This window comes from Corynebacterium sp. UMB10119B (genome assembly GCF_030228125.1).
Taxonomy (GTDB): Bacteria; Actinomycetota; Actinomycetes; order Mycobacteriales; family Mycobacteriaceae; genus Corynebacterium; species Corynebacterium pseudogenitalium.
The window spans coordinates 1-57421 of record NZ_JASPBG010000007.1; the positions used below are offsets into that span (position 1 = coordinate 1).

At 58.7% G+C, this 57421-nt stretch carries 52 protein-coding genes, 3 tRNA genes and 1 pseudogene (1 of these 56 cut by a window edge); 36 read left to right on the forward strand and 20 right to left on the reverse strand.

The genetic code is table 11. From position 1 onward, the window contains the following. The first annotated feature begins 495 nt into the window (after positions 1 to 495). Complete coding sequence (locus QP802_RS06670) at positions 496 to 1467, forward strand: glycoside hydrolase family 25 protein (protein WP_284817972.1); 972 nt, start codon at positions 496 to 498, stop codon at positions 1465 to 1467. On the opposite strand, the gene QP802_RS06675 is transcribed toward QP802_RS06670, so the two are convergent. The 6 genes from QP802_RS06675 to QP802_RS06700 form a co-directional block, all read right to left on the reverse strand. Further along, the gene (locus QP802_RS06675; protein ID WP_284817973.1) at positions 1464 to 2273 is read right to left on the reverse strand and encodes a spermidine synthase; all 810 of its coding nucleotides are present in this window, start codon (positions 2271 to 2273) and stop codon (positions 1464 to 1466) included. The genes QP802_RS06670 and QP802_RS06675 overlap by 4 nt on opposite strands. Positions 2274 to 2289: 16 nt before the next feature. Beyond that, positions 2290 to 3039, reverse strand: coding sequence for an ABC transporter permease (locus QP802_RS06680; protein ID WP_284817974.1), 750 nt, complete (start codon positions 3037 to 3039; stop codon positions 2290 to 2292). Between the two features lie 2 nt (positions 3040 to 3041). Beyond that, entirely contained in the window at positions 3042 to 3788 is a 747-nt protein-coding gene (locus tag QP802_RS06685; protein ID WP_284817975.1) for an ABC transporter permease, read from the reverse strand. Continuing rightward, complete coding sequence (locus QP802_RS06690; RefSeq protein ID WP_284817977.1) at positions 3785 to 4699, reverse strand: ABC transporter ATP-binding protein; 915 nt, start codon at positions 4697 to 4699, stop codon at positions 3785 to 3787. Before QP802_RS06690 ends, QP802_RS06685 begins: the two co-directional genes overlap by 4 nt. Before the next feature lie 82 nt (positions 4700 to 4781). Then, positions 4782 to 5486 (reverse strand): response regulator, encoded by a 705-nt coding sequence (locus tag QP802_RS06695; RefSeq protein ID WP_256008499.1) that lies wholly within the window; start codon positions 5484 to 5486, stop codon positions 4782 to 4784. Beyond that, positions 5483 to 6670 (reverse strand): sensor histidine kinase, encoded by a 1188-nt coding sequence (locus QP802_RS06700; RefSeq protein ID WP_284817979.1) that lies wholly within the window; start codon positions 6668 to 6670, stop codon positions 5483 to 5485. The genes QP802_RS06695 and QP802_RS06700 overlap by 4 nt, the downstream gene beginning before the upstream one ends. 94 nt (positions 6671 to 6764) lie before the next feature. On the opposite strand from QP802_RS06700, the gene mnmA reads away from it, so the two are divergent. Together mnmA and QP802_RS06710 are read left to right on the forward strand one after the other, a co-directional pair. Next, entirely contained in the window at positions 6765 to 7856 is a 1092-nt protein-coding gene (gene mnmA / locus QP802_RS06705; RefSeq protein ID WP_070479184.1) for a tRNA 2-thiouridine(34) synthase MnmA, read from the forward strand. Then, entirely contained in the window at positions 7853 to 8698 is an 846-nt protein-coding gene (locus QP802_RS06710) for a uroporphyrinogen decarboxylase/cobalamine-independent methonine synthase family protein (RefSeq protein WP_070362593.1), read from the forward strand. The genes mnmA and QP802_RS06710 overlap by 4 nt, the downstream gene beginning before the upstream one ends. Here QP802_RS06710 and QP802_RS06715 read toward each other — a convergent pair. After that, positions 8695 to 9378 (reverse strand): 3'-5' exonuclease, encoded by a 684-nt coding sequence (locus QP802_RS06715; protein WP_070363535.1) that lies wholly within the window; start codon positions 9376 to 9378, stop codon positions 8695 to 8697. The two genes, QP802_RS06710 and QP802_RS06715, sit on opposite strands and share 4 nt — an antisense overlap. A 50-nt stretch (positions 9379 to 9428) precedes the next feature. On the opposite strand from QP802_RS06715, the gene ligA reads away from it, so the two are divergent. Then, positions 9429 to 11477 carry an NAD-dependent DNA ligase LigA gene (gene ligA, locus QP802_RS06720; protein ID WP_070362592.1) on the forward strand — a complete coding sequence of 683 codons (2049 nt, stop codon included), beginning with the start codon at positions 9429 to 9431 and terminating at the stop codon, positions 11475 to 11477. Here the strand turns inward: ligA and QP802_RS06725 are convergent. Next, on the reverse strand, positions 11474 to 12139 hold the full coding sequence (locus QP802_RS06725; protein WP_070362591.1) for an ACT domain-containing protein: 666 nt from the start codon (positions 12137 to 12139) through the stop codon (positions 11474 to 11476). The two genes, ligA and QP802_RS06725, sit on opposite strands and share 4 nt — an antisense overlap. Before the next feature lie 189 nt (positions 12140 to 12328). Between QP802_RS06725 and gatC the strand changes: the two genes are divergently transcribed. From gatC to gatB, 5 genes are all read left to right on the forward strand, one after another. Continuing rightward, positions 12329 to 12628, forward strand: coding sequence for an Asp-tRNA(Asn)/Glu-tRNA(Gln) amidotransferase subunit GatC (gatC, locus tag QP802_RS06730; protein ID WP_070362590.1), 300 nt, complete (start codon positions 12329 to 12331; stop codon positions 12626 to 12628). Between the two features lie 2 nt (positions 12629 to 12630). Beyond that, positions 12631 to 14112, forward strand: coding sequence for an Asp-tRNA(Asn)/Glu-tRNA(Gln) amidotransferase subunit GatA (gene gatA, locus QP802_RS06735; protein ID WP_070362589.1), 1482 nt, complete (start codon positions 12631 to 12633; stop codon positions 14110 to 14112). A gap of 199 nt (positions 14113 to 14311) precedes the next feature. Then, positions 14312 to 15343 (forward strand): 6-phosphofructokinase, encoded by a 1032-nt coding sequence (locus tag QP802_RS06740; RefSeq protein ID WP_071572957.1) that lies wholly within the window; start codon positions 14312 to 14314, stop codon positions 15341 to 15343. Between the two features lie 90 nt (positions 15344 to 15433). Next, positions 15434 to 16438: a bile acid:sodium symporter family protein gene (locus tag QP802_RS06745; RefSeq protein ID WP_284817982.1), complete on the forward strand. Its 1005-nt coding sequence runs from the start codon at positions 15434 to 15436 to the stop codon at positions 16436 to 16438. 22 nt (positions 16439 to 16460) lie between these two features. Continuing rightward, positions 16461 to 17960, forward strand: coding sequence for an Asp-tRNA(Asn)/Glu-tRNA(Gln) amidotransferase subunit GatB (gene gatB, locus QP802_RS06750; protein WP_070479176.1), 1500 nt, complete (start codon positions 16461 to 16463; stop codon positions 17958 to 17960). Between the two features lie 77 nt (positions 17961 to 18037). Here gatB and QP802_RS06755 read toward each other — a convergent pair whose 3' ends face one another. Both QP802_RS06755 and QP802_RS06760 read right to left on the reverse strand, forming a co-directional pair. After that, on the reverse strand, positions 18038 to 19471 hold the full coding sequence (locus QP802_RS06755) for a YkvI family membrane protein (RefSeq protein ID WP_070362585.1): 1434 nt from the start codon (positions 19469 to 19471) through the stop codon (positions 18038 to 18040). 349 nt (positions 19472 to 19820) lie between these two features. Then, positions 19821 to 20282: a MarR family winged helix-turn-helix transcriptional regulator gene (locus QP802_RS06760; protein WP_070362584.1), complete on the reverse strand. Its 462-nt coding sequence runs from the start codon at positions 20280 to 20282 to the stop codon at positions 19821 to 19823. A 165-nt stretch (positions 20283 to 20447) separates the two neighbouring features. Between QP802_RS06760 and QP802_RS06765 the strand changes: the two genes are divergently transcribed. Beyond that, a complete protein-coding gene (locus tag QP802_RS06765) occupies positions 20448 to 21263 on the forward strand; it encodes a DoxX family protein (protein WP_070362583.1) in 816 nt (271 codons plus the stop codon). A 13-nt stretch (positions 21264 to 21276) separates the two neighbouring features. Here QP802_RS06765 and ilvD read toward each other — a convergent pair whose 3' ends face one another. Genes ilvD through QP802_RS06780 form a run of 3 tightly spaced genes read right to left on the reverse strand, consistent with a single transcriptional unit; the run spans position 21277 to position 25103 of the window. Then, positions 21277 to 23115 (reverse strand): dihydroxy-acid dehydratase, encoded by a 1839-nt coding sequence (gene ilvD, locus QP802_RS06770; protein ID WP_070362582.1) that lies wholly within the window; start codon positions 23113 to 23115, stop codon positions 21277 to 21279. A 3-nt stretch (positions 23116 to 23118) separates the two neighbouring features. Next, entirely contained in the window at positions 23119 to 23646 is a 528-nt protein-coding gene (locus tag QP802_RS06775; RefSeq protein WP_284817985.1) for a PH domain-containing protein, read from the reverse strand. 23 nt (positions 23647 to 23669) lie between these two features. Continuing rightward, positions 23670 to 25103, reverse strand: coding sequence for a mechanosensitive ion channel family protein (locus QP802_RS06780; RefSeq protein WP_284817986.1), 1434 nt, complete (start codon positions 25101 to 25103; stop codon positions 23670 to 23672). A gap of 241 nt (positions 25104 to 25344) precedes the next feature. Here QP802_RS06780 and QP802_RS06785 point away from each other — a divergent pair, with 241 nt between their 5' ends. The 3 genes from QP802_RS06785 to ilvC are packed head-to-tail and all read left to right on the forward strand — an operon-like array spanning position 25345 to position 28813. Beyond that, complete coding sequence (locus QP802_RS06785) at positions 25345 to 27219, forward strand: acetolactate synthase large subunit (protein WP_256001102.1); 1875 nt, start codon at positions 25345 to 25347, stop codon at positions 27217 to 27219. A 1-nt stretch (position 27220) separates the two neighbouring features. Further along, entirely contained in the window at positions 27221 to 27739 is a 519-nt protein-coding gene (gene ilvN / locus QP802_RS06790; RefSeq protein ID WP_070362578.1) for an acetolactate synthase small subunit, read from the forward strand. Positions 27740 to 27799: 60 nt separating this feature from the next. Continuing rightward, positions 27800 to 28813, forward strand: a complete 1014-nt coding sequence (ilvC, locus tag QP802_RS06795) for a ketol-acid reductoisomerase (RefSeq protein ID WP_070362577.1) — start codon at positions 27800 to 27802, stop codon at positions 28811 to 28813. Positions 28814 to 28884: 71 nt separating this feature from the next. On the opposite strand, the gene QP802_RS06800 is transcribed toward ilvC, so the two are convergent. Then, the gene (locus tag QP802_RS06800; RefSeq protein ID WP_070362576.1) at positions 28885 to 29289 is read right to left on the reverse strand and encodes a hypothetical protein; all 405 of its coding nucleotides are present in this window, start codon (positions 29287 to 29289) and stop codon (positions 28885 to 28887) included. 99 nt (positions 29290 to 29388) lie between these two features. On the opposite strand from QP802_RS06800, the gene QP802_RS06805 reads away from it, so the two are divergent. The 7 genes and pseudogenes from QP802_RS06805 to QP802_RS06835 all read left to right on the forward strand — a co-directional run bounded on the left by QP802_RS06805 (position 29389) and on the right by QP802_RS06835 (position 38170). Further along, positions 29389 to 30297: a cation diffusion facilitator family transporter gene (locus tag QP802_RS06805; protein ID WP_070362575.1), complete on the forward strand. Its 909-nt coding sequence runs from the start codon at positions 29389 to 29391 to the stop codon at positions 30295 to 30297. Between the two features lie 21 nt (positions 30298 to 30318). Beyond that, positions 30319 to 32202 (forward strand): annotated as a pseudogene (locus tag QP802_RS11190) (GmrSD restriction endonuclease domain-containing protein). 40 nt (positions 32203 to 32242) lie between these two features. Then, positions 32243 to 33082, forward strand: a complete 840-nt coding sequence (locus QP802_RS06815; RefSeq protein ID WP_240492716.1) for a hypothetical protein — start codon at positions 32243 to 32245, stop codon at positions 33080 to 33082. Between the two features lie 56 nt (positions 33083 to 33138). Then, positions 33139 to 34725 carry a phosphoglycerate dehydrogenase gene (serA, locus tag QP802_RS06820; protein ID WP_070362573.1) on the forward strand — a complete coding sequence of 529 codons (1587 nt, stop codon included), beginning with the start codon at positions 33139 to 33141 and terminating at the stop codon, positions 34723 to 34725. Between the two features lie 72 nt (positions 34726 to 34797). Further along, positions 34798 to 35814, forward strand: coding sequence for a 3-isopropylmalate dehydrogenase (locus QP802_RS06825; RefSeq protein ID WP_256008511.1), 1017 nt, complete (start codon positions 34798 to 34800; stop codon positions 35812 to 35814). 64 nt (positions 35815 to 35878) lie between these two features. Beyond that, the gene (locus QP802_RS06830; RefSeq protein WP_284817989.1) at positions 35879 to 37342 is read left to right on the forward strand and encodes a cell wall-binding repeat-containing protein; all 1464 of its coding nucleotides are present in this window, start codon (positions 35879 to 35881) and stop codon (positions 37340 to 37342) included. A gap of 36 nt (positions 37343 to 37378) precedes the next feature. Beyond that, positions 37379 to 38170 (forward strand): fumarylacetoacetate hydrolase family protein, encoded by a 792-nt coding sequence (locus tag QP802_RS06835; protein ID WP_083329507.1) that lies wholly within the window; start codon positions 37379 to 37381, stop codon positions 38168 to 38170. 6 nt (positions 38171 to 38176) lie between these two features. Here the strand turns inward: QP802_RS06835 and QP802_RS06840 are convergent, their stop codons facing one another. Then, positions 38177 to 39292, reverse strand: coding sequence for an isochorismate synthase (locus QP802_RS06840; protein ID WP_284817991.1), 1116 nt, complete (start codon positions 39290 to 39292; stop codon positions 38177 to 38179). Between the two features lie 91 nt (positions 39293 to 39383). Between QP802_RS06840 and gltX the strand changes: the two genes are divergently transcribed. From gltX to QP802_RS06875, 7 genes are all read left to right on the forward strand, one after another. Continuing rightward, positions 39384 to 40883 carry a glutamate--tRNA ligase gene (gltX, locus tag QP802_RS06845; protein ID WP_070976385.1) on the forward strand — a complete coding sequence of 500 codons (1500 nt, stop codon included), beginning with the start codon at positions 39384 to 39386 and terminating at the stop codon, positions 40881 to 40883. Between the two features lie 189 nt (positions 40884 to 41072). Continuing rightward, positions 41073 to 41144: transfer RNA gene (locus tag QP802_RS06850), tRNA-Gln, on the forward strand. 28 nt (positions 41145 to 41172) lie between these two features. Further along, positions 41173 to 41245: transfer RNA gene (locus QP802_RS06855), tRNA-Glu, on the forward strand. 83 nt (positions 41246 to 41328) lie between these two features. Further along, a complete protein-coding gene (locus tag QP802_RS06860) occupies positions 41329 to 42588 on the forward strand; it encodes an alpha/beta hydrolase (RefSeq protein WP_284817993.1) in 1260 nt (419 codons plus the stop codon). Between the two features lie 39 nt (positions 42589 to 42627). Further along, positions 42628 to 42700, forward strand: a tRNA-Glu gene (locus tag QP802_RS06865). Between the two features lie 130 nt (positions 42701 to 42830). Next, positions 42831 to 43631, forward strand: coding sequence for a carbonic anhydrase (locus QP802_RS06870; protein WP_070976389.1), 801 nt, complete (start codon positions 42831 to 42833; stop codon positions 43629 to 43631). A gap of 30 nt (positions 43632 to 43661) precedes the next feature. Further along, positions 43662 to 43961 (forward strand): hypothetical protein, encoded by a 300-nt coding sequence (locus QP802_RS06875; RefSeq protein WP_284817995.1) that lies wholly within the window; start codon positions 43662 to 43664, stop codon positions 43959 to 43961. Here the strand turns inward: QP802_RS06875 and QP802_RS06880 are convergent. Continuing rightward, positions 43942 to 44634, reverse strand: a complete 693-nt coding sequence (locus QP802_RS06880; RefSeq protein WP_176754842.1) for an IclR family transcriptional regulator — start codon at positions 44632 to 44634, stop codon at positions 43942 to 43944. The genes QP802_RS06875 and QP802_RS06880 overlap by 20 nt on opposite strands. Positions 44635 to 44694: 60 nt before the next feature. Between QP802_RS06880 and leuC the strand changes: the two genes are divergently transcribed. Together leuC and leuD are read left to right on the forward strand one after the other, a co-directional pair. Further along, complete coding sequence (gene leuC / locus QP802_RS06885; protein WP_070976392.1) at positions 44695 to 46137, forward strand: 3-isopropylmalate dehydratase large subunit; 1443 nt, start codon at positions 44695 to 44697, stop codon at positions 46135 to 46137. Between the two features lie 19 nt (positions 46138 to 46156). After that, the gene (gene leuD, locus QP802_RS06890) at positions 46157 to 46753 is read left to right on the forward strand and encodes a 3-isopropylmalate dehydratase small subunit (protein ID WP_070976394.1); all 597 of its coding nucleotides are present in this window, start codon (positions 46157 to 46159) and stop codon (positions 46751 to 46753) included. Here leuD and QP802_RS06895 read toward each other — a convergent pair. From QP802_RS06895 to QP802_RS06905, 3 genes are read right to left on the reverse strand one after another with little or no spacing between them, the layout of a single operon-like run. Beyond that, positions 46737 to 47198 carry a hypothetical protein gene (locus tag QP802_RS06895; protein ID WP_070362560.1) on the reverse strand — a complete coding sequence of 154 codons (462 nt, stop codon included), beginning with the start codon at positions 47196 to 47198 and terminating at the stop codon, positions 46737 to 46739. The two genes, leuD and QP802_RS06895, sit on opposite strands and share 17 nt — an antisense overlap. Before the next feature lies 1 nt (position 47199). After that, entirely contained in the window at positions 47200 to 47646 is a 447-nt protein-coding gene (locus tag QP802_RS06900; protein ID WP_070976395.1) for a YbjN domain-containing protein, read from the reverse strand. A 35-nt stretch (positions 47647 to 47681) separates the two neighbouring features. After that, positions 47682 to 48689, reverse strand: coding sequence for an NUDIX hydrolase (locus tag QP802_RS06905; RefSeq protein ID WP_071573936.1), 1008 nt, complete (start codon positions 48687 to 48689; stop codon positions 47682 to 47684). A 113-nt stretch (positions 48690 to 48802) separates the two neighbouring features. On the opposite strand from QP802_RS06905, the gene QP802_RS06910 reads away from it, so the two are divergent. Together QP802_RS06910 and QP802_RS06915 are read left to right on the forward strand one after the other, a co-directional pair. Next, positions 48803 to 49816: an NAD(P)H-dependent glycerol-3-phosphate dehydrogenase gene (locus QP802_RS06910; RefSeq protein ID WP_176754843.1), complete on the forward strand. Its 1014-nt coding sequence runs from the start codon at positions 48803 to 48805 to the stop codon at positions 49814 to 49816. A 21-nt stretch (positions 49817 to 49837) separates the two neighbouring features. Next, the gene (locus tag QP802_RS06915; protein WP_370296005.1) at positions 49838 to 50902 is read left to right on the forward strand and encodes a D-alanine--D-alanine ligase family protein; all 1065 of its coding nucleotides are present in this window, start codon (positions 49838 to 49840) and stop codon (positions 50900 to 50902) included. Here the strand turns inward: QP802_RS06915 and QP802_RS06920 are convergent. Next, positions 50899 to 51870 carry a DUF3515 domain-containing protein gene (locus QP802_RS06920; protein ID WP_284818000.1) on the reverse strand — a complete coding sequence of 324 codons (972 nt, stop codon included), beginning with the start codon at positions 51868 to 51870 and terminating at the stop codon, positions 50899 to 50901. The genes QP802_RS06915 and QP802_RS06920 overlap by 4 nt on opposite strands. 31 nt (positions 51871 to 51901) lie before the next feature. On the opposite strand from QP802_RS06920, the gene QP802_RS06925 reads away from it, so the two are divergent. The 5 genes in view from QP802_RS06925 to QP802_RS06945 are tightly spaced (at most 16 nt apart) and all read left to right on the forward strand, a layout consistent with a single transcriptional unit that may run on beyond the window. Beyond that, positions 51902 to 52867, forward strand: a complete 966-nt coding sequence (locus QP802_RS06925) for a thiamine-phosphate kinase (protein ID WP_284818002.1) — start codon at positions 51902 to 51904, stop codon at positions 52865 to 52867. Next, on the forward strand, positions 52864 to 53508 hold the full coding sequence (locus QP802_RS06930) for a uracil-DNA glycosylase (protein ID WP_284818004.1): 645 nt from the start codon (positions 52864 to 52866) through the stop codon (positions 53506 to 53508). The genes QP802_RS06925 and QP802_RS06930 overlap by 4 nt, the downstream gene beginning before the upstream one ends. Before the next feature lie 11 nt (positions 53509 to 53519). Further along, the gene (locus QP802_RS06935; RefSeq protein ID WP_070362554.1) at positions 53520 to 55082 is read left to right on the forward strand and encodes a DAK2 domain-containing protein; all 1563 of its coding nucleotides are present in this window, start codon (positions 53520 to 53522) and stop codon (positions 55080 to 55082) included. A 3-nt stretch (positions 55083 to 55085) separates the two neighbouring features. Continuing rightward, positions 55086 to 57188 carry an ATP-dependent DNA helicase RecG gene (locus QP802_RS06940; protein WP_070479141.1) on the forward strand — a complete coding sequence of 701 codons (2103 nt, stop codon included), beginning with the start codon at positions 55086 to 55088 and terminating at the stop codon, positions 57186 to 57188. Positions 57189 to 57204: 16 nt separating this feature from the next. Continuing rightward, positions 57205 to 57421 carry the beginning of an RsmD family RNA methyltransferase gene (locus QP802_RS06945; RefSeq protein WP_070479139.1) on the forward strand. 368 nt of this gene lie beyond the right edge of the window, so the window shows 217 of its 585 coding nt (coding positions 1–217); it begins with the start codon at positions 57205 to 57207; its stop codon lies off the right edge, out of view.

Consider the following 57421-nt stretch of genomic DNA (forward strand, 5'->3'; position numbering starts at 1 on the left):
ATCGCGGCGATTGTTGCTCCGATTGTGGTGCTGTTGCTGTTAATTGGTGGTGGTGTTGCTGCGGCGATGGCTGGTGGGCTGCACTTCTAGCCAGACTGTAGGCAGGGCTGTGGGGCTTGTGGTGCCGGGAGTGTTCCTGGTGGCACAGGCCCCTTTTCGTGTGGTGTGGGGTTCAGGATAGTTCCCCGAAGATCGGAACTATTTTTCGGTGGCGTGAGGGGTTGTGGGGCGGCGCACCAGATTCCGGGTTTTGCTCTCGCTGGCAATCGGAATCCCCAGGTCCGTGCCTTTCCGCGATGGGAATGTGGTGCCCAGCCAACATACAGGCAGATAGTACTGAAGCGCCCCATGGTTTGCGTGTGTCGCGTGTGAATAGTGTGACTGGTGTGCGCTAGAGTGTCGCGTATGTATGTAGCCCCTAGACTTCGCTCTGCAACCGCGGCTTTTGTAGCCGCGACGCTTGCCCTTGCGCTTACTGTTTTTGCACCTCAATCTTTGAGCTCCCACGCGGATGCTCAATCGATCCCTGGTCTGATCTCTGGCGTTGATGTGGCTGATCACCAGCGCCCTGGTGGTGCGCCAATCAACTGGAAGATGGCTGGAACGGTCGGTGGGCAGCACTTTGCGTTCGTCAAGGCGACTGAGGGAACGACGTACAAGAACTCGTTTTACGAAGAAGATGTCAAAGCTGCTGCAGATGCAGGTTTGAAGGTCGGTGCATATCACTATGCGCGACCGGGGATGGACCCTATTGCGCAGGCTCGCCACTTCGCAAACGTCATTAACGCTGGCCCTGCGCAGCAGCTGCCACCAGTTCTTGACCTTGAGGTCGATGAGGGGCTTGGTCCAACACAGCTCGCGGCGTGGACGCAGATCTTCCTCACTGAGTTGGAGCGTGCATCGGGCAAGCGGCCGATGCTCTATACCTACCGTTATTTCTGGTACGAGCGGATGAACAACACCAACGCGTTTACTAGCTACCCGCTGTGGCTTGCCGCATACCAGAACCAGCCGCCACGTCCGGTCGGTGGCTGGGACAAGTTGACGTTCTGGCAGCGTAGCGACTCCGGCCGGGTCGCTGGTATTCCGGCGACTGTCGATATGAACCTGTTCAACGGCACCGGTGCACAGTTCGGCGGTTTCGCCGCTGGCAATCTCGGTTCCGCAGGTGGCGTCCTTGAGACGTTCCAGGTGCCGGACTCCGATCAGCTTGAGGTACTGGAACAAAACAGCACGGCGCTGGTCGTCGCGATCCTCGCGTTGGCTGCCGGTGCCCTGGGTGCATCACAGGTTGCGTCGGAGGCTGCGAAATTCGGCTTCGATATTAAGGACGCAAACAACATCGCTGGCCTTGTCCAGCGCCTGGCTTCTCAGGGCGAACTGCCCGTGGATGACCTGCGTAACATGATGATTGGTGATTACCAGGTTGGCGACCTGCTGATCCTGCTAGATAACGCCGCGCACTAGGCATCGGTTGGCGCATCGTAGCGAGGGCTCGTAGCAAGGCTACGGGCCCATTTTTCGTGCTTGAACTGTGCAGGGACGGCGCCTTTGAGCAGTTCACGGTTTAGCGAAGGGCTGGCCTCGATTGGTGTGTTTGCGGCGATGAGGACGATGTTGCCGTAGCGTCGACCTTTCAGCATTGGTGGGTCCGCGATTGCGGCAACGTGTGGCCACACTTCGAGCATGCCAGCCAGTTCTTCCTTCGCTTCTTTGAGATCCGCGTGGCTGCCGCAGTTTGCCACATATATTCCTGACGGGCTGAGTGATTTCCGCGCTTGCTCGAAGAACTCCACCGTGGTCAGGTTTCGTGGAGTGATCGCTGATGAGAAGACATCGCGAATGATGATGTCGCGGGTGTTGGGTTTGAAGCTGTCGGTGACTTCGCGGGCGTCACCGACTCGTATTTTAACGACCGGTGAACGGGGGATATCGAAAAGTTCGCGGGCGAGCTCGGCAAGTGACATGTCAATTTCCACGACAGTGTTGCGCGAGCCGTTCCACTTAGAAGCAAAGTAGCGGGGCAGTGTGCAGGCAGCGCCACCGAGGTGGGTTAGGCGTGGTTTGGGCCAAAGGGGGACGTCGACAAGCTGTTGGTCGTTCAGAAAATCAGCGATCCACCTCATGTATTCGAAGTCCAGCCGTTCGGGGTCGCCGGGGACGATGTGGGAGCTCGGCACGCCGTTGACGAGGAGCACCATGGAGCCGTCCGGTTCGTGGAGAACCTCCGCGACGCCGGTATCGATTTCATGGAATTCACTTTTTGCTGCCATGCACAGTGACAGTACCTTACGCCTTCACGTCGGCATGGCGCAGGTACACGACGGACGCAAGCCACGCTGTGGCAGTAAGCAGCAGGGTGCTTGCGAGGACGCCGGACACCGCACTCCACTCGAGGACACCCGAGCCCGCGACTGCGTTACCGCCCATCCACAGCATCGTGGCCACGCCGACGGGAGGAAGCAGAAACTGCGCTACTGTGGCGCCGGCAGCAATTGCACCAAAAGCGATGAGGCTGGCCACCACGCCAAGGGCGACTGGCATGGCAAAGTTGCGGACCAGCATTGAAACGAAGCTTTGCCACGCGGCCACTGCCATCGCAGGAACTACAGCGAGTAAGGACGATGCGAGTAGGGCCATCGGCGGCATGCCTGATAGGCCAGCGACCCAACCACCGATAGTGCTCAAGACGATGAACACGCACTGCATAATTGAGGTCATCGCGATGAGTACAGCAAGTTTTGCGGTGACCAGACTCGCCGCCGATCTGGACGAGGTAAGCAACGTGTTCCAGTTGCCGCCACGGTGCTCAACGCGCCACGTGGAGGACGCGAGAATCGAAATACCCGCCACCATGAAAAGCATGCCGTAAAATAGCGTCGCCTGGGACCAATAGCTCGTCCACCCGGATTCCAAAGTCTCAGAGTTGGCGGCGTAGTTGCCAGCACCGAAGACGACGGAGACGAGTGGGATGGCGACGGCAACGATTGTGATGTAAGTGCGCCGAAGTTTACAAAACTCGTTAACGATCATGTCCATGATTAGATTTCTTTCCTGTCGAGTATTCGCGTTATTGCAACGAACCCTGTAGCGAGCAACACGACGTAGACACACCACGAAGCCCAACCTGGTTGCGTAGGAACTGCGCCTTCGTTAGCGAAGGTGTAGGGGAGAAGGACTGCAAAATAGCCGAAGGGGTTCATCTCAGCGAGCCACACAGGGGAAAGCAGTGAGGTGATGCCGAGGAAGCCTCCCGCCACGCCAAATGCCAGCACTCCTACTTGCGATTCAGTGACCGCTGCGAGCACGAACATAGCGCTGGTGATCGTTAGGCTAGTGACAACGGCTGCAACTACGTACACTGCCCAGGCTCCAGCTGTGCTTCCGCTAGGTAGCGGCGCACCCAGCAATACTGGTAGCGCGATGCACGCCGTGAACTCCATCAGTTTGAGCGTGACGATGAGAGGCGCCACTACTCGGAACTTTCGTCGCAGCAGCGAGCCCTTGCGGACGCCAGCAACCGCGTTGAGCAGCCACCCGCCACTTGCATGCTCGTTATCGACGGCGCGACTGGCAATGAGCGCCAATTGCAGTGGGGTGAGAAATGCGAGCGACATCGCAACCGCAATCAGTTGGCCCGACCATGCTGCCTCCGGGGCAGCGGTGAACGCGTCGATTTGGCCGTCTGAGAACAAGCTCATACAAGCGAACAGTACGATGCCCAGGGAGAGCACGCCGCCCAGTAGCGAGATGTGCGTACGACGCAGCTTCAAGAATTCGATGCTCATGCGCTAAGCCCCTTGCGTCCTGTCATCCCAATAAAAATTTCTTCCAGGCTGCGGTGCTTTCGCAGAACCTGGTAGATCGGGACTCCGTGATGGACGAGCTGCGCGCATGCAGCAGCAACGGCCTCCTCGGTAAGTCCGGGTAGTTCTACGCCCCCGGAAACGATGCGTGGTTGCAAGTCTCGTAGAACTTCGGTGGCAACGGCTGCCTGTGGGGTTTGGACGTAGACGTCGGGGAGGTGGGCGTCGAAAAGCTGCTGCTTCGAGCCTTGAAATATGAGCTTGCCTTGGTTGATAATGCTGAAGCTGGTGGCCATCTTCTCCATTTCGGAGAGCAAGTGACTTGAAACGAGGACAGTACGGCCTTCGTCGCGTGCGAGACTGATGATAAGCTCGCGGATTTCTTCGATACCCGCAGGGTCGAGGCCGTTGGTTGGTTCATCGAGGATGAGCAATTGAGGGTCGCGTACGAGCGCGATTGCGATGCCGAGGCGTTGCTTCATGCCGAGCGAATAGTTCTTGACCTGTTTGTCCATGTGCTTTTCCAAGCGAACAAGTCGTACCGCGCGCTGCGCGTTTGCAGAATCGGCTTTGAATAGACGCGTCACAATCTTCATGTTCTCCGCACCGGTGAGGTGCGGGTATGCCGCTGGCGACTCGATGAGTGAGCCGATGCTGGCGAGTACCTCGCCGCGTGTTGAGCGGGTCATCGGCTGCCCCAGCACGGTGATCTCCCCGGCAGTTGGTGTGGTCAGGCCGAGCAACATTTTCATTGTGGTTGATTTGCCGGAGCCGTTCGGCCCCAGGAGCCCGTGCACGGCGCCCTGCGGAACCTCAAGCGAAAGCTTGTCGACGACTGTGTGCGCACCGTAGACCTTCGTCAGGCCCTTCGTAGTAATGATTGGTGAGTTCATGGTGTTCACTATCGCCAAGTGAGGCTCCGAAAGCGTCGGAGCTTGGTACGATCTTGCAAGTCATACCGGGGGATGATGGTGCTTAGCCATCGAGGAGATCGGAACGATCGACAAGGCCCGTGCGATAGGCGAAGAGCGCCGCATGCACGCGGTCGCGCGACTGGGTCTTGGACAAGATCCTCCCGACATGCGTCTTCACCGTTGGCATGGAAATGAACATGCGCTCAGAGATCTCCGAGTTTGACCAGCCACGACCGATTGCGATGAGTACTTCGCGCTCGCGGGCAGTGAGCTCGCCGAGCGCCATGCGGTCAGTCGCAGAAATTGAAAGCTCCTCGTCGGCGTGTGCGGCTTGGCGCGTGCTGTGAGAGATCCGAGCAATGATGCGTTTGGTGGCGCGCGGAGAGATGACGGCATCGCCAGCAGCGACGGTACGGATGGCGTCGAGAAGTTCCTCGGGTTGTGTGTCCTTGAGCAAGAACCCACTGGCGCCGGCCCGCAGTGCGTCCACGACGTAATCCTCGTCATCGAACGTGGTGAGGATAATGACCTTGGTTTGCGGGAAACGGCTGGCGTACTCGGCTGTCGCGGCAATGCCGTCGAGGATGGGCATTTGCACATCCATCAGCACTACATCGACCGGGTGGGATGCCTGTTGCTCGAGTGCCTCAGTGCCGTTCGAGGCCAGCCAATCGACGCCCAAATCTGTCTGGGAGTCGATGACGAGCTGGATACCGTGGAGGAAGAGTGCCTGGTCGTCGACGATCCCTAAGCGAATTGTGCTCATGCATGCTCCAGCGTGTCGGGGTGTATCACTCCGGCGAGACCTTGCTCAACGTAGGGGATTCGCACTTGCGTGACCCACTCTGCACGCCCGTTGTTGGTGGGGGTGGGGCCTGCCTGCAAAGTTGCCCCGATAAGAGCGGCGCGCTCCCGCATCCCACGCAAGCCGTGGCCATTGACAAGGCTTGCTGCAGTGCCATCGAATCCATTGTTCACACGGATTACCACTTGTTTTTCCTCCCACGTCACATCAAGCAAAGCAGCGCCGTCGCCGTGTTTGAGCGCATTCGTGAGAGCCTCCTGGACCACGCGTCTGGCCGCAAGGGACGTAGCAAGTGGTAGCTGCTCTGGTGCAGATCCCGTTTGCGAGTAAGTGATATCCAGGCCGCCGAGTCGACTCGTACGAACCAGCTCTTCGAAATCTAGAGACACTGGTGAAGGTTCCACCGACCGCGACTCGGGCGCGCGAAGGAGCGCGACCACTTCGCGCATTTGCGCCAGGGATTCCCGTCCGACCTCTCCGATTACTCGAAGGGCTTTGTCGCAGTCCCCGCCGTAGCGTCCGCCATCGGCCTGCGCAACAATCACAGTGAGCGAATGGGTAACCACGTCGTGGATCTCGCGGGCAAGGAACGCGCGTTGCTCAGACATAGCCTGTTGAAGCTCGATCCGTTGCTGCCGCAGCGCCTGCTCGAGCTCGCGGGTTGCGGCTTCTTCGGTCCGCCTGCGTAGCTCGCCGAAGAGTCCAGCCGCCACTAGCAACGTGGCGCTCCACGCGAGGTAGGGAAGCTGCTGCTCAAAGGGCATGCTCCGAGGCACGGGCGATACGAGTGAGAGTGCCACGAGGTCTCCTGTAACGAGCGCAATGGCAGCGAAGTCGCGAAGAACTGGGCGAACATTGCGACGGATGATGTAGGCAGTGAAGACCCCAACGACAATCACCGCTACCGTGAGGTTCGTGCTGAATGCACGCATCCCCAATAGGACGAATGCGGTGAGCACAGTTGCAGTTGGCCATCGCCAGCGGGAAAAAGGGGCGACGATAGCCCACAGCAGGAGAGGTACGACCGCCCATGCAGATCTCGTGGCACTCAGGACACCAAGCGAAGCACACACGCCGAGGACAAAAGCGATGCTTGCGTCACGAATGCGGACCGGCATGCGGGCAGTAAAGGGAGGCATATCCATAACCTAATCGACCTGCGCAGGGCTGTCGTCATGCCACGGTATGATTCGCCGGGCGCTTTCCTTCTCCTTCTACTCGCGGGTACACTTCCGCCACATGCGAGTTTTAGTGGCGATGAGTGGAGGCGTGGACAGCTCGGTGGCCGCAGCACGCCTTGTCCAGGCTGGCCACGACGTTGTGGGAGTGCATCTGGCGCTCTCGCAGGACCCGCAGGCCACCAGAGAGTCGGCACGCGGGTGTTGCTCGCTGGAGGATTCTGCGGACGCTCGACGTGTGTGCGACAAACTCGGGATTCCATTTTATGTGTGGGACTTTTCCGATCGCTTTAAAGCTGAGGTCATTGATAATTTCGTGTGGTCGTACGAGCATGGTGAGACCCCGAATCCATGCTTGCGGTGCAACGAGAAAATCAAGTTTGCTGCCTTGCTTGAGCGCGCTGTCGCGCTTGGGTTCGACGCGATCGCTACCGGCCATTACGCAACTATCGACGAAGACGGGAACCTGCGGCGCTCGGTGGACCCGCTGAAAGACCAGTCTTATGTGTTGGGAGTGCTGACGCGTGATGAGCTTGACAAGTGCATCTTCCCAGTCGGTGATACGGAAAAACCTCAGATTCGTGAGGAGGCGGCAGCGTTCGGGTTCGCTACCGCTCAGAAGCCGGACTCCTACGATATTTGCTTTATCCCGGACGGCAACACCCAGGCATTTTTGGGTAGGTCCATCGGTATGCGCCCAGGAATCGTGCGCGATCAGGACGGCACCGAGCTCAAAGAGCACGACGGCGCGTTCCAGTACACCATCGGACAGCGCCGCGGCCTCAACCTTCGCGTGCCAGCCCAGGACGGAAAGCCGCGCTACGTCACCGATGTCGACGCCACCACGGGCACGGTTACTGTCGGGCCGCGCGAAGCGCTCAAAGTCTGGCAGATCGACGCAGACCGCCTGAAAGTACTGCATCCGGCGATGCAAGGTGAGTTCGCGGCCAATGTACAGATCCGTGCGCACGGCGGGGTCGTCGCCTGCCACGCACGCGTTGAGGGCAACAGCATGCATCTCGAGTTGGAGACGCCCCTGGAGGGAGTCGCGCGAGGGCAGGCTGCCGTGCTGTACTTGCCTGACCCGGACGGGCGCGGTGACGTGGTGCTGGGGTCCGGCACGATTTGTGGGACTTCGAGCGTGCAACCATGACGGCGTTCGGCCTCGGGGAGTTGCCCGGCACAGACCTCGTCACTGCCGCGGACGTTGTGCTTTCAGAATCACCGCTGCCACACATTCCACAGCTGCCAGAGCGTGGGATCGGGAGTGACCTGATTGGGCGAACAGCCGCGTTGCTCGACATTCCCATCGACCGCGGCCCGCGCGGATGGCGCGTTGGCACCCAGCACCGGGCGGTGCGTGACCAGATGGATCGCGACCTGGATGTCCTGGAATCGCTGTGGGCCGGCAAGCTCGATGCGATCAAAGTCCAGGTTGTCGGTCCTTGGACACTTGCAGCAGAAATTGAGATGCGCAATGGACACCGCATGATCACGGACACTGGTGCGCTGCGGGATGTGACCGAGGCGCTTGCACAGGCTATTGACGATCATCGAGAAGATGTGGGGCGTCGATTAGCTCCGACAGTGCTGCAAATCGACGAGCCAAGCCTCGACGCCGTGATGAGAGGCTCACTGCGTGGTGCGACTGATGCCGAACGCATCCCGGCATACCCAGAACCGGAGGAGCGCCTCGCAGGCTTTGGTAAGTACCTACTCCACGCGCCAATGATGATCAACGTCCCTTGGCAGACCGTAGACCTTGCGGACCTACAATCAACCGCCGAAAAAGACCGCTTTGCGCAACTGCTCGATCGCGGCAGCCGCTTCGCGCTTGCACCCATGCGGCCAAGGGATGTGTGGAACGTGCTCGACGAACTCCAAACCGACCCTGAGGCCTGCAGCTTCGACGTGTGGGCACGACCCGCGGATACGTTGAAACAGGCCGCTGCGAACTACCGTGAAGCCGCTGAAATGGCGGAAGGGCTGCGCTAACTCGCATCCCCGATCATCGGCCACGACGTCGTGAGGTTTGAGACATCACGCCCCTTCGACTCGAAGAACTCCCGCAACTCTGTTTGGAGTTTGTAGTACTCCACGGCCTGAAACTCCATCAACTCGTCCGTGCTCATCTGGGCGAGTTCAGGGTAGGTGGAGCGGACCTGCTTCCACGCAAGGCGCGCAGCGGCGGTCGCATCAGCCGTCGCATCGTGAGCGTTGTCGAGCTTCACTCCGTACAGCTCGCACAGAGCGCCGAGGTTGCGTTTCCCCTTCCTGTAGCGGTCCTTCGCCCGGTCGATGACGAGAGGGTCGAAAACCGGGCCGGTTACAGTGAAGTCTCCGGTGAGCTGTCGCAGCACAGAAAGGTCATACGGCGCGTTAAAAACGATGAGAGTGAGGCCGTCCTCCCAACCGCGCTTAATCATGTCAACTGTTTCTTGCAAGACCTCATCGTGCGGGCGGCCGTGCGCGCGGGCGTACTCCGTGGTGATGCCGTGGACCGCGGCAGCCTCTGCGGGTATCTCAACCCCTGGGTCCGCGAGCGCCTCGTGCGCGTTCGCCTGCGCACCGTCGATCGTGACAAGGGAGGACGTCACAATACGAGCAGTGCGTGGGTTCACAGAAGTCGTCTCGAGGTCGAAGGACATCATGCGGGATGCGTCGAAGAAAGCCATGCACATTACCTTACTAACCGTGTCGGACAGAGACGCTAGACTTGCACGTTATGAACGAAAATGTGAACGAATTGCCTGCTAATGACGTCGATGTGCGTCGACTCTGGGATGAGATTGCCAGCCAAGTTCGTCACCATCGGGATCTGTACTACAACAGCCAACCCGTTATTAGTGACGCCGAGTTTGATGAGCTTTTCCAGCGCTTGGTGCGACTTGAGGAAGAGCACCCCGAGCTCGCTGTTCCGGACTCACCGACGATGCAGGTCGGTGCGCCGACCGGCGGTGCGTTCGACGATGTCGAGCACCTCGAGCGGATGATGAGCCTAGATAATGTTTTCTCGGAGGCAGAGCTACGAGACTGGCTGGCAAAGGCGCCGGGCCCGTATCTGACAGAGCTCAAGATCGACGGGCTTTCGATCGACCTCGTGTATGAAAACGGCGAGCTGGTTCGCGCTGCTACGCGTGGTGACGGGCGCGTGGGCGAGGACATTACGGCCAATGCAAAGGTCATTGAAGATATTCCGCACCAGCTGCAGGGCGATGCCCCGGCGCTAGTCGAGGTGCGAGGGGAAGTTTTTATCCGGCCCGAGGACTTCCCAGATCTCAACGCTGCTCGCATCGAAGAGGGCGGGAAACCGTTCGCGAATCCGCGCAACGCGGCTGCCGGAGGCTTGCGTCAAAAGGATCCCGAGGATGTGAAAAAGCGCAAACTGCGGATGATTTGCCATGGTATCGGCGCACGCGAGGGGTTTGCCCCGAAGACCCAGCACGAAGCCTACGAGCAGATGGCAGCCTGGGGGCTGCCAGTGTCTGAATACACAAAGCGCGCAGCAACTGCTGATGCGGTGGTGGATGCCGTTCGCTATTGGGAACAGCACCGCCACGACGCGATCCACGAGATGGATGGGCTCGTTGTAAAAGTCGATGCGGTTGAGGAACAGCGCCAACTAGGAGCGACGTCGCGGGCGCCACGGTGGGCGATCGCGTACAAGTACCCGCCGGAGGAGGTCACGACGAAACTGCTCGATATTGAGGTTTCCGTTGGGCGAACTGGCCGAGTAACACCGTACGCGGTAATGGAGCCGGTTTTCGTGTCTGGTACGACTGTCGCCATGGCGACGTTGCACAATCCGACCGAGGTCCGCCGCAAGGGCGTCCTCATTGGTGACACGGTCGTAGTGCGTAAAGCTGGCGAGATTATCCCTGAGGTGTTGGGTCCCGTCGCAGATCTTCGCACTGGAGAGGAGCGGGAGTTCGTGTTCCCCGCGGAGTGCCCAAGTTGCGGGGCAACGTTGGCGCCTGCGAAGGAAGGGGATGCGGACTGGCGCTGCCCGAATACGCGTTCATGCCCGGCCCAGCTGGCGCAACGTCTGAAGTACCTCGCCAGTCGCGGCGCCTTTGACATTGAGGCGCTGGGCGAAAAGGGCGCGCAGGACATGATTGACACTGGCGTGATCCAAGACGAGGGCGACCTGTTTGATCTCACAGAGGAAGACCTCAAGAAGTCACAGGTCTACACCACGAAGAAAGGTGCGGTAAATGCCTCTGGCCGCAAGCTACTGGAGAACCTCGACACTGCGAAAAATGCCGATTTCTGGAGAGTCCTCGTCGCGCTTTCGATTCGACACGTCGGTCCGACCGCAGCTCGTGCGCTCGCCTCCCGTTACGGCAACATGGAAGCGCTTGTCGACGCCCCACTGGAGGACCTTGCGCAAACAGACGGAGTAGGCGCCATCATTGCGGAATCGTTCCAAGAGTGGTTCCGCGTTGACTGGCACCGCGAGATCGTCGAAAAGTGGACAGCTGCTGGCGTGACGATGGAAGTTGATGCCGCCGACGTTGCTCCGCAAACCCTTGAGGGGATCACCGTGGTGGTGACGGGCACGCTCGAGGAATACACGCGTGATGGCGCGAAAGAGGCGATCGTGTCGCGTGGTGGTAAGGCATCGGGGTCTGTGTCAAAGAAGACGGACTTTGTGGTCGTCGGCGAAAATGCCGGTTCAAAAGAGCAAAAGGCGCGTGAGCTCGGCCTCAGGATTCTCAACGAGGAAGAGTTCACGCGCCTGCTCGAACAGGGGCCAGAAGGAGTTGAAGACTAGGAAATTATCGAACCGATGATGGTTCCCAAGTCTCCGATCTGAGCTACCTCTGATGCAAGGAAATCAGGGCCGCCGATGCGACCGACAACGAGAATGTACTCGGAGGCGCCGAGGGGAGTGATGGCAAGCGCGGTATCGAGTTGCCACCACGACTCTGGTGTCCACGCGTCGTTGTCCGGAACGAGCACCCGCGCATGCTCGAGCGGTGGCATGATTGGGTGGGATTGGTCATCTTCTGGTGCAGCCTGGGAGGCGCACAGGCGGTCGAGTCCTTCGGGGGTGTGCTTCAGCACCACGGCCCAGGAAGAGGTCATTGCCTGGGGGATCATCACGGTTAACTCGTCGAGTGCCTGCTTCGGATTGTTTGCAAGCTCGGCGATTTTCGCCAGCATCCGGATGTGCCCACTGCGGTCAACGCGCCCAGTGAACGGGCGGATCGAATCAACTTCAACGCCGTCGATGGCTGAAGCTGCTGTAATGAGTGCGTCGACCATCGTTCCGGTGGGCAAGCTGACAACAATGTCGTCAGTGACGGTACCGCTTGGATCAGTCTCGACGATGTCGACGGACTGAATATTTGCGTCGATTACGCCGAAGGCTTCTGCGAGTTCGCCAAGACTGCCGGGTAGGTCGGGCAAGGTCACTCGTACGAGGTAAGACATAGGCTCTTTTATAGCACTGCATACGGACAGCATGCTGCCAATTACATGAATATATGCATGCAATTGTAAAAATGAGGCGAAAAGGGATGGGGCGATGGTGTGGTGTTGCCTAGTGCGATGCGGGTTCTGGGGATAACGTAGAATGAACACGTTTTAGTGGCTAACCTACGGTAAAGATTGGACTTCACATTGGCTGAGATTTCACGCGATGAGGTCTCCCGCATCGCACGCCTTGCGCGAATTGCGTTGCAGGAGGATGAGCTTGACCAGATCGCCCAGCAGCTCGACACCATTGTTGACGCTGTTTCGAAGGTGCAACAGGTCGACACTGATGGGGTGGAGCCGATGAGCCACCCCCACTCGATTGACGCTGGCATGAGGCCGGACGTCGAGAAGAAGACGTTGACGCAGGCGCAGGCCCTTGACCAGGCCCCTGAAGTTGATGAAGAGCGCTTCGTAGTTCCACAGATCCTTGGAGAAAGTGAGTAGGCATGACTGAGTACACGCTTCCATCTGAAGGCATTGTGTCGCTTCCAGCTCACGTGCTTGCACAGAAGATCCAATCCGGCGAGCTGACGTCGCGCGAGGTTACCCAGGCATTCCTGGACCGCATTGCGGAGACTGATAACGAGCTCGGGGCATTCCTACATGTCGGCGCCGAGGAGGCTCTCGCTGCGGCAGACGAGGTGGATGCCCAGGTTGCTGCTGGTAAGCCGCCGGCTTCAAAGCTGGCTGGTGTACCACTGGCGCTGAAGGATTTGCTGGTGACGACGGATGCTCCGACCACCGCTGCATCGAAGATGCTTGAGGGATACCGCAGCCCGTACGACGCTACGGTAGTCCGCAAGTTGCGCGAGGCCGGTATCCCAATTCTGGGCAAGACGAACCTCGACGAGTTTGCGATGGGTTCCTCCACTGAGAACTCCGCCTATCAGGTCACCCGTAACCCGCATGACCTCGAGCGTGTTCCGGGTGGATCTGGCGGTGGTACCGCTGCTGCACTTGCCTCTGGCCAGGCACCAATTGGTATTGGCACTGATACCGGTGGCTCTATTCGTCAGCCGGCATCGCTGACAGGCACCGTCGGTGTGAAGCCGACGTACGGCGGTGTTTCCCGCTACGGTGTGATCGCTTGTGCGTCATCGCTGGATCAGGTTGGACCGTGTGCGAACAACGTCCTCGACACCGCGTTGCTGCACGAGATTATTGGCGGCCACGACGAGTTCGACGCCACAAGCGTTGACACTCCGGTACAGGAGCTCGCAGCTGCCGCTGAACAGGGCGCTTCGGGCGATCTGTCTGGCGTGAAGATCGGACGCGTGAAGCAGTTCTCGCGCCCAGGTACCCAGCCAGGCGTCACTGAGCGTATCGACGCCGCCTTTGCACAGTTCGAACGTCAGGGCGCAGAGATCGTCGAAGTGGACTGCCCGAGCTTCGACGACGTCATGGGCGCGTACTACATCATCCAGATGTCCGAGGTTTCGTCGAACCTAGCGCGCTTTGACGGTATGCGCTATGGCCTGCGCACGGGTGACGACGGCAAGCACTCTGCGGAAGAGGTTATGGCGTCGTCCCGTGGTGACGGCTTTGGCCCGGAGGTGAAGCGTCGCATCATCCTCGGCACGTATGCGTTGTCTGTTGGTTACTACGACGCCTACTACCTGCAGGCGCAGCGTGTGCGTACCCTCATCGCACAGGATTTCCGTCGAGCATTTGAGAAAGTGGATGTCATCGCTGGCCCTGCCGTTCCTCAGACTGCGTTCAAAATCGGGGAGAAGGTCGACGATCCGTTGGCAATGTACAACTTTGACCTCTTCACCTTGCCGTTGAACCTGGCAGGCCTCCCTGGCATGAGCGTCCCGGCCGGGACGGCAAGCGATACTGGTCTTCCTGTTGGCCTGCAGATTATTGCTCCTGCTTTTGAAGACGAGCGCCTGTACCGTGTTGGCGCGGCGTTTGAGGCTGGACGCTAACTTTCTCATCTGTCATATCCACCACGACCCCGCAGGTTACTGCCGCGGGGTCGTTTTCATTTTGATAACACCTTAATCGGCTATGTTGTGGATTTGTGTGTGAATGGGAGCATCAATTTGGCGCCTGTGAACAGCGGAAATCAGATTTTGGGGCATGCGGAATAAGCCCTTTTGCCTTGAAAGCGCTAGGGTTGTGTGTATGCGACTTGCCACTCTTACCTCCGGCGGCGACTGCCCAGGGCTGAACGCCGTCATTCGCGGAATCGTCCGAACTGCCAGCGCGGAATATGGCTCGACAGTTGTCGGGTACCTCGATGGCTGGGTCGGGCTGATGGAAGACCGCAGGATTGACCTGTACGACGATGCGTTTATCGATTCGATTTTGCTGCGCGGCGGCACCATCCTGGGGACCGGCCGTTTGCACCCCGACAAGTTCAAGGCCGGTATCGACACTATTAAGGCGAATATGGAAGACGCCGGTATCGACGCCCTGATCGCCATTGGCGGCGAAGGTACCCTCAAAGGTGCCAAGTGGTTGTCCGATAATGGCATTCCGGTTGTCGGCGTTCCAAAGACCATTGACAACGACGTTGCCGCAACTGACTACACGTTCGGCTTTGACACCGCAGTATCGGTTGCCACCGACGCGATCGACCGCCTGCATACGACTGCAGAATCACACAACCGCATCCTGATCGTCGAAGTGATGGGCCGCCACGTCGGCTGGATTGCACTCCATGCCGGTATGGCAGGTGGTGCACACTACACGGTCATCCCTGAGGACCCATTCGACATTGCAGATATTTGCAAGGCAATGGAGCGCCGCTTCCAGATGGGAGAGAAGTACGGCATCATCGTTGTCGCCGAAGGTGCTATCCCGAAAGAGGGCACGATGGATGCAGGCCTCGGTGAGGAAGACGAGTTCGGCCACAAGACCTTCAACGGGATGGGGCAGATCATCGCTGACGAGATTAAGCGCCGCCTTGGTTACGATGTCCGAACTACGGTGCTGGGGCACATCCAGCGCGGTGGTACGCCAACGGCGTATGACCGAGTGCTTGCCACCCGTTACGGCGTGCACGCAGCCCGTGCCGCACACGAGGGCAACTTTGATACCTGTGTAGCCCTGCACGGTGAGGATATCGATCTCGTGCCGCTCGAGTCCGCAGTGGCACACCTGAAGACGGTTCCGGAACACCGGTACAAGACTGCACGAAGCATGTTTGGATAAGAAATTTTTGGGTGGAGCGCCCGCGCCAGTGCAAAAGATTTTTGCGGAAACTGGCGCGGGCGCTCCTTTTGTGTGTCTATAGTGTGACCTATGACTGTTTCGGTAGATGAGAAAAGAGAACCATCTAGCGGGACTGCCCAGGACCGCGCTGCATACCTCGCAACGCTGGGCTTCCCAGTGCTAGTACTGATTGGCTTCGCGCTTGGTGCAGCAGCACCTGGCGCGGTCGCCCCAATTTCTGGTTGGACTACGTGGCTCCTGGGCATTGTGATGTTCGGCATGGGGCTTACCTTGCGCCCAGTTGATTTTCGTCTCGTTTTTTCGCGTCCGCTCCCGGTACTCATCGGTGTGGTTGCGCAGTTCGTCATCATGCCTGCAATTGCAGTAGCTATCACTGTGGTGCTCGGTCTGCCGTCTGAAATCGCGGCAGGTGTGATCCTGGTTGGGTGCGCACCAGGCGGTACGTCATCCAACGTTGTTAGCTACCTTTCCCGTGGTGACGTAGCTTTATCGGTCACGATGACGTCGGTATCGACGCTGCTTGCGCCAATCATGACGCCGCTGTTGACTCTGTGGCTGGCAGGCCAGCACATGCCAGTGAGTGCAGCAGCAATGGCGCTGTCGATCGTCAAGATGGTCATCGTTCCAATCGTGCTCGGTCTCGTCGTGCGCCTCGTGCTGCCTCAGCTTGTTGACGCCATCTTGCCTGCGCTGCCGTGGGTCTCTGTGACTGCGATCTCGATGATCGTGGCGATTGTCGTGCAGGGCTCCCGTGAGAAACTTGCAGAGGCTGGTCTCTTGGTGCTGCTGTGTGTAGCAATCCACAACATCCTGGGGTACCTGCTGGGCTACCTGACTGGAAAGGTCACGCGTCAGCCGGAAACCGCTTCTCGAACAATGGCTGTCGAGGTTGGGATGCAGAACTCCGGCCTAGCCGCCACGCTTGCCGCACAGTACATGAACCCAGTCGCGGCACTTCCAGCGGCAGTGTTTTCTGTATGGCACAACCTCTCCGGTGCGGTATTTGCGTTCATCTGTCGCTCCGTAGACCAGCGGAAACGTGCTATTGGCGCGCCAAGCGACACGGAGAACTAGGAGAGCACTACACTAGAGCACTATGACTGCGTACGACCTGATGGATTACGACGAAGTACTGGAAAAATTCGACCCGGTTATGGGGTTGGAGGTACACGTTGAGTTAGCAACCGAGACCAAGATGTTCTCGACATCTTCAGCCCACTTCGGTGCGGCGCCAAACACCAACGTCGACCCTGTGTCGCTTGGATTGCCTGGCGCATTGCCCGTCGTTAATGCAAAGGGTGTTGAGTGGGCAATCAAGATCGGCCTTGCACTGAACTGCAAGATTGCGGAAAGCTCGCGCTTCGCGCGTAAGAACTACTTTTACCCGGATCAGCCGAAGAACTACCAGATTTCGCAGTACGACGAGCCGATCGCGTACGACGGCTACCTGGACGTCCTGCTCGATGATGGTACTGAGTACCGCGTTGAAATCGAGCGCGCGCATATGGAAGAAGACACCGGTAAGCTGACGCACCTCGGGTCTGCCTCGGGGCGCATCACGGGTGCGACGGCCTCGTTGGTTGACTGTAACCGCGCTGGTGTTCCGCTCATTGAGATCGTGACGAAGCCGATTATCGGTGCAGGGGAGCGTGCTCCCGAGGTCGCTCGTGCGTACGTTGGCGCGCTCCGCGAGCTTGTGAAGGCTCTCGGTGTCTCTGATGCACGCATGGACCAGGGGTCGATGCGCTGTGATGCGAACGTTTCGCTACGCCCGATCGGTCAGGAGAAGTTCGGCACCCGTACGGAGACGAAGAACATCAACTCCTTGAAGTCGGTTGAGCAGGCCGTCCGCTTCGAGATGATGCGTCAGGCACAGGCGCTCGTCAACGGCGAAGAGATTGTGCAGGAGACTCGCCACTACCAGGAGAAAGATGGCTCGACGTCGAAGGGGCGTCCAAAAGAAGAGGCCTCTGAGTACCGCTACTTCAACGACCCAGACCTGCCCCCAGTTATCGCGAAGCCTGAGTGGGTGGAGGAGATCCGCAAGACGCTTCCGGAGCTTCCGTGGGTGCGCCGGGCGCGAATCCAGGAAGAGTGGCAGTTGCCTGAGAAGGAGTTCCGCGATTTGGTGAACGCTGGCGCGTTGGATCTGGTTGTGGATACAGTCGAGGAAGGTACGACTCCTGACGAGGCGCGTGCTTGGTGGGTGTCGTACATTCAGAGCAAGGCAAACGAGCTCGGCAAGGACCTTGACGCAGTTGGAGTGACGCCAAAGGACGTTGCTCGTGTGGTCGAGTTGGTGAAAGAAGGCAAGCTGACGACCAAGCTGGGTCGCCAGGCTATCGACGGCGTGATTGCTGGCGAGGGCCATGTTGACGAGGTTGTCGCTGCTCGTGGCCTCGAGGTCGTGCGTGATGATGGCGCTATCGAAAAGGCTGTCGACGACGCGTTGGCTGCCAACCCAGACATCGTTGAGAAGTACCGAGCCGGCAACAAGAAGGTAACCGGCGCGATTGTCGGTGCCGTGATGAAGGCAACGCAGGGCAAGGCTGATCCTGGTCAGGTGAACAAGCTGATCGCGAAGAAGCTGTCCTAAGCTACATCGCATAAAGGAGCCCCCGCGCCGATTCGAACCGGCGCGGGGGTTCCTTTATGTACTGCAACGAAACGGATCTATTTGCCCTTCGATGCGTTCTTGACGTCCTCGTCGGTGACGGCTGGGAACGTGCCAGTTTCGTACATCTCTGAGTAGGCCTCCCAGTCGATTGGGTCGTCGTGTGAGTCGGCGTCACCAGGTGCACCGTCGTACTCCTCGGAGTCGGGGTCGAGTGCCGGTGCGTCGTCGAGCGAGAACTCATTCTCTGGATCAGCGTGGAGATCCGCAGCGACTTCCTCCTGGACGGATTGCCACAGGTGTGTGTCACCAACGTGAGACTCGGTGACCAGGTCTTCGACCTCTTCGCGCTCCTTCGCGGACAGTTCGCTTTCTGCTGGGTCCAGCGCGGTTTCTGCGAGCTCTGCGAGGCGCTCACGTCGTTTGGTCTCTGCCGCGATACGTCCACGATCCTTGAACCAGGAAATAATCATAACGATCGAGAGCACAAGTCCGAGATAGCCAACGACAGGGTAGACCCAACCAACGAGGGCCGAGAAACCGATGAAAGACAGCGCGAAGCCAATGCCGACCACGATGAAGTAGATCAGTCGGAACTTTTCCTGACGGCCATGAGCGAGACGCCGCGCCATGGCGTAGAACATGCCTACCGCGGTGTTGTAGATCATCAAGTAAATCAGCAGCGAGACGACGAAGCCGACCGCTGGGTGCATGTTGTCAAACACCATGAGCAGTGGGAAGTCGGCGCCGTAGACGCCTTCCATGTTCATGAAAATGATGAAATTCAGGATGACCAGTAGGGTTGCAAAGATGAACCCGCCAAGCAATCCGCCAATGCCGGCTTCGCGAGGGTTGAGCTGCGAGCCTGCAATGACGAGGATCATCGAAACAGCCATGATGATGCAAAGCGTTGCGTAGTTGACAGCGGAGAGCAACCAGTTGTTGCCCACACCTGTAGCAGGTGCGTTCTGCATGGAGAGCTCGTTGATCTGGCTGATGTTGTCTGGCATGTTCACCAGCGTGATCATCAGCGCCACGATCACCGCGACGATAAGAAATGGCGTGATGATGGAAATGACGTTCGTGAGCTTGTCGACGTCCAGGAACCCCGAAAGGACAAGCAGGACGGTCATGATGGCCGCGCCCACCCAAGTTGGGAGCCCGAACTGTTGGTCAAGGTTCGAGCCTGCACCGGCGACCATGACGAAGCCGATCGCAAAAAGGGTGAACATCGTGGCGACGTCCATAAATTTCGATACAAGTGGCTTTGATACGTTCTTAAAGACGGCGCTGTGGTCGTCAGCGAGGTAGAAAGAACCCAACTGGAAGAGCGTCGAGCCAACGACGACGATAATGATGCCAGCAACAATCGAGCCGACAAGGCCCCAGTAGCCGTACGCGAGGAAGTACTGAATCACTTCCTGGCCGGATGCGAAGCCAGCTCCGACGAGCAACCCTACGAACGCGAGCGCCACACGGATAGATTTACGCATAAAACTTTATCCCTATTGAATATGTAGAAATCGAAATAAAAACTTAGCGGTGGCGTTATTGCAACGTCCACCGAACGGGAGTTGATGGTATCAAAGGCATTTCTCCAGCGCACACCATAAAACGGACGGAACAGTAGTGTTAAAGGCTCTGGGGAGTGGCGCTGATAAGCGTTCGGCCGTGGTGGGCGTGGGTCGTGACTATCGAATAAACCGCCTGGTAGTAAGGGAGAAGTTGCCAGGTGGTCAGACGGGGGAGGTGCGGGGACGTGTGGAGGGAGAAGCTGGCGTCAAAAAGTATGAGATGCACGCCAAAGCGTTACAGAACTGTTACCTTGGCTAGGCTCGTGCCTTAATGGTCTGGTCCTGCCTTGGCGACGATCTTCTTCATGATTCGGTTGAGTTGGTCGGCCTCTTCCGGCGTAATGGAATCGAATACGAGCTCGCGGAGCTTCTGAAGGTAACCGGGCGTGGACCGCACGATGAATTCGACGCCGTCTTTGGTGAGCGTGGCGATGTTGGTGCGGCGGTCCGTCGAGTCTTGGCTTCGCGCCACGAGCCCACGTCTCTCCAAACGTGCGACGATATGGGACAAGCGTGATGCAGACATCTGTGTTGCCTTCGCGAGTTGGCTCATCGTGATCTTCTGATCGTCAGCTTGTGCGATCTCTACCAGTGCAAGGTAGTCAGACAGATTCATGCTTTCATTGGCCTTGAGTGCTTCGTCAAGGCGGGCAGGGATCCACGAGATCATTGCCCACATAGTGAGCCAAATTTCAGTGTCGTGTTCATCAAGCCAACTGAATCGATGCATGTGATGAGATGTTAGTAACTACAACAGATTTCAACCTAATTTTGTTCAGAGTCCCAGCTTCCGGGGCTACGTTTGAACGAAGGTGGCGTCTCTTAGCGCAAGAAGTTTTGTGGCGCGCCGACGTACAGCCTCGTAATCGGGCAGATTTGTTCTAGATTGCTAGGCATGACTGATAAAAACTTGCGCGATGCTACACCCGAGGATGTAAGTGGACTCGAAGGCATTCCTGAGTTTCAGGGATCGGCTCGAGGCGACTCGGCTCAGGGAATCTATTCGATGACGGGGAAGGCTGCTCCCACTGAGGTGTTTCCAAACGCCGACGCTCCGGGCGGCTTCGATGCCACACCGGCGACCGAAACGGTTGTTGCCAACAACACGCTCGATTCGGTGCCGACGACCTATGCGCAACCAGATGTTGCCGCTGACTCTGACCTGGAAGAGGAGAAGGTTGAGCACGCAAAGCGCGGTACGCTCGACTTTGGCTTGCTGATTGCGCGCCTTACCATCGGGCTCGCGCTCATCCTGCAAGCGATTGCGGTGTTCTTCCGTCTAGGCGATTCGGCTGGTATCGGTGGGCTGGAAGCAGAATTTGCTGCGCAGGGCTACGCATTTACCGACGGCCTGGCTATCATCCTGCCGACGTTGCAGCTCGCCGCAGGTGTCTTCTTGCTGCTAGGGCTGTTGACGCCAGTTGCAGCGATGGTGGGCATCGCAGTTACTGGCTTTGCCGTTTTACACAGCATTGTTGTGAGCGGAGTTGGCCTGAACGTGTTCGAGTGGGAACCAGCAACAGTCTTGGCAGCAGTGCTTTTCGGTGTGGTGCTCGCGCTGCAGTTTGCTGGCCCTGGCCTGTACGGCGTCGACGCGACCCGCTCGTGGGCGCGCCGACCACTGGCAAGCTCCTGGATTTTCGCAGTCCTTGGGCTAGCCGCAGCTGGTGCGTTGTGGTGGTTCGGCGCCGGGGTAAACCCGCTCGCCTAACCACGACTGCCCGCTAGTCGAGCTGGCGGACGGCGCCCTTGTCGGCGGACGTTGCCATCTTTGCGTACACCTTGAGAGCCTTCGACACTTCGCGGACACGATTTGGTGTCCACGGGTGCTCGGAGGCTTCCATTGCTTCACGGCGCTTTTCCAGGACGTCTTCGTCGACATCGAGGGTGAGCTCGCGCCGAGACACTGAGATCGAAACGGTATCGCCGTTTTCGATCAGGCCGATGAGGCCACCGTGGGCAGCCTCGGGTGAGATGTGTCCGATGGAAAGTCCTGACGTGCCGCCGGAGAATCGGCCGTCGGTAATCAGGGCGCACTTCGTGCCCAGTCCGGCACCCTTCAAGAAGGAAGTGGGGTGAAGCATCTCCTGCATGCCTGGCCCACCCGCGGGTCCTTCGTAGCGGATCACGACAACCTCACCCTCAAGTACTTCGTGTGCCAAGATCATCGACACCGCCTGCTCTTGCGAGTCCACAACATGCGCCGGTCCCGAGAACTCCCAGAGACCTTCTTCAACACCTGCAGTTTTGAGGATCGCGCCGTCCGGAGCAAGGTTGCCACGCAGGACGACCAAGCCGCCGTCAGAAGTAAACGGGTGGTCGACATCGTGGATCACGCCACGGATGGCATCGGTATCCAGGCTCGGCCACCGCGCTGACTGCGAGCATGCCTGCGTGGTTCGCTTGCCACCCGGCGCGGCGTGGAAGAGCTCGATGGCTTCTTCACATACGCCGGTGCCACGGATATCCCAGTCCTTGAGCCACTCGTGGAGGGAGTCGTAGACAATTGAGTGCACGTCCTCGTGTAGCAGTCCGCCGCGGTGGAGCTCGCCGAGAATTGCTGGGATGCCTCCGGCGCGGTGGACATCTTCGACGTGGGCTGTGCCGTTTGGAGCAACCTTTGACAGGCACGGGATGTGGTGGGACAGGTCGTCGATATCCGCGAGTGAGAAGTTCACCTCGCCCTCTTGCGCGGCCGCAAGGATGTGCAGAATCGTGTTCGTCGATCCACCCATGGCCATGTCGAGGGCCATTGCGTTGCGGAACGCGTGCACGGTTGCGATCTCGCGCGGCAACACTGAGGTGTCGCCCTCTCCGTAGTAGCGGTTGCACAGGTCAACGATGGTGGCGCCAGCTTTTTCGAACAGCTCACGGCGCGCTGTGTGCGTGGCCAGAGTGGTGCCGTTGCCAGGCAGTGAAAGGCCGAGCGCTTCGGTAAGGCAGTTCATGGAGTTAGCGGTGAACATGCCGGAGCACGATCCACAGGTAGGGCAGGCGCCTTCGACGATGGCATCGAGTTCGTTATCAGAGACAGCATCGTTTGCGGAAAGCGCGATGGCGTCAACAAGGTCGGAGGCTGGCTTTTCGACGCCACCAACGTTAATTGGCTTGCCTGATTCCATCGGGCCGCCGGAGACGAAAACCGTAGGGATGTTGAGCCGCAAAGAAGCATTCAGCATGCCCGGTGTGATCTTGTCACAGTTGGAGATGCATACCATTGCGTCGACGGTGTGGGCGTTGACCATGTACTCCACCGAATCCGCGATGATCTCGCGGCTGGGCAGGGAGTAGAGCATACCGGAATGACCCATGGCGATACCGTCGTCGACGGCGATGGTGTTGAATTCTTTCGGCACACCGCCGGCGGCGCGTACAGCTTCCGCAACAATTTCCCCTACCTCTTTGAGGTGCACGTGGCCAGGAACGAACTGCGTGTATGAGTTGACGATGGCAACAATCGGCTTGCCGAACTCATTTTCTTCTGTACCGGTTGCTCGCCATAGTGCACGTGCGCCTGCAGCTTGGCGGCCAATGGTTGTGACTCGTGAGCGGAGAGGGATCACGGCTTACTCCTTTGTACGTGGCGCGGGCTCGGGCCGTGGCCCGGGCAGATCAGGGTGTGCCTTGACGTATTCGTCGTAGGCTTCTCGCGACATTAATACTTTATTGCCGTCTTTGTTGATGATTTCATATTTTCCGTCGGCGGCTTCCTGCGCCTGCGTGATGACGTCCGTGATTCGGCCCCGGGAAGCTTCTGCAAGTTCCGGTAGCATATTAAAGGTCACGCCGGGCATGGTGTGCGATGCCCCGTCAAGAGTTGTGGCCTTCGCCTTCGCACCCTGAAATGCAATTCCCGCCAGGTCAGGCCAGGCGATGGTCACGTTTGGCTTCACCATGTACCGCAGAGCAATGCCACGTTCGCTGATCGTGGTGGAGGCGGTGAAGATCCAGAGCAACCACGCGAGCGGAATGAGCAGCAGCCAGCCAAGAATGAGCGGAGCCCAGGAAATTCCGATCAACGCGATGCCTGTCATGAGGACAACCGCAATGACGTGTTGTTTGCTAGGGCGAAAGGTGGTGGGCGAGTCAGTCATGCAAGTTATGCTAGCCAATCTTGTTACGGCTGCGGGAGTTGCTCCTTATCGACGTCCACTTCGTCCGTCGCCGTCTCTTCCTGAGTAGCTGGCGTGGCTGCCGGTTCCGGTCGTTCGTATGTGGATGTTTCGGACGTCCAATCAGATGATTCCGACTCGGTCGTTGTGGATGAAGGCGTGGTTGCTTCGGTGGTTGGCGTGGCTGTTGGAATAGTAGTGGTGACGTCGGACGTGGGGATCTCTTCTTGGGTGGCAGGCATGGGGGCGCTCGTGGATGCAACCGGCCGGGCAGGTGGCGCCCAAACACCGGAATTTGCGTTGCTTTCCTCCGCGGGTTGCAACATGAGGCCGCGGACAATGAGCAAAATGGCGAACCCCGCGAGGAGGAACGCTGTGGACATACGCATAATTCCGCGGAATACGCGCTTCGGTTCAGGTGCGTCGTCATCAGTAAGCGTCAAGTCATCAACTGCTGCCGGATCTTGGGCCACTGGGTCTGTCGCCGGCAGCTTCTGCGTCTGAGGAAAGGACTCTGAAATACGCTCTGCGGGCGTTTGGACATCAAAGTGCCTGGTCGGTTGTTCCAAACCTTGCACCAGTGCGCCCTCGAATGTTGTTGCCGCGCCGTACTCGTTCCAAAACTCGTCGAGGATCGCCATGCGGATTGCGCGCTCCACCTTCCACTGCATCAATGGTTGAGTGCGAACCATCACGCGCATATCCACGGTCCATGAGCTTCCGACAGTTGCGGGGGCGTTCACCGCTACTGCGGGTTGTACTTCGACCTCGTCGATGGTGGCGTCGGCAATGTCGGGTTGCGCAATCGCACGCTGCGCCGCGGCGAGGGTCCTCTTCAACGCTTCTTCCGCAGACGTTGAACCGAGCAGTGGGACAGGAATGACGACGACCGCGCTGGACCAGTAGTTGGATTGGTTGATGCATATGCGTGCCGTCGAGTTCGGAATAGAGATGGTCGATTGCTCGATGGTGCGGATTTGAGTTGCGCGCATTGTAATCTGAATGACCTCACCGGAGACATCAATCCCGTTGCCCTGAAATGCGACGTAGTCGCCCACACCAAACTGCTTTTCGCTGAGGATGAAGAAACCCGCCAGGAAATCCGCGATGATGTTCTGTGCGCCAAAACCGATGGCTGCCGATACAACCGTTGCGGGGATCGCGGCACCGGCGAGTGAAAAGCCGAGTTGTTGCAGTGCAAAGACGAAAATCAAGAAGTAGGCAACCATCTGGGCGATGTATACCCCGACGCCCACGATTGCTAGGCGGCCCTTCGATTCGTCCGTCTCACCAGACTCTTTGACCTGCCGCTCAGCGTGACGGTTCAGGAAACGCCCTGCTCGTGGTACTAAAAATGCGAGGGTGAGCAGGAGCGCGAGATTGATGCCAGTCTCGGCGAACCAGCGCCAGATCTGTTCGGCTATGTATGACAACGGCATAGTTTTTGAATATTAATCCGAATCCCTCACATTTCCCTGTGGAATGTGTATGATTCAACGCATGATCATTTCGCGTGTACTAGTCATTCTTATTCCGCACCGGCGCTTGCCGTAGCGGACTGCTTGCCTAGTCAGTCGCGAACTCAAGCGCCCTCGACAGCCACACGGCTTGGTCGGGGGCTTTTGTTTTAGATCTGATTCGATATTTGCTGTTAATTGAAACACTAAGGAGCTCGACATCGTGGTTGCTTCACACAAGCCCCCGACGAATGCATCGACGCAGCCTGGTGATGAGCGCACCGCGCCGCTGATCACCGGTGCCGACGCTGTCGTTCGCAGTCTTGAGGAGCTAGGTACCGAGATTGTCTTTGGCCTCCCCGGTGGCGCGGTGCTTCCTCTCTACGACGCACTGTTTGCAGCGAAGAAGCTGCGGCACGTGCTGGTTCGACATGAGCAAGGTGCAGGCCATGCTGCCGAAGGGTACGCGGTGGCATCCGGAAAGGTCGGTGTGTGCATCGCCACTTCCGGGCCGGGGGCCACAAACCTTGTCACACCGATCGGTGACGCTTATCTGGACTCTGTGCCGATGGTCGCCATCACCGGCCAGGTAGGTTCGTCAATGATCGGAACCGACGCGTTCCAAGAGGCGGACATTCGTGGCATCACTATGCCGATTACGAAACACAACATCATGGTCACGGACGTCAACGAGATCCCGAGTGTGATTGCAACTGCATTCCACATCGCATCTAGTGGCCGTCCGGGTCCGGTGCTCGTGGACATCCCGAAGGATGTTCAGGCACAGCTCATGGAGTTCTCGTGGCCGCCGAAACTGCTCGAGACTGGGTATGTTCCCGCTGACGAGCCGCTCAGCGAACAGGTAATGAAGGCTGCGGAGCGAATCTCGCAGGCGAAGCGGCCGGTGTTGTATATCGGTGGTGGCGTCGTCAAGTCTGCTGCGAACAAGGAGCTGCTTGAGCTTGTCGAGGCCACTGGCATCCCAGTGGTGACTACCTTGATGGCGTTGGGCGCATTCCCGCAGGACCATCCGTGCTACATGGGCATGCCTGGCATGCACGGCACCGTGCCGGCGGTCGGTGCCCTGCAGGAAGCGGATCTCCTGATCGCAATCGGAACCAGGTTTGATGACCGCGTGACCGGTGACGTTGACACCTTCGCGCCTCACGCAGACACGATTCACGCTGACATCGACCCGGCGGAGATCGGGAAGATTCGTCCAGTTGATGTGCCGATCGTCGGTGATGCGAAGAAGGTGCTTGCTCAGCTCACTGCAGCGTTTACAGGCTCGCCGAATACTCCGGCGCCGAAGATAGACGCCTGGATGGAGCGGCTTCAGGATCTCCAGGAGCGGTTCCCGCGTGGGTACGACAAGCAAGACGATGGGAAGCTTTCTCCGCAGTTTGTGATCGAGATGCTGTCGAAGACCGTCGGAAAGGATGCGATTTACGCGTCCGGCGTTGGCCAGCACCAGATGTGGTCAGCGCAGTTCCTGGACTTCGATAAACCTCGTCACTGGTTGAGCTCCGGCGGCGCCGGCACCATGGGGTATGCGGTGCCAGCCGCTATGGGTGCGAAGGCTGCGATGCCCGATAAAGAGGTATGGGCCGTCGACGGTGATGGTTGTTTCCAGATGACGAACCAGGAGATCACCACCGCGGCGATGGAGGGCTTGCCAATCAAGGTCTGCCTGATTAACAACGGCAACCTCGGCATGGTCCGCCAGTGGCAAACGTTGTTCTATGAAGGCAACTACTCGCACACCAAGCTCGGTGGGGAAGAGGCATACGTCCCTGACTTTGTGAAGCTCTCTGAGGCACTCGGGGCGCAGGCTGTTCGCGTCACGAAGGAAGAGGACGTCGTCCCCGCGATTGAGTGGGCGCGCGGTATCAATGATCGGCCGGTCGTAGTTGAGTTCATCGTCGGCGAGGACGCACAGGTTTGGCCGATGGTCGCTGCGGGCGCTTCGAACTCAGACATGCAGTACGCGCTCGGGATGCGGCCGTTCTTCGACATGGAGGAATCCGCCGCGGAAACCCCAGAAGCAATTCACGAAGTGTTGACGACACTCGAAGATGAAACAGAGGGAGCGAAATAAGATGGCACCAGTGCAAACAATCACTCGGCATAGGCTGTCGGTGCTTGTGCAGGATGTTGATGGCATCATTACGCGCGTATCCGCTCTGTTTACGCGCCGTGGCTACAACATGGTCTCGCTTGTGTCGGCAAGCACTGAGACCGAAGGCATCAACCGGCTGACCATCGTGGTCGATGCGAGCGAGTACTCCGTTGGGCAGATCCAGAAGCAGCTCAACAAGCTCGTCCAGGTTATTAAAGTCCAGAGGCTTGACGACGACGCCACCGTCGCCCGATCGATGATGCTGGTCAAGGTGAGCGCGGACAACAGTAACAGGCCGCAGGTCGTGGATGCCGCGAACATCTTCCGCGCACGTGTCGTCGACGTCTCGCCCGAGTCCCTCGTGATTGAAGCAACGGGCACGCCCGCAAAGCTGCGGGCGTTGCTTGAAGTACTCGAGCCCTTCGGAATTCGCGAGCTTGCGAGTTCCGGTGATGTCGCGCTTTCGCGCGGCGCCGAAACAATGGCATCGCAATCCTAAGCGCGACGCTATTAACTCCGATATATTTCTCCATACGCATACAGAAAGGTGAGCCGACTCATGGCTATTGAAGTTTTTTATGACCAGGATGCAGACCTGTCCATCATCCAGGGAAAGAAAGTTGCAGTAATCGGCTATGGATCGCAGGGCCACGCGCACGCGCAGAACTTGCGTGAATCCGGCGTCGATGTTGTGATCGGCCTGCGTGAGGGCTCGAAGAGCGCGGAAAAGGCCAAGGAGGCTGGCTTCGAAGTCAAGAGCAACGCTGATGCTTCCGCATGGGCGGACGTCATCATGTTGCTGGCACCGGATACTTCCCAGGCAGAAATCTTCCGCAACGATATTGAGCCAAACCTGAAGGCTGGCGACGCCCTGTTCTTCGGTCACGGCCTGAACATCCACTTCAACCTGATTGAACCAGCGGACGACATCATCGTGGGCATGGTTGCGCCGAAGGGCCCGGGCCACTTGGTGCGTCGTACGTTTACTGAGGGCAAGGGCGTGCCGTGCCTGATTGCTGTCGAGCAGGACCCAGAGGGCAATGGCCGCGACCTGGCACTCTCGTACGCTGCAGCAATCGGTGGTGCTCGTGCCGGTGTCATCCCGACGACCTTCGAAGCTGAAACCGTCACCGACCTGTTCGGAGAGCAGGCCGTTCTGTGCGGTGGCCTGGAGGATCTCATCATGACGGGCTTCGATGTCCTCGTCGAGGCTGGTTACGAGCCAGAAATGGCGTACTTCGAGTGCCTGCACGAGATGAAGCTGATCGTAGATCTGATCTACGAAGGCGGCATGGCGAACATGAACTACTCCATCTCCGATACCGCAGAGTTCGGTGGCTACCTGTCTGGTCCGCGCCTCATCGACGAGGGCGTTAAGGACCGCATGCGTGACGTGCTGCGTGATATCCAGGATGGCACCTTTACCAAGCGCCTCGTTGAGAACGTGAAGAACGGTAACAAGGAGCTGGAGGACCTGCGCGCCAAGGTCTCCTCGCACCCGATTGAGAAGACCGGCAAGGAACTGCGCTCGATGATGAGCTGGGTGCAGAACCCGCTGAATGAGACCGCCTAGGCTTTCTCATAACGTAAAAACTGGGAGCGACCCAACAGAAGGGCCGCTCCCAGTTTTGTTTGTGCTTTGCGCTATTGCGCTGGTGCCGTCTCGGATTCGGGTGCGTCGCTAAGGACTTCGTCGAGATTCACTGTGGTAGTGACCTCTTCCGGCACTGTCGGTTCGGAAGCGTCAGTGTTCGTCTCGGTAGCAGGCTCAACCGTTTCCGTGGTGTCTTCTGTCATCGTGGTGGTGATATCGACGGTTTCAGTTGCCGTCACGCTGGGCTGGTTGTTGTTGAATTCTTCTTCACTTTGGCCGCCGGCGAACAGGGACCACAGTAGCCATGCGAGAAGGAGGAAGACGAGGATGCCAAGGAGCCACTTCCACCAACCGCCGTTCTGCGGAGTTGGCTCGGATGGAGCGGGAAGGTGGCGTCGCTCCTCTGGTATCTCGAGTGGGGGGTTGTTTGGGGTTTCGTGTGGTTGCTGAGTCACGTGTTTCCTTTCTTTTTGGTCCAGGCTAGCAAAAATCGTTCTGATTGCTTCCGAAGTTGCCCGCTTTACTGATATTCAAAGGTGGATTAGAATCACGGCATGTCGCATAGCCAGGACCACGCTCACACTCACGACCACGATCACGTCGGCGACGCGCCACTGCGTGCCCTGCTGATCGCGCTGGGAGTCACCAGCGTGGTCTTTTTCGCAGAATTGATCGGTGGCTGGCTCACCGGTTCGATGGCGCTGATGGCCGATGCCATGCACATGCTGTCGGACGCTGCTGGACTGATCATTGCGGTGATCGCCGTGGTGATAGGGAAGCGGGCAGCCTCGATGAAGGCCACGTATGGATATCGGCGCGTTGAAGTACTGGCCGCGGCGACCAACGCGCTGACGGTGCTTGTGATTTCTGTCTGGATCGTGGTGCAGGCCATTCGTCGAATCTCTGCACCTACTGAGATTGACACGGCACCGATGATGGTGATCGCCCTCATTGGCTTGGTCGCAAACGCGGTATCTGCGTGGGTGCTGCATAGCCAAAGGGAAAACTCCGTCAACGTTGAGGGCGCGTTTTTGCACGTACTTGTGGACATGCTCGGTTCGGTTGCGGTGCTCGTCGCCGGTGCGGTGATTGCTTTTACTGGCAGCCAGCTGCCGGACGTTATCGCTTCCTTCTTGATCGCGGCGTTGGTGTTGCCACGGGCGTGGTCGCTGCTCCGTCACTCCCTCCAGGTGCTACTGGAGCAGGTCCCTCCGGGATTCGATGTTGAGAGCGTCGAACCGGCCCTGCGAGCAATTGCCGGTGTGGTGGATATCCATGACTTGCACCTGTGGTCGCTCGATGGGGTGTCCGTATTGGCGACGGTTCACGTGGTTAAGCACCCTGGTGAGCAAGGAGCCCGTGTTCTCGACGACGCCCAAGAAGTATTGCGTGAGCTGGGGATTGAGCATTCCACGATCCAGGTGGAGCTGCCCGAACACCGCGGCCACGAGAATGTTTGTTGATTCTGTTCTAAAGTATGACTTATGGGTTTTACTACGCCAAGCTATTCACTCAAGGATCTCTTCGCGCGGGCTGAGCGCGGAGAGCTGCAGCTACCCGATTTTCAGCGCGAGTATATCTGGGATGTTGACCGCATTCGCACCCTGGTTACCTCAGTCTTGCGCGGCTATCCAATCGGCTCGTTCCTCGCGTTGGATACACGCGGGACACCGATGCGATTTCGCCCGCGCCCGCTCGAAGGGCTCGAGCCGAGCGTCAAGGAACCGCAACCGGGGCTGTTGCTTCTCGACGGCCAGCAGCGCCTCACTTCGCTGTACCACGCATTTAAGGGCGACGGCATCGTCCCGACCGTAGACTTCCTTGGTCGACGCATTCACCGCCAGTTCTTTGTGGATGTGCGGACGGCCGTCTCTGCCGATCCAATGCCGGTTGAAGCAGTCTTCGCTGTTGACGAAGAAGGCCAGATCCGTTCGCACTTTGGACCGGATATTCCGGAGGGCATCCGGAACCGGGAGGACATGCTGAAGCACGGTGTCGTGCCGGTGTCGCTGTTGCTCTGGAAAGAGGGCAATGACCTGCTTTTAGACATGGCGGCGGATGCCGAGGATCATGAAATGCGCGACGCGGTCAAGCTCTTCCTGAACGAAGTCATGCGCTGGATGCCGGCCTACGATGTTCCAGTGATCCGCATTGACCGGTAGACCTCGCAGATTGGCGTTGGCCAAATCTTCGCCCACGCAAACTCGGCGGGTGTCCAGATGGATGTTTTCGAGTTGCTGACGGCCATGTTTGCTACGCAAGATCCTGACTTTTTGCTTGCTGAGCATTGGCGGGGCGTCGAAAAGCAGTTGCGCGAGTACCCAGCTTTGGATGACATTGGGCGCATTGAATTCCTCCGCGCGATGTCACTTTTGCTGACGAGTCGGCATGGACACGCTGTTGGACACCGCGGCGACATCTTGAACCTTTCCCTCGATGACTACCGCCAGCATGCGCAAGAAATGGCGGATGCGTTTAAGGCGGCGGCTGAGTTTATGGCTGAGCGTTGTATTCTCAGCGTGGATCAGGTCCCGTACACCTCGCAGATTGTGCCACTGGCTACGATTTTGGCGCGTTTGGCAGAGCATCCGCAGTGGGACCGTAGCCAGGAGTCGAAGGACCGTCTCAACCGCTGGTACTGGTCGGGGGTGTTTGGAGAGCTCTACGGTGCGCACGCACCGACGATCCGTGCGGGCCTCGACGTTACCGAGGTCACCCCGTGGGTGCTGCAAGAGACTGACGCGACGCCACGTACAGTGTCCGACGCCACGTTCTCGGAGTCTCGTTTGCTTACGGCGACGGAGGAAAGCGGTGTCTACCGCGGACTGTACGCACTGCTGATGGCACGCGGCGCGCTCGACTGGAGGACAGGAAAGCCGTTCAACCGGGAGACGTTTGCGGAGCTGCAGCCGTACTTCAACACTGTGTTCCCTCCTGCGTTTTGTGACGACATTGGCGCTGACCCAGTCGTTGCGCAGTCGGTGCTCAACCGCACCCCGATGGGCAAGCGCACGGATGTGCTGATTGAGGACAATCAGCCGAAGCGCTACATTCCGCGCCTGCAGTCGAAGTCGCTCATGGACGACGACGAGTTTGATGAAGTCCTCGAAGGCCATGAGATGACGCCAATTTTCTTGCTGAACTCTCAGTGGACGGAGTTCTTGGCGGATCGTCGCGAACGTTTCGTCGGGATTGTCGAGTATGCGCTTGATAAGGCCGTGATCCGCGATATTGATGGCCCACTTGAGTCAGAGGTTGATTTCTCCGAAGAGCCCGAGCCAGAAGTAGAACCTGCACCAGCTGCTGAAGAGCCTGAGTTTGAGGCGCCAGAAGTTGAGCAGGAAGAGCCGGAAGGCGAAGAGGATTAAGCAGGTTGGGATACGGCAGCGTTGCCTCGCATTGTTGTGCGTGGCAACGCTGCTTGTTGCTTGCTCGCCAGAGCAACAATTAGGCCCGCTGGGAGAGGCGAGGAAAGTCAACCAGTCGCGCCATGTATCAGCGATGTTTGAGCAGCATCCTGTCGTGTTAGCAGACCGGACGGGGCTTGCATCGTTGCAGTATTTCTTCCGTGCTTCCGAGACGCTAGTGGTGTCGGATCCTTCAGTAGAAGCACAGCTGCGAGCTGCCTCAATCGCCGTTGTTGCCCACGCCCCGATGTTGGTCTACGACCCGAACCGACACAACGAGATTCTGCAAGAAACCGAGCGTTTACATACCTATACGGTGCTTACGGTTGGTGATGTGCCACTGGCGCAAACCACTGGACGGATGCGTGTGTACCGCGACCCGGGTGGGCGGGGAGCTTTAGGCCCGATGACGTCGCTGATGTTTGAGGAACGATTGATATCCTCACCCGAGTCTGCTGCGCAGGAAGTGGCGAAGTTGCGCTCGCGTGAGCCGACCTGGCTGAGAGCCGCGTGGGCGGACCCTGCCGTGATGAAGGGGGCGCAGGCAAGACCATTCCCGATTCTCTCCCGCAGGGATGCCGATATGGCTCCGTTGGTTGTGGCGACGGCGAATACTTCGATTGCCGCGATCGCGAATGCGCGCAGCTTTGGGGCGAAGGTTGTCTTCGTGGACGAGCCGGACCCGAGAGCATCCTTTGAAACACTATTTGCTCTTGCAGGGTTAGCGGACGGCCCGCTCGTTGCACTTGGAACCGATTTCGGGACCAGCGACGAGCTATCGCGCAGGATTTCGCAAGCGGAAGAAAAGTATCAGGCTAACCGCAGGACAACCGGTAACTGACCTATTAAGGTGTTCGGGGTATCCACTCTGTTTGATTCTCAGGAGACCCCATTCTTATGTCGAAACCTGTTGTCCTCATCGCCGATAAACTTTCCCAGTCAACCGTTGACGCACTTGGCGACGCGGTGGAAGTCCAGTGGGTAGATGGCCCAAACCGTGAGGCGCTGCTCGCGGCAGTCCCCGCCGCGGACGCGCTGCTTGTTCGCTCAGCAACGACGGTCGATCGTGAGGTGATCGAAGCAGGTGCAAACCTTAAGATTATCGGCCGTGCTGGTGTCGGTCTTGACAACGTTGATATTCCGGCGGCAACCGAGCACGGTGTGATGGTTGCTAACGCCCCGACCTCGAATATTCACTCAGCCTGTGAGCACGCAATCGCATTGCTGCTTTCTACCGCTCGCCAGATTCCGGCAGCTGATTCCACGCTGCGTAATGGTGAGTGGAAGCGCTCGGCGTTTAAAGGCACCGAGATCTTCGGCAAGACCGTAGGCATTGTCGGCTTCGGGCACATTGGCCAGCTGTTCGCGCACCGTCTGTCTGCGTTCGAAACCACGATCGTCGCATACGACCCTTACGCGAACCCTGCGCGTGCAGCGCAGATGGGTGTCGAGCTCGTCGAGCTCGAGGAGCTGATGGCTCGTGCAGATTTTGTGACGATCCACTTGCCGAAGACGAAAGAAACTGCAGGCATGTTCAATGCGGAGCTGCTTTCGAAGGCCAAGCCGGGACAGATCATTATCAATGCGGCCCGCGGTGGCCTCGTTGATGAGCAGGCGCTTGCCGACGCCATCAAGTCTGGCCACATTCGTGGTGCAGGTTTCGACGTGTATGCAACCGAGCCGTGCACGGATTCGCCGCTGTTTGAACTCGAAGAGGTCGTCGTAACGCCGCACCTTGGCGCATCTACGGCTGAGGCGCAGGACCGCGCGGGTACTGACGTTGCGGATTCTGTGTTGAAGGCACTGGCCGGCGAGTTCGTCGCTGATGCTGTCAACGTTGCTGGTGGCAACGCGGGCGAGGAGGTAGCTCGTTGGCTCGACTTGTCGCGCAAGCTTGGGCTGCTTGCAGGCAAGCTACTGGAAGAGGCTCCGGTATCGCTGAAGGTGACGGCTCGCGGTGAGCTGTCCACGGAGGAAGTCAACCTGTTGGGCCTGTCTGCTGTGCGCGGTCTGTTCTCGGGCATCGTCGATGAGCCTGTGACGTTTGTGAACGCACCTGCTATCGCTGAGGCCCGCGGATTGAGCTATACGGTCGAGACAGAGACTGAAGCACTGACGCACCGCAGCGCGCTCGAGGTCCAGGCCGTTGGGGCAGAAGGGCAGACCGCTACGGTGACTGGCGCGCTGACGAGCCTGGAGGGCGTCGAGAAGATCGTTCGCATCAATGGTCGCGGTGTAGACATGCGTGCGGAAGGCCGCAACTTGTTCTTCCGCTACACCGATGTCCCTGGAGCGCTCGGAAAGGTGGGTTCGCAGCTTGGTGCGCACGATATCAATATCGATGCTGCCGCGCTGACTCGCACCACGAAGGGCGACGGTGCGGTGCTTATCCTGCGCGTGGATAAGGAAGTTCCAGAGCAGCTCGAGGAGCAGATCGCGCAGTCTATCGACGCCACTTCGATCCAGCTCGATTTGGATTCCTAAAGGCGGTTCCCTCACGGGCGGACAGTGTTACACTAAACGCACTGTCCGTCTGGTGAGAAAGGAATCCCAAAAATGAAGGTTGCTGTTATTGGTGGGGACGGCATCGGCCCTGAAGTGATGGCAGAGGGGCTCAAAGTTCTGAATGCTGTTCGCTCGGACGTAGAGACCACGGATTTTGACCTTGGCGCGCGTCGATACCTGCGTAACGGCGAGCTACTCACCGACGGTGACCTCGAGGCGCTGTGTGAACATGACGCAATCCTGCTCGGCGCAGTCGGGGACCCGCGAAAGGTTCCCGCTGGTGTGCTTGAGCGCGGACTCCTGTTGCCACTGCGCTTCAAGCTGGATCACTATGTCAACCTGCGCCCGTCGCGCTTGTACAAGAGTGTGACCTCGCCGCTGGCACGGCCGGGTGACATTGACTTTGTAGTTGTCCGCGAGGGAACCGAGGGGCTCTATGCCGGCAATGGTGGCACGCTGCGCGAAGGTACCGAGCATGAGGTTGCCTCCGAAGTTTCTCAAAACACCTATTACGGTGTTGAGCGCGTCGTGCGCTACGCCTTTGAACTTGCTCAGCAGCGCCGCAAGAAGTTGACTCTTGTGCACAAAACGAACGTCCTGGTCAACGCTGGTGGTTTGTGGCAGCGAGTCTTCGACGAGGTCGCGCAGGAGTTCCCAGAGGTGACCACGAACTACCACCACATCGACGCGGCGACTATTTACATGGTCAGCGACCCTTCGCAGTACGACGTCATTGTGACGGATAACCTGTTCGGCGATATTTTGACTGACTTGGCCGGCGCAGTTGCAGGTGGTGTGGGCCTTGCGTGCTCGGGCAATATCAACGCGGCAAAGGTCACGCCTTCGATGTTTGAGCCAGTCCACGGTTCTGCACCGGATATTGCAGGTCAGGGGATCGCCGACCCGTGCGCGATGATTCTCTCCGTCGCGATGATGCTGCGCTTCCTCGGCGATGAAGACAATGCCCAGAAAATTGAAGCGGCCGTGGAAAAGGAAGTGACGGGCCGCGAAGGGGCTGACATTGTGACGACTGAGGTTGGCGACCGGATTGCTGCCGCGCTGAGGTAACCACGTAGGGTTGAGGCCAGATTCAAACAGGACCTCCGTGTAGGAAAGGCGGGAGACATTGAAGATGGCTTCGACCCGGCATCGTGTTGGCAGCGTCATCGTTGCGCTCGGTGTCGCAACGGCAAGCTTGAGTGCGTGCGCAACTGGCGACGCCGAAAAAGGAGCGCAGGGCGCGCAAGCCTTGGAGATGTCCGGTGCCGAGGTTATTCAAGACCCAGACGGGACCGGCGCGGAAGTTTCGAAGCGGTTGTATCCAGCGTCGGACGCTGTGGTTGTCGCGGGTAAGGAGCGGGAGTCGCAACTGCTTGGTGCGGCAATCGCCCTGGAACGTGGCATCCCTTTGTTAGTGCGTTGGCCAGGTACAGACGAGGCCGTTGATGCAGAGATTCAACGACTAGGCGCCACCGAAGTCATCACGCCATCAGAGGAAGCGGGCGTGGAGCCGCTGCAAAGCGACAACCCTGAGCGTGATATCGCCACAGTTGCGGCTACGCAGCCACAGCAACCTGGGGCACTCACACTGCCACCGGTCCTGGTGACGGAGGAGACGTCGCTTGGAGCCGCCGTGTCCGCGCGTGCAGCAGGTGCGGAACTCGAAGTCTTGCAGTTCCCGGATCCACGTGTCACCTCAGACGCTATGCGCACAGTGTTGGAGCAAGACACGCTCGCCCTTGGACTGCAATGGGGCAACACCGAAATGTACCGGGACAAGATCACGCTCGCGACCCACGGTGAATTACCTGGAGGTGGCGGTCTTGTCTTTCCCGGACGGCGCATGATTGCGCTGTACGGGCACCCGTCGGGCCCAGCACTCGGCGTTATGGGGGAGCAGCCTCCGGCTGAAGCGGCGCAGCTAGCAACATCGTATGCGCAACAGTACCAACCGTTGGACGGGCAGCCGGTGATCCCTGCGTTCGAGATTATTGTCACGGTGGCTTCGCAATCTCCCGGCCCTGACGGCGACTACTCCAACGAGACAGCGATCGAGGACCTCGTACCGTACATCGATGCGATCACTGAGGCTGGTGGCTACGCAGTGCTCGACCTCCAACCCGGTCAGGGTGATTTCCTTCACCAGGCCCGACTCTACGAAGAGCTCCTGCTTCGGCCGAACGTGGGGTTGGCACTCGATGCCGAGTGGAAGCTGAATCCCGGCGAGCAGCCATTGTCCCGTATCGGGTCGGCAACTTCGGGCGAGATTAATGCTGTTGCTGATTGGCTTGCGGCCCTCGTTCGAGAGCACAAACTGCCACAAAAGATGCTCATCCTGCACCAGTTCAGGCTGGACATGTACCCGGATCGTGAAAATATCCGCACTGACCAGCCAGAATTGGCGTGGGTGCTCCATGCGGACGGCCACGGCGTGCCGGAGCAGAAGTTTGATACCTGGAACGTCCTGCGTCAAGGTTTGAGTCCTGATTACTTCATGGCGTGGAAGAACTTTATCGACGAGGACACCCCAACCTTTAGCCCGGAGCAGACATACAACGACGTCCAACCTCGGCCGTGGTTCGTGAGCTACCAATAAAGTGCGAGCAGCCTTCGGGGTTGTATGCTCGTCCCTATGCGTTTTGGACGAATTGCTACACCCGAAGGCATGACCTTCGCTGTCATTGATGAAGCGGCGACGACCGCGCGTGCTATTGCTGGTACGCCATTCACCGACCCTGAGTTCACCGGCAAAGAGTGGAAGCTTGAAGAGGTGAGGCTGCTTGCACCGACGTTGCCGTCGAAAATTGTGGCAGTCGGCCGCAACTACGCGGACCACGTCAAGGAAGTCTTTCAACAGACCGCGGATGATTTACCGCCGACGATTTTCATCAAACCGCCGACAGCAGTTGTCGGTCCCGGCGCGCCAATTCGCATCCCCAAGTTCGCTACCCGCGTTGAGTTCGAGGGAGAGCTTGCACTCGTCATCGGCGTGCCGTGTAAGAACGTGAAAGCGGACCAGTGGAAGTCGGTAGTGCGTGGTGTCACCATTATTAACGACGTCAGCTCGCGTGATCTCCAGTTCTCCGATGGGCAGTGGGCACGCGCGAAGGGCATGGATACCTTCGCTCCGCTAGGGCCATGGATTGAGACAGATCTTGAGCGCTTCAATTTTGATTCGCTGCCGATCAAGGCGCACCTCACACATGAGGGGGAGACTGCGACAAAGCAGGATTCCAACTCGGACCAGATGATTAAGTCGATCGGCGAAATCGTCGAGTGGGTCAGCGAGTCATTCACGTTGCTTCCGGGCGATGTCATCGCAACTGGCTCACCTGCGGGGACCGCGGAAATGGTCCCGGGCGACGTGATTGAGATTGAGATCCCAGGTATCGGCTCGCTGACTAACCCGGTGGCGCGCGCCTAGTTGGGGCTAAAGGCCGAGCGCACGCATGATGGTGCGCAGTTTGGCTGTGGTCTCGTCGAGCTCATCTTGCGGGACGGAATCTGCGACGAGCCCGCCGCCAGCCCAGGCGCGAGCCTGAGTGCCCGCGGCGTTGACCTCCGCGCAGCGGATCGCAACCATGTATTCGCCATCGCCGTTCTTGTCGGTATAGCCGACGGTGCCAGCATAGAACCCTCGGTCGGTCTCTGCGGTGGTGATGAGCGCCTCCGCCGCGGCTTGCGGGGTACCGCAAACAGCTGGGGTGGGGTAGAGGCGAAGCGCAAGGTCGAGCGCTGTTGGCGCAGGGTCTTTCAGAACGCCGCGGATTGGGGTGGCAAGATGCCACATTTCTGAAGTCTTATCCAGTTGTGGTCCGTCTGGAATGTCGAGTTGGGAACACAGTGGCGCCAGAATCTCGCGGATGTGCTCGACCACGTACGCGTGCTCGTCGCGATCCTTGGCGGAAGCAAAGAGTGCCTGACCATTCGCCTCATCAGCCGCAGGGTCGTGTGGGACACGGGCAGCTGATCCTGCTAGCGGATACGAACTCACGATATTGCCTTTGCGGCGCACCAAAACCTCAGGTGATGAGCCCACGAAGAAGTGGCCGACACGCCCGCTCGGTGTGAGGTCCGCGATGAACCCGTCGCGGGTATAAGAAAGGTCAATCAGGCGCGCGGCGACCAGGCGAGGATCGACGGGTGGATCGAATGCGATGTCCACTGCACGAGCAAGGACCACCTTGTCCAACATGGACCCCTGGATCGTGGAGACCGCTGCTTCAACCCGGCGCAGGTGTTCTTCCGGGGTGGGATCGACGTCGATAAGCGACGCGTGCAGCTTTGAGCCTGGGCCGACTCGATAGTAAAGATGAGGCTCGAGCGTGCCAGATTCCTGGACTATGGATTCGGGCACTGTCAGCGCCGCGGGCGTGTCTTTATCGAATGGGAGAGCGCCTACCACCATCTCGACGTCGCCGGACTCGAGGGCGTCGATAGCTTTCCATGCGTCTGAGAACGTTTGATTGGTACCTTGCGTGCGCACTGAACCGGTGCTTCGGGAAAGCAGGAAGTCGGGCGCAGTGGTGGGGCGGGCTGAACACATGTGGTCATATTTTACTAGGCGCAGTCCCGTAGCCCGTACTAAGGGCCTGCCATATGCGCCTTGATGGGGCAGGGGCGCTACGATAAAGCACATGAATAAACCAGCAAAGATGCGTGTCCGATTTTGTCCGTCTCCAACAGGTACGCCCCATGTCGGTATGGTACGTACGGCCTTGTTCAACTGGGCACAGGCACGACACAGTGGCGGCACGCTGATTTTCCGCATTGAAGATACCGACGCCGCACGTGACTCGGAAGAGTCCTACCAGGCAATCATCGACTCCTTGAAGTGGCTGGGCCTGGATTGGGATGAAGGCGTTTTGGTAGGCGGCCCACACGAGCCTTACCGCCAGTCGCAGCGAATGGATATCTACAAGGAAGTCCTGGACAAGCTGATCGAAGCCGGGGAGGTCTACCCGGCGTACTCCACGAACGAGGAGGTTCAGGCGCGGCACAAGGCGGCAGGGCGGGACCCCCAGCTTGGCTACGACAACTTCGACCGCGACCTGACCGAAGAACAGATCGCTGCATACGAGGCTGAAGGCCGCAAGCCAGTTTGGCGTCTGCGCATGCCGGACAAGGACTGGACCTGGAACGACTTGGTGCGTGGCGAAGTGACGTTCAAGTCGCAGACGCAGCCAGACTACGTTGTTGCACGTTCGAACGGTGCGCCGCTGTACACGCTGGTCAACCCAGTTGATGACGCGCTGATGCAGGTCACGCACGTCTTGCGTGGTGAAGACTTGCTTTCCTCGACTCCGCGCCAGCTTGCTCTGTATGAGGCGCTCCAGCGTATCGGCGTCGCTGAGTTCACTCCTGAGTTTGCGCATCTGCCGTTCGTGATGGGGCAGGGCAATAAGAAGCTTTCCAAGCGCGATCCGGAATCGAACCTGTTTAATCACCGCGACAACGGCATCATCCCGGAGGGCATGATCAATTACCTCGCGCTGCTGGGCTGGTCGCTGTCTTCTGATGAAGACATCTTCAGCGTTGATCAGCTTGTCGAGGCGTTCGATGTTTCTGATGTGCTTGGTAACCCTGCGCGCTTCGACCAGAAGAAGCTGGAGGCGATCAACGCTGACCACATCCGCTTGCTTGAGCCAAAGGACTTCGAACAGCGCCTGCGTGATTACCTGACCGAGTTCACCGACTTCCCAGCCGACTACCCGGCTGACAAGTTCGCACTCGCCGCCGAGTTGGTTCAGACCCGTATCAAGGTCCTGTCAGATGCGTATGGACTGCTGAAGTTCCTTGTTACTCCGGATGCAGATCTTGTCCTCAACGAGAAAGCGGCGAAGAAGAACCTCAAGGACACTGCTGTTCAGCCTCTCGACGCCGGCATTGCGGCACTCGACGCCATTGCTGAAGATGACTGGACTACTGAGTCCATTGAGAAGGCTCTGCACACCGCGCTGATCGAAGAACTGGAGTTGAAGCCACGCGTTGCGTTCGGTGCGCTCCGTGTTGGAATCTCCGGGGAGCAGGTTTCTCCACCACTCTTCGAGTCGATGGAGCTGCTGGGTAAGCAGTCCACGATGGCGCGCTTGCGCGCTGCGCGTGAGGTTACTCCGTACACTGCGCCGGAGGCTTAACGGGCCTAACGGGACTAACGAGCATTGGCGAAGTTGAAGAGGTATCGCATGGTTTGCGATACCTCTTTTTCTATTATGACCAGGCGATTTGTGTCGTATTGGGCTTTATGGTTATAGTAGTCATCGTTGTTCAGAGCGAGCAAGGCAAAACGAAAGAAACAGTTTAGTCTTGTGAGTGAAGAAAAACAATGGCCTATGGTGTAATTGGCAACACAACGGTTTCTGGTACCGTCATTCTTGGTTCGAGTCCAGGTAGGCCAGCTACAGAACTTTGGTTCTGTGTCCTAATGCCCCGTTCGTCTAGCGGCCTAGGACGTCGCCCTCTCACGGCGGTAACACGGGTTCAAATCCCGTACGGGGTACAAGTAACAGCCAGTGCGTTGCACTGGCTGTTTTGCTTTGTTTACCTTGGTCGGTCCGTCAGTATGGTTGGTACAGTTTCCCTATGCCGATCCCTGTACGAAAACGCTGTGTCCTAGCAGTCTCGGTGGTAGTACTGCTTGCCCAGGCGCAGGTACCGCCAGCTGAAGCGGAGGCCAGTTCAGCCCAGAACAATCCGCTGTCGTCGATCTTCACAGGCGAGCCTTCGCGGTCAGGGTCGAGCGTGCTTGATGCCGCAAGCGTGGTGTTGGCGGTTCTCAGCCTGAGTTCCGCAGTGCCATTGCTCGCCATCCCCGCAGCGGTGTTGGTTGCGTTAGGCAGGGGAGAGCTGGGGTCATCGATGTACCAGCTGTATCCGGGAAGCTCCACTGGTTCGTCGAGAGGAGATGCATCAGCAACGTTTCCAGCGCATGAAGCGCCGCCCGCTGAGCTGCGGTCTATGCGCCAAGTTGAAGGGGACTTGTGGGAACTCACGGTGTGGTCGCCGTCGATGCAGCGAGAGGTGACGAATGATGTGCTGCTGCCGCGTGGCACCGCGCCTCGACCAACGTTTTACCTCATGATGGGGGCAGACGGCGCTGCGGGCGGCTACAGCTGGGCGAATTCCTCGGACTATCAAGCGTTCTTCGCTGGCAAGCTCGTCAATGTGGTGACACCGAAGGGGTCAGTGTCTTCAATGCAGGCCGACTGGTATCGAGAGGACCCGGCTACAGGTACGAACAAGTGGCTCACCTACATGACTCGTGAGTTACCGCCACTTATCGACGCCCAGTTCCACGGCAACGGGCACGACGCCATCGCCGGCATCTCGATGTCTGGTGGCCCTGCGCTGGACATCGCCGCGAATGCTCCGGATCGGTTCGTGGCGGCCGCATCCTACTCGGGCTGCCCGGCGACCACCGGCGTGCTCGGCAGTATCTACACATCGTCAGGGGTGACAATGAACAAGGGGAACCCGGTCAACATGTGGGGGACATCGTCGAACAGGGCGTGGTGGCGGCACTCGCCAATTCTTAACCTGGAGCGACTACGCGGGACCACGCTATGGCTGGGGGCTGCACAGGGCGTGCCCGGCGCGATTGACGAGGAGGCATCGTCAAAGAGGCTCGGAGCGCCCATGGTAATCGAAGCAACTTCGTATGCATGCTCGAAGTACTTCGCTGAGACAGCACAGCAGCAAGGGCTCAACGTGACGTGGCATGAAATCGTTGAGGGAACCCATACGTGGGGAGTGTTTGAGCATATGCTGCGAGCGTCATGGCCAACCATCGAGGGCGCGTTGCGGGAAAGCGGCGCGTGGCCTGCAGATTTGGAGAGTTCATAGGGCGACGTTTATTGTTAACGAGTCGCAAAAAGCGAGCGCGCCCCGTTCGTCTAGCGGCCTAGGACGTCGCCCTCTCACGGCGGTAACACGGGTTCAAATCCCGTACGGGGTACAAATGGCAGTCAGTGCAAGCACTGGCTGCTTTTTCTTTTTCGGTACCTCAAAGGCATGCAGTTTACACGCTATGGGATTCACGTATCATCGGAGGCCAAACTCAAAGATGAAAGGAACGTGAACATAGAATGAGAAAAACACAGTATGCTGTGCTCGCCGCTATGAGCGCCAGCGTTTTAGCGCTGACAGGCTGCTCTGAAGCCGGGACGGATGCGCCGTCGACTTCAACTGAGGCGGCTGCCACGAGTGAGGTCCATTGGGGGTACGAAGGAGACGGTGCTCCAGAGCACTGGGGCGACCTTTCGACCGAATTCGAGGTCTGTGGAAATGGCAAGGAGCAAAGCCCAATCAACTTGAGTGACGCTACCCCTGAAGACTTGGCAGACATAGAGTTTGCATATGCTGCCAGCACGGGTGAAGTTCTGAATAACGGACACACGTTGCAGTACACGCCGTCGACAACGCAGAAGGTAACTCTCGACGGTGAAGATCTGGAGCTCGCGCAGCTGCACATGCACACTCCTGCAGAGCACGAGTTCGACGGTAAGCAGCTTCCTGGCGAGATCCACTTTGTACACAAGAATGCGGCAGGTGACATTACAGTCCTCGGAATTCTGCTTGAGGAAGGTGCACCGAACGAGCTAGTGCAGTATCTGCTTGATAATGCGCCAGAGAACGTGGATACCTCACATATCTCTCAGGAGGAGATCAACATCGCGGATGCTCTTCCAGCATCACATGAGTACATCACGTATGGAGGCTCTTTGACGACGCCACCTTGCTCTGAAAACGTTCGCTGGATCGTAATGACGCAGCCGGTAACTGCCTCAGCTGAGCAACTGCAAGCATTCGAATCGCTGATCGGCCAGAATGCTCGTCCTGTTCAGGACCAAAATGGCCGTGAGCTCACGTTGGACGCCACGAGCTAACAAAGTAGTGATAGGGAGTACGCTGGTCACGTGCTGATTACAGTGTTGCTCTCCATCACGTTCGCGTGCGGGCTGATCATCGCAGCCCTGCATGTGTTGAACCACCAGTTCATCGCCCCTTTGTATGACGTGTGGCTAAACCTCGCAGCGTTTGCAGCGGCCACGACGTCGAATACGTTGCTGCACCAACCGTTGCCGGCGGTTCTGTCGGGGTGTGCTGTGGCCGCCTGGGTGTATCTCGGAATGAGAACGGTGAGAGCGAAGCGTGCTGGACTTGTTGCTGGCGGGCAGCGCCGCCAGCAATCAAGGGTTACCGCAGGGCCTCGGTGAGCTCCTGAGCCGCCTCATGCAGCTCGGGGCCCCACTTTTCGATTGGGGTGGGGGTGAGCCGCTCGGCCGGCCCGGAAACGGAAAGGACAGCGATGACTGATCCGTCTGGGTTGGTGATGGGCGCAGACAGGCTCGCCAGCCCAACTTCACGCTCTGCGATTGACTCAGCGAGGCCGGTTTCACGGATCGCCTCGAGGTCTTGCGAGGGAAACGGAGAGGCGTCGATAAGTGAGTGGGCGGCGAACACACGGGCAGCTGAGCCTGCGGTGAGTGAGAGCTGCGAGCCCACGGGAACTGTGTAGGTGAGGCCGCTCTCGGGCTTTTCTGCCGCGATGCAGGTGCGAGTGTCTCCGCTGAGCTTGTAGAGCTGCACGGACTCGCCAGTGACTTCAACGAGGTTGCGCATGATTGGTGCGGCGGCAGAGAGCAAACGGGGGGAGGAGTGCCCTGAAAAGTGGGAGAGTGCGCGGCCGATCGTCCATTGTCCGTCCTCTGTCCTTGCTAGGACGTTATGCACTTCCAGTGCAGTGGCTATTCGGTGAGTCGTCGCTCGGGGCAGTCCGGTTGCTTCGCTGAGCTCAGCGAGGGTTTTGTCGCCGCCTGCGACCGCTCGTACGATGGAAATCGAGCGATCGAGCACTTTAATTCCAGAGTCTTCGCTATACTGTCTCACGTCATGGATTCTACCATCTCACTCGGTGGGAGGTGGTTGCGACTGTTGAGGAGGAGCAAGATGGGCCAAAAGCCATTAACGCTGGCGGAAAAAGTGTGGCGTGATCACGTGGTCACCCGTGGAGAGAACGGTCAGCCTGATCTTCTCTACATCGATTTTCAACTCCTGCACGAGGTGACGTCACCGCAGGCATTTGATGGTTTGCGCCTCAACGGGCGCCGCATGCGCCACCCAGAGCTGCACCTTGCCACCGAAGACCACAACGTGCCAACCACGGGCATCGTTTCTGGCGAGCTGACAGAAATTAGCGACCCGACCTCGCGCACCCAGGTCTCGACGCTGCGAAAGAACTGTGAAGAGTTCGGCGTTGTGCTGCACGAAATGGGCGATGAGGAACAGGGCATCGTCCACACCGTTGGCCCACAGCTGGGCATTAGCCAGCCCGGCATGACGATTGTGTGCGGCGACTCGCATACGTCGACGCACGGTGCGTTCGGTTCGATCGCCATGGGTATCGGCACCTCTGAGGTAGAGCACGTCATGGCGACCCAGACGCTGCCGCTGGCACCGTTCAAGACGATGGCGATTGAGGTCAGTGGAACGCTGCAACCTGGTGTGAGTGCGAAAGATTTGATCCTGGCAATCATCGCCAAGATTGGTACTGGCGGTGGCCAAGGGCACATCATCGAATACCGCGGCGAAGCCATTCGGAAACTTTCAATGGAAGCGCGCATGACCATCTGCAACATGTCCATCGAGGCAGGCGCCCGTGCCGGCATGGTGGCACCCGATGAGACGACATTTGAGTACGTTAAGGGACGTCCCTACGCGCCGAAGGGGAAGGACTGGGACGACGCAGTGGCGTACTGGAAGACGCTGCCAACTGACCCCGGCGCGAAGTTCGACACCGTCGTAGAGATCGACGCCTCGACGCTCACCCCGTTCGTCACCTGGGGTACCAATCCCGGCCAGGGCTTGCCGCTGAGCGCCTCTGTTCCTGCCCCTGAGGACTTCGGAGACGACAGCGTGAAGCAGGCCGCGGAAAAAGCATTGCAGTACATGGGGTTGACCCCTGGCACGCCGTTGCGTGACATCAAGATTGATACAGTCTTTCTGGGATCGTGCACGAACGCGCGCATCGAAGACTTGCGCGCCGCTGCAGAGGTTGTGCGCGGCCAAAAAATCGCGAAGGGGACCCGCATGCTGGTCGTGCCGTCCTCTGCCAAGGTCAAGCAGCAGGCGGAAGAAGAAGGCCTGCACACAATCTTTGAAGAGTTCGGCGCTGAGTGGCGCACCGCGGGCTGCTCTATGTGTCTGGGTATGAACCCCGACCAGCTTGCCCCTGGAGAGCGCAGCGCTTCGACGTCCAACCGAAACTTCGAAGGCCGCCAAGGACCTGGTGGTCGCACACACCTAGTTTCGCCCGAAGTAGCGGCTGCTACAGCAGTACTCGGCCACCTCGCCGCACCCGCAGACATTCCTTCCACCGCCAACGCACAGTAGTCAGGAGCTGAACACGATCATGGAAAAATTCACAACCCACAGTGGCGTCGCAGTTCCGTTGACGCGGTCAAATGTGGACACCGACCAGATTATTCCCGCCCGCTACCTCAAGCGGGTGACCCGTACCGGATTCGAAGATGGCCTGTTTTCAAACTGGCGCAACAATGAACCTGACTTTGTGCTGAACAACGAGGCATACAAGGAAGGGTCGGTGCTGTTCGCCGGCCCCGACTTCGGCACTGGCTCCTCCCGCGAACACGCGGTGTGGGCTCTGCAGGACTACGGGTTCCGGGCGGTATTTAGCCCACGGTTTGCTGATATCTTCCGAGGCAACGCGGGCAAGGCGGGCCTTCTAGCTGGCATCATGTCGGAGTCTGACATCGAACTGATCTGGAAGCAGCTCGAGCAGGCACCAGGCACTGTCGCTACTGTTTCATTGCCGGACCGCACCGTCACAGTCGGGGAGAGTACCTACTCGTTCGACGTCGACGACTACACCCGCTGGCGCCTGAGCGAAGGCCTCGACGATATCGGGCTGACGCTGCGAAACGAGCAAGCCATCGAGGAGTACGAACAGCAGCGTCGCCCGTTTTACCCCGCTACTTCTCCTCGGTAGCAGGGGTGCCGAGACGTTCGAGAGCCGAAGGCGCGAACGTCGATAAGAAGTCGCGGACCGACGTTGTGATGCCGTGAATAGCAGACGAAACGTGGTCCGCGAACTGCTGGTCGCTGTACTCCCAATAGCCCGGCATGACATACGCAACGCCCAGAGCGGAGACATCGCGCTTCTCGTCTTTCATTACGACGAGCGATGGGAATGCGTGGGCGTTGTTGTAGTCCTCGCACCACGTGAGCACTTCGTCGAAACGACTTGCGTCGACAGCATCGATTGAGACAGTAGAGACGAAATGCAGACTTGTATCGACCAGCTTCATCTCAAAGCCGATACCGGAAAATGCTGTAATGAGAGAGTTGTACTGCGTAGGCTCCCGGTACTCCCAACCGCGTTGGTCAAACAGCTTGCGAAGACGATCAAGACTTAACGGCTGTAGCTGTTGCATTTTACTGTTCCTTCTCCTGCTTGTACGGGTGCTTGTCTTTGAGATGCGCGAAGTTTTCGTCGAGCGCTTCCACCGCGTAGTGCATGATGGAGAAGTAAAACTGCAGCATTGACTGCAGCTGCTCGTCGCTGAAACCGTCGGAGGAGAAAAACGGTGCCTCAAATAGCGCAACCAGAGCACCGTCCTCGCGCTGAATCGGATGTGCACGAACGAGGGGCAGTGAGCGGTTCAACTCATTGATGCTGAGACGAAGATTGCTCTTATCTGCATTCATCTTCGCGGTTCCAAGCCACTGGCTGGTGATCTTGAATCCGATGTCCTTGACTTCAAAGAAGCACATGATCGACGGAAACGCGGTGCGGGTGAGGCCGTCCTCGGAACTGCGGAAATACTGCAATTCAAGCGCATCGAGTGCCGCTTCGATTCGTTCTTGGGTAACTGGCTGCAACTGGGCAGTCCTTTCTTTTTCTAGGCGAAGTGTCCTTAGAGCACCGGTAGTGGAGATGGCATGTAGTCGGCGCCGATGAGTTGCCCATCGTTAAAGGACAGTACCCATACCGACGCCTTCTTCGCCAGGATCGGCGAATCGATCGGCAGACGACCGTCGGCCGAAAGCGCAGCAATCATCTCAGGGATGACCCCACCCTGCGAGCACACAACGTGTGTGCCACCGCGTTTGATGAGCGCATCAAAATCTGCGCGGGCAGCTACCTGGTTCTCCTGCCACGCGATTTCACCGAAGGTGGCGTCGATCGTGATGTCTTTACCGAGTGCCTTCGCAAGTGGGATCAGTGTCTGCTCGCAACGCAACGGCTCGGCAGAATAGAGAGACTCAGGAGCGAACGCCTGCAGCAGCGGCACAAGCGCCTTCGCCTGGCGCTTGCCCTTCTTATCGAGCGGCCGACGACTATCGTCGTGCTTCCAGGCCTCCTTGTAGTTCGCACGAGCGTGGCGCACGTACAGAATCCTGGTGTCAGCAGGGGTGGCGAAGCGCTTCGCAGCTTTCAGCAATACTTGCCTGTCGAGCTCGTAGCTCATCAGCTGCGTCGCATCGTCGATGTTGAGCCAGCGGATCTCGTCGACCTCATTGTTAGGAGTGAACTCGCCGCCGACTACCTTGCCGGTCCAGTAGTACACAACCTTCGTCGTGTTCTTAACTGGATACACGGTTTTGCCAATCAACTTTCCCAGCCGGACTTCGTAGCCAGTTTCCTCCTGAATTTCGCGAACGGCGGTGGTAACGAGGAACTCGCCCGGATCCACCTTGCCTTTGGCGAGCGACCAGTCGTCGTAGTGTGGGCGGTGGATACAAGCGACTTCTATAGAATCCGGATGCTCCAGATCGCCACGCCACAGCACGGCACCCGCAGCGAGCGTTGTCTTCTTGAACTCCCGATGCGGATGGCGGGGGACTTCTTGGTGGCGTCCGGTAATGAACATTTCTCCGAATTGGTCTTTGTGTTGTTCGTGGAGCTTCGTTGAACGTGACATACTTTCTATCTTTACGCACTTTGCAGGTTTTCGCTGCAGCGACAGGTCAGCGGGCTGATTGTGGATATTGGCGGTAGAAAAGTGCTAGCGTGAAACGGTTCATGCAGACAGGAATGGCGGTGGCACAAGTGGTAAACGTAGCGGTAATGGGTGCAGGTTCCTGGGGGACAACCTTGGCCAAAGTGTTTGCCGATGCCGGCAACATGGTGCAGTTGTGGGCACGCCGGGACGAGCTGGCGAAGACCATGCAGGAGACTCGGGAGAATCCCGATTACCTGCCGGGGATTGCGCTGCCGGACGGGGTCTTCGCAACGTCTGACGCGGAAGCGGCACTGCAGGCTGCCGATATCGCTATTTTTGCTGTGCCGAGCCAAACCATGCGCCAGAACCTGGAAGTGTGGGCCCCGCTGCTGCGTACTGACACTACGCTGTTGTCCATTTCGAAAGGTATTGAGACCGGCACATACATGCGAATGTCGGAGATCATCGCTGAGGTTACCGGTGCAGAGGAGAACCGAATCGCGGTGCTCAGTGGGCCAAACCTTTCCCGCGAGATTGCTGAGGAGCAGCCGGCGGCCACCGTCATCGCCTGCAGTGACATTAACCGTGCGAAGCTCGTGCAGGCGGCGTGTGCGACGTCGTACCTGCGCCCGTACACGAACACTGATGTTGTCGGCTGTGAGATCGGAGGTGCGACGAAGAACGTCATCGCGCTCGCCTGCGGCATGGCTTCTGGCCAGGGGCTAGGGGAGAACACGCTGGCAACGCTCATTACCCGTGGTTTGGCTGAAAGTACGCGTCTAGGCCAGGAGTTGGGTGCCGACGCCCGGACGTTCGCAGGCCTGGCGGGCATGGGGGACTTGGTTGCCACGTGCTCCTCGCCGCTGTCTCGCAACCGAACTTTCGGTTCCGCGCTGGGGAAGGGGGCCACGATTGAAGAAGCGAAGGCTGCAACGAAGGGCCAGGTTGCCGAGGGAGTTATTTCCTCACGCAGCATTTATCAGCTCGCCGAGCGCCACGGCGTGGACATGCCGCTGACACAAGCCGTTTTCGCGGTGTGTCACCAGGGTGTGACGGTGGAAGAGACGATTGCTGCGTTGATGGGTCGGTCGAAAAAATCGGAGTAGACACCAGGTAATGTGTCAGCTGTGATTCGTATTGCAGTAGTCTACGGTGGTCGTTCCACCGAGCATTCAATTTCTTGTATTTCTGCCGGCTCCATCATGGCCCACCTGGACCCCGAGGTGTACGAGGTGTTTCCGGTAGGTATTCGCCGGGATGGTACTTGGGTGCGCGGGGAAATCGACCCCGTTGGCGGAGAGGCGCTTCCCGAAGTTCGTGGTGGGGCAGAGATCGCGTTGAGCATCAACCCTTCGCGCCGCGGTGAGTTTACTGATGTCGCCACCGGCGAGACCGTCGCACAGGTCGACGTTGTTTTCCCGGTCCTGCACGGGCAGTTTGGTGAAGACGGCACTATCCAAGGTATGTTCGAACTTTCGGGCATCCCGTACGTGGGGCCAGGCGTCTTGGCGTCCGCGAGTGGCATGGACAAGGAGTACACGAAGAAGCTCGTGGCACTTGCCGGAATCACAGTGACTCCGGAAGTGATTCTCCGCGGAGGTGAACTGCTGCTCGATGAGGATAAGCAGCGCCTAGGCCTTCCAGTGTTCGTCAAGCCCGCTAACGGTGGATCGTCGATTGGTGTGTCCAAGGTGACCACGTGGGAAGACTTCGATGCCGCACTGCATCAAGCGTACGAGTGCGACTCGAAAGTGATCGTCGAATCGGAGCAGGTCGGCGACGAAGTCGAGGTTGGAGTTCTGGAGTTTCCCGATGGCCGCATTGAGGCTTCCGTGCCGGCCAAACTCAATGGAACTGATGCCTCCGCAGAAGGCTTCTACGGCTTCGAAACGAAGTACATGGAAGAGGGGGTTACAGCAACAATCCCAGCGCCTTACGACGCCTCTTTGATAGCTACCCTGCAGGACCAAGCAGTCCGTGCATTCAATGCACTGAACTGTAAGGGATTGGCACGCGTGGACTTCTTCGTCACCGACAAGGGTCCTGTGCTCAACGAGATCAACACCATGCCGGGGTTCACCGCAATTTCGATGTACCCACAGGTGTGGAACGCAAGCGGCATCGACTACCCGAAACTGCTCGACACTCTGGTCCGCACTGCGCTGCGGGCAGCCGACGGCGCAACGGACTAAGACTTGCGTTCGGGGACGTGCTTCTCGACGAGCTCGGTCAGCGTGGTGATGACCTCATTGCCCTCACCTGAGGGCACAAAGGCCGCAACGTTGACCTCTCGCCCGAGCGCGTACCACGTCGACGAGGTGGTACCAGTTGCAGTGATGGTGTCCTCAAACCAAGGGATCCCGTTAATCTGTTGCAAGGTCGCTCCGGCCTCGTAGTGCTCCGGGTCGTTCACACCACAACGCAGCACAATCGGTTCGTGGCCGAGCTGCGTCCAGACTGCAGTTTGCGGCGAAGCCACTTTGTTCTCAGGAAGCCGTTTATAGCCTTCGACGAGCGATTCAGGAAGCGCAGCAAGCAATCCGCCGCATGCGTTTGCTCCACTCCCGTCCGTTGAATGCGTCGCTGGCTGCAGCTCAGAGAGCGGCGCCGGGTTGCGAGGGAGATCGCGCTGCGGCAGCGCGCTCACGTTAATCTCGTCCACTGGCGTATCTGCCCTGCCGAGTCCTTCCTCGTCGGTAGTCACGGCGACTACCGGCCAACGGTCCGCGCTAAACCACGTGGCCATGCTTGATCCTGGGGTGGCGTCGTCAATTCTGATCCACTCTGCACCATTGTGGGAGGACACCGGGGTGTACTCGGTGTACTGCAGGGGCATTTCCACGCCGCAGCGCAGCGTGATGCGTCGAGTTGAAGAGGACTGCCACGCGGCAGCACCTTCCGGAGCCGGGGCGGCGAGCTCCGCACGCTTGTGCCCAAGCACCTTTTCAGGAAGGCTGTCCACGAGCGCAGCGCACTCGGGTGAATCAGCCTCGGGGGAAGGCAGCTCAGTCATCGCCACAGGCTGCAGTGCCACCTGCTGGAAAAAATACCGAGCACCCACAATGACGCCCAGAACAAGCGCCACTGCGAGGCCCAAACTGATGTAGACCGCTGTACGGTTAATCTGTGAATCATGCAACGCGCCAGTGGAATCTTTCATGGCGTACAAGTCTACTGAAAGGCGCACTTTGGTGAGTAACGTCGGCTTTCCCACGCACGGCCCGACGCTGCGGGAGGTAGGCGAGCAAGCAACGATTGACGCCATCGTTGGAGCCTCGCCGTCACCGCTCAATGGTGATGACGCAGCCGTCCTCGAGTCACACACACCGAATAGCCGTGCGGTCGTGGCAACGGACATGCTCGTCGAGGGACAGCACTTTCGCTTTTCGACGACCACCCCCGCGCTGCTGGGACGCAAAGCCATCGTGCAAAACTTCGCCGACATCGAGGCGATGGGTGCTCGCCCCGTTGCCGCGCTACTCGCGCTCTCGGCGCCTCCGGACACCCCGCTTGCCGTCGTGAGTGAACTTGCACGAGGGATCCATCTCGAATTGGAGCGATACTCGAGCGAGCTCGTCGGCGGGGACATCACGAGTGGGAACCAACTGACGATCGCGATCACCGCGATTGGTTCGTTAGGAGGTAGTTTGCCGCCACTGCGCTTGAGCCAAGCGCGTCCGGGGCAGCGAGTGATAGCGCACGGGAATATCGGCTATTCTGCTGCAGGCTTTGCACTACTGGAGTCCGGACGGGAAATCCCGGAACGGCTTGCAGATATCGTACATGCGCACCGCTGCCCGCAACTGACTCCTGGGCGCGGGGTTGTTGCACGAGCAGCAGGGGCTACAGCCATGACAGACAACTCCGACGGGCTACTGCACGATCTGGGCGTGATAGCCCGGGCCTCGAACGTGGGGATTAACATCTCGCGCGCCGCTGTAGCCCCAAGTGATCAGCTGCGAGAAGCCGGTGAGTTCCTAGGCGTCGACCCATGGGACTGGGTACTCAACGGGGGAGAAGACCACACATTGCTGGGCACGATCGATGGGGACGCACCCGTGGGGTATCGTTCGATCGGTACGGTCACACGCAAAGTCGGCGTGGAAATCGACGGCGTTGCACACACCGCGCGCCATGAATGGGAGCCATTTTCATGAACTTACCCGTCCATCCTTCCTGGCAGGAACCGCTGGCGGAAGTAGAACCTGCCATCCACGCGATGGGAGACTTTCTCCGCGGTGAACCCGCGTACCTGCCTGCCGGAAAAGACATTCTCCGTGCGTTTTCGACTCCATTTGAAGATGTCCGTGTGCTCATCTTGGGCCAAGATCCGTACCCGACGCCCGGCCACCCCATGGGTCTCTCATTCTCGACGCAGCCAGGCGTGAAACCGCCCCGATCGTTGGTAAACATCTACCAGGAGCTCAACGATGACCTCGGTATCCCCCCACGAGCCGACGGGGACTTGACCTCTTGGCAGCGAAACGGAGTCATGCTGCTCAACAGAGTACTCACAGTCCGGCCTGGCGCGCCGGCGTCACACCGCGGGAAGGGCTGGGAAGCGGTGACCGCACACGCAATCGCAAAGCTCGCTCAGCGTAATACTCCGTTGGTTGCGATCCTGTGGGGCAGAGACGCACAAGCTGCGAAACAGTTCCTCGGGAGTACGCCAACGATTGAGTCCCCACATCCCTCGCCGCTGTCGGCGCGCCGGGGATTTTTTGGGTCGCGGCCATTCAGTCGGGCAAATCAGGCGCTCATTGCACAGGGTGCTTCACCTGTCGACTGGGCACTGTAGACTGTCTGACCATGGAAACAGCAACTGCACTCGATGGACCACGGCTCCTGTCCTGGGCTCGTCGGGCAGCGGCAGAACTCGAACGTCGCCGACACGAGATCAACCAGCTCAATGTGTTTCCCGTCCCGGACGCGGACACTGGTTCCAACATGGCGCAGACGATGGCGGCGGCTGTCGAAGAGGCGTCGAAAAGATCTGATGCTCAGTCGATGCAGGAAGTAGCCGAAGCGCTTGCTGTTGGCGCCATTCGCGGCGCGCGTGGCAACTCGGGTGTTGTGCTGTCCCAGGTCATCCGAGGCGTCGCGCAAACCGCCGATGAAGATACTCGAAGCGGGCAGTTCATCGCGAACGCGCTTGCCCAAGCAGTGCAGTTTGTTGACCGCGCAATTGCCGAGCCGGTAGAGGGCACCGTGATCACGGTGCTGCGGGCGGCGTCGACTGCGGCATCGCAAGCGCTGCAGGATTCAGGGGGAGAAGCACCCGCGTTGAGCATCGCACAGGCTGCCGCCGACGCTGCGGAAACTGCACTTGCACGTACCCCGTCACAGCTGGAAGCGTTACGGGAAGCGGGCGTCGTCGACGCAGGAGGCACCGGCCTCGTTATCCTCCTGGAATCACTTGTATACGAACTCGACGGCCAACCCTACGAGGTAGCGCAGCCTGCCACACACGGAACCTCTCACGTGATCTCACACGCAAGTGGCAAGGCAAACCTGGAAGTCATGTTCTTCTTCGAAGGCGACATGGATGTCCTTGAGGGCGAACTGAGCACCATGGGCGACTGTCTTGTGATCGCTCGCAATAACGAGCACAGCGGCAAAGTCCACATTCACTCCACCGAGGCCGGCGCAGTGATTGAGCGCGCGTTCGCCCGCGGTACCGTGACACAACTGCATCTCGAAGTGCTCCCGGACGAACCTGTCACGCAAACTCCCACAAGACTGGTTGTCGCAGTGACGCCTCCCGGATCACTTACTGATCTCTACGCGCAGGCAGGTGCGGTAACAGTCGCGCCGGGCGAGAATATTGTCGCGGACATCCTCGCCGCCGTCCACAAAACCGAAGCTCGCGAAGTTATTTTGCTGCCGAACGGACTGCTTGATCAGCGAAGCCTCGCCGCAGTGGAGAAAGCAACCCACGCCTTCGAACAAAGCATCACCCTGCTTCCTACCGTGCGGCTTGTTTCCGGTATCGCGGCGCTCGCCGTTCATGACCCAGCCCAACCACTCGCGACGGCAGCTTTCACCATGTCGGAGGCCGCCGGAGAAATGCGAACCGCTGTCCTCCAGCGTGCCCCTAAAGCCGGGCTCGTGCAAGGAGGGGCAGTCTCGAAGGGCGACATCATCGCCATGGCACACGGCGAAACACTCCTGATCGCTGACGACGCGATAGCCGCCGTCGAAAAGACCTGCAAGCGCCTCCTCGAGCCCGGTGGGGAACAAGTCACCGTACTCTTCGATACCGCATCACTGCGCGCCGAAGACCTCGCGGCACTCGACGACAAACTCGACGTCGACGTCATCGTTTTCCCCGCAGACGGGCTCGGTGCCGTCGCCGAGATCGGAGTCGAATAGGAAGTGCTAGGAAACATCGACCCCAGGCCGCTCAACCTCGTCATCCCCCTGAAACAAGCCAAGGCAATCACCAAACACCTTGGATACAGCACCTGCGGCGAGCTCCTCGAGCACTACCCACGCCGATACCTCCACTACGGCACCGCGACCGACCTTGCCACCATCAATGAAGGCGATACACTCAGCATCGTCGGCGAAATCACCGCTACCCAACGCATCCCCAACAGAAAACACCCCAACCGACCCATCTACCGAACCCACGTCTACGACGGCACCAACACCTTCACCGCAACATTCTTCGGCTCCAACTACGCCATGCGAGTGCTCAAAGAACACACCCGCGTCATGATGACCGGCAAAATCAGCACGTACCGCAACGAAATCCAGTTCCAACACCCAGACTTCGTACTACTCGACGGCCCCACCCAAGCCACCGGAGCACTACGACAACTCCAACACTTCGGCGACCTCGAAGCAATCCTCTCCGGACGCGAATGGCTCCCAATCTACCCGGCAACAAAACAGGTCAGCACCTGGACCATCATGGGAGCCGTCCACACCATCCTGCAAAGCCTCCCCACAGTCCCCGAACCCCTCGGCGCAAGCCCTGACGGATACATCGCCCGCGACAGCGCCATCCGCACCATTCACCAACCTGACACCGAAGGACCCGAACCCGCCCGCCGACGCCTCAAATACGACGAAGCCATGACCGTCGCACTCGCCATGAGCGTGCGACGCACCGACGCAAACAACCACAACGCTCCAGCCCTTCCCAAACAACCAAACGGTGAACAATCCCGACTCATTACACAACTCCCATTCCCACTCACTGGCGGGCAACAACGCGTCATCCAGGAAATCTCCACCGACCTGACTCACGCCCACCCAATGAGCCGCCTCCTCCAAGGAGAGGTCGGCTCCGGCAAAACTATCGTCGCACTGATCGGCATGCTCCAAGCGGTTGATAACGGCGCTCAAGCAGCCCTGCTCGCACCTACCGAGGTGCTCGCGCAGCAACACGCACGATCGCTTACAGAGACACTCATGCGCGCCGGGCTGCACACGACCGTGGTGCCACTCACAGGCTCCATGCCGACGGCACTGAAGCAAGATGCCCTCCTCAAGATTGTCTCGGGTGAGGCGGACATAGTCGTGGGCACCCACGCGCTGATTCAAGACAGCGTGGAGTTCTTTAACCTTGGCTTCGTCATTGTCGACGAGCAGCATCGTTTTGGCGTGGAGCAGCGCGACCGACTTCGCGCTAAGTCGGGGGCGCAGACTCCGCACTTACTCGTCATGACAGCGACGCCGATCCCGCGCACAATCGCAATGACCGTCTTTGGTGATCTCGAGGTCTCGGTGCTCAACGAGCTGCCAGGCGGAAGGAAGCCTATTCAGTCCTCAGTTGTTCCGGAGTTCAAGCCGACGTGGATTGCACGTGCGTGGGAGAAGATGCGAGAAGATGTCGCGGCTGGCCACCAGGTCTACATTGTGTGCCCGCGTATTGACGGCGAGGGTGGTGTCCTTGAGACTGCCGAGTGGTTGCGCGCTACCGAGTTCCCAAGCCTGCAAGTAGCCGTACTGCACGGCAAGATGCGTGCTGAGGAAAAAGACGCTGTGATGTCCGATTTTGCAGCGGGTGGCATTGACATCTTGGTAGCTACGACCGTCATCGAAGTTGGCGTAGACGTGCCGAACGCGACTGTCATGATGGTACGGGAATCAGAAAGCTTTGGCGTTTCACAGCTGCACCAGCTGCGAGGCCGAGTCGGGCGAGGCGGCAATCAATCTCTGTGTCTTTTCCATACACAGGCAGAAGAAGGCAGTGATGCCTTTCAGCGGGTCTGGGAGGTTGCTCAGACGAGCGATGGCTTTGCTCTTGCCGATCTAGACTTGCGCCACCGCCGTGAGGGTGACGTGCTCGGAACAGAGCAGTCAGGTATCCGTCGCACGTTTAAATTGATCGACTTGATTGAGGACTACGAGATCGTTACCAGTGCGTACCGCGATGCGGCCCGCTTTGTCGAAGAAGACCTTGAGAAGGCACGGGCGCTCAGTGCACACCTCCAAGATGAGGACTTTGTGTACCTAGAAAAGAGCTAAAGCTAGAGTGAGTACCATGAATCGCATCATTTCTGGTGAAGCCCGTGGGCGCAAGATTAAAGTTCCACCGGAGGGGACACGGCCAACGTCGGACCGCGCGCGAGAGGGCCTCTTTTCCTCTCTGCAGGTCCGCTTTGGGTTCCCTGGGCAGCACGTCCTTGACCTCTTTGCGGGATCCGGCGCACTAGGGCTGGAGGCAGCCTCGCGTGGCGCTGAGGAAGTGGTGCTTGTGG

Bases quoted from the DNA above. Each gene is read 5' to 3' on its own strand.
- QP802_RS06675 (WP_284817973.1), bottom strand. From the start codon at position 2,273: ATGGCAGCAAAAAGTGAATTCCATGAAATCGATACCGGCGTCGCGGAG.
- QP802_RS06680 (WP_284817974.1), bottom strand. From the start codon at position 3,039: ATGGACATGATCGTTAACGAGTTTTGTAAACTTCGGCGCACTTACATC.
- QP802_RS06685 (WP_284817975.1), bottom strand. From the start codon at position 3,788: ATGAGCATCGAATTCTTGAAGCTGCGTCGTACGCACATCTCGCTACTG.
- QP802_RS06690 (WP_284817977.1), bottom strand. From the start codon at position 4,699: ATGAACTCACCAATCATTACTACGAAGGGCCTGACGAAGGTCTACGGT.
- QP802_RS06695 (WP_256008499.1), bottom strand. From the start codon at position 5,486: ATGAGCACAATTCGCTTAGGGATCGTCGACGACCAGGCACTCTTCCTC.
- QP802_RS06700 (WP_284817979.1), bottom strand. From the start codon at position 6,670: ATGGATATGCCTCCCTTTACTGCCCGCATGCCGGTCCGCATTCGTGAC.
- mnmA (WP_070479184.1), top strand. From the start codon at position 6,765: ATGCGAGTTTTAGTGGCGATGAGTGGAGGCGTGGACAGCTCGGTGGCC.
- QP802_RS06710 (WP_070362593.1), top strand. From the start codon at position 7,853: ATGACGGCGTTCGGCCTCGGGGAGTTGCCCGGCACAGACCTCGTCACT.
- QP802_RS06715 (WP_070363535.1), bottom strand. From the start codon at position 9,378: ATGGCTTTCTTCGACGCATCCCGCATGATGTCCTTCGACCTCGAGACG.
- ligA (WP_070362592.1), top strand. From the start codon at position 9,429: ATGAACGAAAATGTGAACGAATTGCCTGCTAATGACGTCGATGTGCGT.
- QP802_RS06725 (WP_070362591.1), bottom strand. From the start codon at position 12,139: ATGTCTTACCTCGTACGAGTGACCTTGCCCGACCTACCCGGCAGTCTT.
- gatA (WP_070362589.1), top strand. From the start codon at position 12,631: ATGACTGAGTACACGCTTCCATCTGAAGGCATTGTGTCGCTTCCAGCT.
- QP802_RS06740 (WP_071572957.1), top strand. From the start codon at position 14,312: ATGCGACTTGCCACTCTTACCTCCGGCGGCGACTGCCCAGGGCTGAAC.
- QP802_RS06745 (WP_284817982.1), top strand. From the start codon at position 15,434: ATGACTGTTTCGGTAGATGAGAAAAGAGAACCATCTAGCGGGACTGCC.
- gatB (WP_070479176.1), top strand. From the start codon at position 16,461: ATGACTGCGTACGACCTGATGGATTACGACGAAGTACTGGAAAAATTC.
- QP802_RS06755 (WP_070362585.1), bottom strand. From the start codon at position 19,471: ATGCGTAAATCTATCCGTGTGGCGCTCGCGTTCGTAGGGTTGCTCGTC.
- QP802_RS06760 (WP_070362584.1), bottom strand. From the start codon at position 20,282: ATGCATCGATTCAGTTGGCTTGATGAACACGACACTGAAATTTGGCTC.
- QP802_RS06765 (WP_070362583.1), top strand. From the start codon at position 20,448: ATGACTGATAAAAACTTGCGCGATGCTACACCCGAGGATGTAAGTGGA.
- QP802_RS06775 (WP_284817985.1), bottom strand. From the start codon at position 23,646: ATGACTGACTCGCCCACCACCTTTCGCCCTAGCAAACAACACGTCATT.
- QP802_RS06780 (WP_284817986.1), bottom strand. From the start codon at position 25,103: ATGCCGTTGTCATACATAGCCGAACAGATCTGGCGCTGGTTCGCCGAG.
- ilvN (WP_070362578.1), top strand. From the start codon at position 27,221: ATGGCACCAGTGCAAACAATCACTCGGCATAGGCTGTCGGTGCTTGTG.
- ilvC (WP_070362577.1), top strand. From the start codon at position 27,800: ATGGCTATTGAAGTTTTTTATGACCAGGATGCAGACCTGTCCATCATC.
- QP802_RS06805 (WP_070362575.1), top strand. From the start codon at position 29,389: ATGTCGCATAGCCAGGACCACGCTCACACTCACGACCACGATCACGTC.
- serA (WP_070362573.1), top strand. From the start codon at position 33,139: ATGTCGAAACCTGTTGTCCTCATCGCCGATAAACTTTCCCAGTCAACC.
- QP802_RS06825 (WP_256008511.1), top strand. From the start codon at position 34,798: ATGAAGGTTGCTGTTATTGGTGGGGACGGCATCGGCCCTGAAGTGATG.
- QP802_RS06830 (WP_284817989.1), top strand. From the start codon at position 35,879: ATGGCTTCGACCCGGCATCGTGTTGGCAGCGTCATCGTTGCGCTCGGT.
- QP802_RS06835 (WP_083329507.1), top strand. From the start codon at position 37,379: ATGCGTTTTGGACGAATTGCTACACCCGAAGGCATGACCTTCGCTGTC.
- QP802_RS06840 (WP_284817991.1), bottom strand. From the start codon at position 39,292: ATGTGTTCAGCCCGCCCCACCACTGCGCCCGACTTCCTGCTTTCCCGA.
- gltX (WP_070976385.1), top strand. From the start codon at position 39,384: ATGAATAAACCAGCAAAGATGCGTGTCCGATTTTGTCCGTCTCCAACA.
- QP802_RS06860 (WP_284817993.1), top strand. From the start codon at position 41,329: ATGCCGATCCCTGTACGAAAACGCTGTGTCCTAGCAGTCTCGGTGGTA.
- QP802_RS06870 (WP_070976389.1), top strand. From the start codon at position 42,831: ATGAGAAAAACACAGTATGCTGTGCTCGCCGCTATGAGCGCCAGCGTT.
- leuC (WP_070976392.1), top strand. From the start codon at position 44,695: ATGGGCCAAAAGCCATTAACGCTGGCGGAAAAAGTGTGGCGTGATCAC.
- leuD (WP_070976394.1), top strand. From the start codon at position 46,157: ATGGAAAAATTCACAACCCACAGTGGCGTCGCAGTTCCGTTGACGCGG.
- QP802_RS06895 (WP_070362560.1), bottom strand. From the start codon at position 47,198: ATGCAACAGCTACAGCCGTTAAGTCTTGATCGTCTTCGCAAGCTGTTT.
- QP802_RS06905 (WP_071573936.1), bottom strand. From the start codon at position 48,689: ATGTCACGTTCAACGAAGCTCCACGAACAACACAAAGACCAATTCGGA.
- QP802_RS06910 (WP_176754843.1), top strand. From the start codon at position 48,803: ATGGCGGTGGCACAAGTGGTAAACGTAGCGGTAATGGGTGCAGGTTCC.
- QP802_RS06920 (WP_284818000.1), bottom strand. From the start codon at position 51,870: ATGAAAGATTCCACTGGCGCGTTGCATGATTCACAGATTAACCGTACA.
- QP802_RS06930 (WP_284818004.1), top strand. From the start codon at position 52,864: ATGAACTTACCCGTCCATCCTTCCTGGCAGGAACCGCTGGCGGAAGTA.
- QP802_RS06935 (WP_070362554.1), top strand. From the start codon at position 53,520: ATGGAAACAGCAACTGCACTCGATGGACCACGGCTCCTGTCCTGGGCT.